Genomic DNA, 56,156 nt, shown 5'->3' on the forward strand with positions numbered 1-56,156 from the left:
CGACAGAGTTCCGGCAATCGGGGCGCGCGCGGCTGCCGGCAGCCATGCCGCCGCCCGCGGATGCGGCGGGGTGACCGGTCAGCCGGCCTGGTCCATCCCGGCGAACACCTCCTCGGCCAGATGAAAGGCCGAGTTCGCCGCCGGCACGCCGCAATAGATCGCGGTCTGCAGCAGCACCTCCTTGATCTCGTCGCGCGTCACGCCATTGTTGGCGGCGGCGCGCAGATGCAACCTGAGCTCCTCCGGGCGGTTCAGCGCCACCATCATGGCGATGGTCAGCAGGCTGCGCGTATGCCGCGGCAGGCCTTCGCGCGTCCAGATCTCGCCCCAGGCATAGCGCGTGATGAGGTTCTGGAATTCCTCGTTGAGCGGGGTCAGCCGTGCGAGCGAACGGTCCACGTGCGCGCTGCCCAGCACCTCGCGCCGCACGGCAAGGCCGGCGTCGTAGCGCGCATGATCATCGGTCACCGGCAGCCGGCCGCGCACGAAATCGAGCAGCGCTGCCGTGAAGCGGCCGGGCTGCTCGAAGCTGGAAATATGCGCGGCGGGCAGTTCGACAAAGCGGGCGCCGGGAATCGCATCAGCCAGCTCGCGGCCTTCCTGCGCAGGGGTCGACGGGTCCTGGCTGCCGGCGATGACCAGCACCGGCACTTGGATCGATGCGACCGACTCGCGGAAATCGGCGTCGCGCACGGCCGCGCAATTGGCCGCATAGCCGCGCGGATCGAGCCCGGCCAGCACATCGCGCAAGCCGTCCAGGGCGCGCTCCGCCGTGGCGGCAAACCCCGGCGTGAACCAGCGTTCGACCGAAGGCGCGACCATCACGGCCATGCCTTCGCGCAGCACGGTGTCGATGCGGGTATTCCAGCCGTCGGCATTGCCGATCTTCGCGGCGGTATTGGCCAGCACGATATGCGAGAACCGCTGCGGCGCATGGATGCCCAGCCACATCCCGGTGAGCCCGCCCATCGACAGGCCACAGAACACCGCCTGCCCGATCCCCAGCGCATCCAGGATGGCGATGACGTCCTGCCCGAGCTGCGCCACGGTAAAGGCATCGCCAGGCGCGGTCGAGCGGCCGTGGCCGCGGGTGTCGTAGCGCACCACGCGAAAGCGCCCGGCCAGCGTGGCAGCCTGCGGCTCCCACATGGTGTGGTCGGTGCCGAGCGAGTTCGAGAAGAGGATGGCCGGCGCGGAATCGGGGCCGTCAACGGTGTAGAAGAGCCGGGCGCCGGCGTGGTCGAGGTAGGGCAATACAGTCTCCTTGGGTGCGCGGCCGGCGGCGTGGCCGGCGCATCGCGGTAGTTCCGGGCTCAGGGCAGTCTCAGGACTGGCGCGCCGCCAGCGCGGATTGCCAGGCCTGCACGGCGGCGTCCGCAAAGGCAGCTGACTGGCCCGCGTAGTTGGCCGGGTCGGCAAGGCGGTCCAGCACGGCGTCATCGAGCAGGCCGGCATGCGCCGGGTCGGATTGCAGCGTGAGGGCAAGCGCGTCGCGCAGGCTGGTGCCGTCGGCCACCGCACGTTGCGAGGCACGCTCTACCAGATGGTGCGCTGGCAGCCGACCGATCCTGCTGCCAAGTTCAAGCATCGCCGCCTCGCCGAGGATCAGGCCATGGGTGAGGCCGAGGTTGGCACGCATGCGCGCCGTATCGACCTGCAGCCCCGCCACGACCTCGCCCATCTGGCGCAGCGCGCCGGCGGCCAGCGTCACGATCTGCGGCAGCGTGTCCCACTCTGCCTGCCAGCCGCCCAGGGCGCGTTCATGTTCCTGCACCATGCCCGCCAGCATCGTCGCCACCAGCGGGGGCACGCGCACCGCGGCCGTCAGCACTGCCGCGCAGCCGACCGGGTTGCGCTTGTGCGGCATGGTGCTGGAGCCGCCGCGGCCGGGGCCGGCTGGCTCGGCCACTTCCGCCACCTCGGTCTGCATCATCAGGGAGATATCGCGCGCCATCTTGCCGAGCGTGCCGATCAGCATGCCCAGCGTGGTGGCGATCTCGGCCATGCGGTCGCGATGTGCGTGCCACGGCAGCACAGGGGCGGCCAGGTCCAGTTCGCGGGCCAGCGCGGCGGTCACCGCGGGCGCGGCCTGGCCAAGGCTGGCGAGCGTGCCGGCGGCGCCGCCGAACTGCAGCACGCGGGTCTGGACACGGGTGGCATCGAGACGGCCGAGATCGCGGCGCAGCGCATCGAGCCAGCCCGCGGCCTTGAGGCCGAAGCTGGCTGGCAGGGCATGCTGGAGCCAGGTGCGCGCGACCATCGGCGTGGCCCGATGCGCCGAAGCCAGCGCGGCGCAGGCTTCGCCCAGGCGCACCAGGTCGGCATCCAGCGCGCGCAGCGCGTCGCCGGCCTGGAGCACCAGTGCGGTGTCGATGATGTCCTGGCTGGTGGCGCCCCAGTGGACAAAGCGCGCCGCCTCGGCATCGCGCGCGGCCACGGCGGCGGTCAGTTGCCTGACGAAGGGAATGGCGAGATTGCCGGCAGCGACAGCGGCTTGCGCAAGCGCGTCGCGGTCAATGATGCCGGGGTCGCGGCAGACGTCTGAAATCACGGCCGCGGCCGCGGCAGGGATCACGCCGCTGTCGGCTTCGGCGCGCGCGAGCGCGGCCTCCACGGCAAGCATACGCTGCACCGTGCCGGCGTCGGAGAAAATGTCCAGCACGGCCGGGCTGCCGGACATGGGATCGGTAAGACGCATAGCGGTTGGCATTGGGGGCGATGGGTAGCGTGAGTGGCCGTGACATCGACGGCCACCCGATTATGCGTCTGTTGCCGGCAGCGGGGCCTTCAGATATCGAAGAACACCGTCTCGCCCTGCCCCTGCAGCGCCACGTCCCAGCGCAGCGTGCCGTTGCCGGCATCGCTGGCAATCAGCGTGCCGCGGCGCTCGGCGGGGACCAGCGCCAGCACGGCATCGGCAGCATTGGCGGCCGCTTCGTCCGGGAAGTACATGCGCGTGGCGACATGCTTGACCAGCCCGCGCATGAACACCGACACCATGATATGCGGCGCCTGCGGCCGGCCGTCCGGACCGGGCACGGTGCCGGGCTTGACGGTGACAAAGCGGAACGAGCCGTCGGCCTCGGTCGGCACGCGGCCGAAGCCGGTAAAGCCAGGCACCAGCGGCAGCTCGCGCGCATCGTCGGGGTGGCGGTAGCGGCCGGCGGGGTTGGCCTGCCAGATCTCGACCATGCCGTCCGGCACGGGCTCGCCGTCGGCGTCGGTCACGCGGCCTTCGATCACGATGCGCTGGCCAGCCAGTTCCGGCGCGCTGGCGGTCAGGTCGGCGCAGTTCAGGCCGTTCAGGCCGATATGGAGATAAGGGCCGACGGTCTGGGATGCGGTGGCGTAAAGCATGGTCTTACTCCATCGGCGTGGCATCGCGGCCACGCAGCACGATATCGAAATGGTAGCCGAGCGCGTATTCGGGCTGGGTCGTCTCCCAGTCGAGGCTGGCCACAAGCCGGTCGCGCGCCTTTTCGTCCGGCACGCAGTTGAAGATCGGATCGAACGGCAACAGCGGATCGCCGGGGAAATACATCTGCGTCACCAGCCGCGTGGCGTAGGCGTTGCCGAACAGCGAGAAGTGGATATGCTGCGGCCGCCAGGCATTGTGGTGGTTGCGCCAGGGATAGGCGCCCGGCTTGATGGTCTTGAACTGGTAGCGCCCGCTGGCATCGGTGACGGTGCGGCCCTCGCCCGAGAAATGCGGGTCGAGCGGCGCATCATGCTGGTCGCGCTTGTGCACGTAGCGGCCGGCCGCATTGGCCTGCCAGACCTCGATCAGCGCGTTCGGCACCGGCCTGCCATTCTCGTCCAGCACGCGGCCGGTCACGAGGATGCGCTCGCCGATGGGCTCGCCGCCGTTGCCGACGGTGAGGTCGTTATCGCCTTCACGGACGAACTCGGCGCCAAAGGTGGGACCGGTCACTTCAGACAGCGACTGCGGCAGCGTAATCAGCGGCTGGCCCGGCGAGCGCTTCTGCGTCGAGGCATAGGGATCGAAGCGGTATTCGGGCTGGGTGTCCCAGTAGGGACGGCGGTACTGGGCAAGACGGGTCATCGCGCAGTCTCCTTGTCATTGGAATGGTTTGACTTTAAACAACACATAAAGTCATGTAAATTAAGAATTCGTCGAAATACGATAACTTTTTGACATGAAACTCCAAGGCCCACTCGCGCTCGAAATCTTCCGCAATCGCGTGCGGCTGCGGCACCTCTATTGTTTCGTGGCCGTGTCCCAGACCCAGCACCTGGGCCGCGCCGCCGAACGCCTGGGGCTGACGCAGCCGGCTGTCTCCAAGACACTGAGCGAGCTCGAGGAACTGGCCGGCACCCGCCTGCTGGTCCGGCAGCGGGCCGGCACTGAACTGACCACCGCCGGCACGCGCTTCCTGCGCCACGCCCTGCGCATCCTCGCGGATATCGATGCCGCGGCGGACAGCATGGCCGGCGCGGATGCGCTGCCGCAGGAGCGCATCCGGCTAGGTGCGCTGCCAAGCGTGGTGCCGGCGGTGTTGACTGATGCCCTGCTGCGTTTCCGCGCCGCGCATCCCGAGGTCGGTCTGGCCGTGCAGACCGGCATGAACCGCAACCTCATCGACCAGCTCAAGGCGGATGTGCTCGATCTGGTCATTGGCCGGATGGACGACCCGGTGGCCATGGAGAGCTTGTGGTTCGAGTCGCTGGGCCCGGACTCGCTGGCACTGGCGGTTCGTCCCGGGCATCCCCTCGCCGCCGTATCGCGGCCAACGCTGGTTGACGCACTGGCGTGGCCGCTGGTGATTCCGGCCGCAGGCTCGATTCCCCGCCACAACACCGAAAGCCTGCTCGCCCGGCACGGCCTGCCGCTGCCGGACGGCTGCGTGGAAACTTCGGACGCCTATCTCGGACGGCTGCTGGCCCGGCAGAGCGACAGCGTGTGGGCAGCGCCGCTCTCGGCCACCAGCCGTGCGGTATCCGAGGGGGATCTGGTACTCCTGCCAATCGATACGCAGGGCACCGAGGAACCGATCGGCCTGCTGCGGCACGGCGACCGCACGCTCACGCCGATGGCCGAGGCGCTGGCGAACTGCATTCGCGCCGCGGCGCAGCCTGCTCCCGCTCAGTGACTTGCCACGCTTGCGCCGCCATTGACCGAGTCGGCGGCAGCCACGGGGCGGCTGTTGAAATGCTTCACCAGCAGCGCTCCGGCGGCAAGGAATGCCGGCACGGTGAGCAGCGTAAAGATCGTGTCGAAGCCCAGGTGCAGGCGCAGCAGTTCGGCACCGAGCAGCGCACCGGTGATGCCGCCGAAACGGCCGATGCCAAGCATCCAGGCAACGCCAGTGGCGCGGCCCTGCGTCGGGTAAAAGGCCGCGGCCAGCGAAGGCATCGAAGACTGGGCGCCGTTCATGGCCGTACCGGCGAGGAAGATCAGCACGCCCAGCAGCACCTGGCTGCCGGTGCCGTGGCCCACGGCGTAGATCAGTACGCCGGTTGCAGCGTAGGTGATGGCGATGACCTTGTTCGGATTGAAGCGGTCCATGAACCAGCCGGCCGCGATGGTGCCGATGCCGCCGCCGAGCGGGAACAGCGCCGTCAGGAATGACGCGTGCTGGATCGAGAAACCGGCGTCCTTCATCAGCGTCGGCATCCAGCTCGTCAGCAGGTAGAAGATGACAAGGCCCATGAAGTAAGTGGTCCACAGCATCGCCGAGCCCAGGCGATAGCCGGGCGCCAGCACGGTGCCGATGGCGGATCGGGTCGCAGGGGCCTGCTCGCCGATGATGAAGTTGTTGGCCTCGGACAGGTCTGCGCCAGTCACGCGCCGCAGCACGTTGCGGATCTGGGTGGCAGGATAGTTGCGCAGGACCATGTAGCGCACGGACTCCGGCAGCAGCACCACCAGCAACAGCGCGAGCGCAAGCGGCACGATGCCGCCAAGCAGCAGCACGCTGTGCCAGCCGAAGTGCGGAATCATCGCGGCGGCGACAAAGCCGCCGGCCGCGGAACCAAGCGGAAAGCCGCAGAACATGGTGTTCACGAGCACGGCACGGCGGCGTTGCGGCGCAAACTCCGATGTCAGCGTCACGGCATTGGGCATGGCGGCACCCAGGCCCAGGCCGGTCAGGAAGCGCCAGACCGTGAGCCAGCCCAGCGTGGGCGCAAACGCGGTGGCGAGGCTGCAGGCGCCAAAGAAGAAGACGGACAGCACCAGCACCTTCTTGCGGCCGACACGGTCAGCCAGCGGACCGGCGAAGATCGCACCGAAAGCAAGACCGAACAGCGCCGCGCTCATGACGGGCCCGAGGGCGGCTTTCTCGATCCCCCATTCCTGCACCAGCGCCGGCGCGATATATCCGATTGCGGCGGTATCGAAACCGTCAATGGCAACGATCAGGAAGCACAGCACAAGAATGAGCCACTGGTAACCAGTGAATCGCTGTCCGTCGATCAGGGCCTGGACGTCCGTGACGCCGCCCTTCGTTTGGGTGGGATGTTGCACTGCTGTCTCCGTTTGCCTGGAAATCGCACGAGCCGTCCTGCGGGCCGGACATGCGATATTGTTCTAATTGCGAACTGCTGTTCTCCAATTGAACGGAATCTTAGGCAACGGGCGTTGGGACTCAGAATTAGCGTTAACCCGGCGGGAAATTGGCCATCCAGCGTGTGGATTTCGCCGGAAGGCGCCATTTTTGTGGAACCAGACTGAACATCTGGATCACGGAACAGTGCTTTCTATCAGAAAACCGGCTGATCGTGAAATTTACTATCAGACTAACCTTGCGGCATTCCGGCGGTATAACCAAATTTCATGCAAAGAGCGCCAACTCTCAATTTACATTCCGAAACCCGCGACCTATAGTCCCTGCCCCCGGTGCGCCGAGCCGATGCAATCCTGCGGCGAAGTGCCTGTCCAACGTCTCAGGACCCGGGGCGCCACAAGCCGCCGGCCCGAACAAATCCATCCGATCATGCAACGCCTGCTTCTCATCCTTGGCTGCCTGCTGATCGCAGCCGCCGCTGCCTGGCCCTGGCTGTCGAAGCTGCCGCTCGGGCGGCTGCCCGGCGATATCCATATCGTCCGGGACGGGTTCAGCTTCTACTTTCCGATCACGACCTGCATCCTGGTGTCGGTGCTGGTGTCGGTCGTGATCTGGGTCTTCCGGCGCTGAGCACTGCGAGGTGCACTAGGCATGCGCCTCGGTCCGGAACACCGCCACTGCCCGCTGCATATGCAGCGCCTGCTCCTGCAGTGACTGTGCCGCCGCGGCGGCCTCCTCCACCAGCGCCGCGTTCTGCTGCGTGACCTGATCCATCTGCGTCACCGCCTGGTTGACCTGGGCGATGCCGCTGCTCTGCTCGCGCGAGGCATGGCTGATCTCATCCATCATCGCCGTCACGCGGCCGATGGCGGCAACGGTGTTCTCCATGGTCGCGGCAACGTCCAGCGCCAGCGTGTTGCCCGACGCCACGCGCTGCGCCGATTGCGAGATCAGCGTGCGGATCTCCTTGGCCGAGCTGCCGGCGCGCTGCGCCAGCCCGCGCACTTCAGTCGCCACCACGGCAAAGCCGCGGCCTGCCTCGCCCGCGCGCGCGGCCTCCACCGCCGCGTTCAGCGCCAGGATATTGGTCTGGAAGGCAATGCCGTCGATCACCGCGATGATGTCGACGATGCGCCGCGAATCGGCCTCGATCTCCTGCATGGTCTGCTGCATGCGCCCGACCGCATCGCCGCCGGCGCGCGCCACGCCAGACGCCTCGCGCGCCAGCTCGCTGGCCTGGCCGGCATTGCTGGCGTTCTGCTGCACGGTTGCAGTCAGCTGCTCCATGCTGGCCGCGGTCTGCTCCAGCGACGAGGCCTGCTCCTCGGTGCGCTGCGACAGGTCGATATTGCCCTGCGCGATATCGCCCGCCGCCGCCAGCACGTTGTGCGCGCCGGCCTTGGTGTCGCCGATCAGCGCGCGCCAGCTGTCCACCAGCGACAGCAGGTGCCGCTTGATCTCGCTCAGTTCGTCGCGCCCGCGCACCGCGATGCGCAGGGTCAGGTCGCCCGCGTTGATGCGCTCGACCATCTCCGCCACCTGCCGCACGTCGCCGCGCATGCCGCGGCTGAAGCCGATGAACAGGTAGAACGCTGCGGCCACGGTCACCAGCGCAATGCCCGCCAGCAATACGAACTGCCCTTCCTGCGCCGCGACACGCTGTGCCAGCATGGTGTCCACGATCCCGGCAAACGCCTTGTTGGCGGCCGCCACGCCTTCGATGGCCGCGGTGGCCTCGTCGAAGTAGGTCTTGGCATCGATATCGATGCCGGTCGCGCCCAGCATCCGCACCTTGAGCGTGCGATGGAAGTTGTCCATCGCGGCGAGCCGCGCCAGAGCGGCATCGATGCGCGGCCGGTACGCGGGTGCCGCGTTCCCGACGCGCGCGATGTCGCGCCGCACCGTTTCCAGCCCCTCGTGGATCTGCTCGGCGAGCGCGCCCAGGCCCGCCTGCTGCGCGGCATCGGCATAGCCGCCCTGCGCGATGATGCCGGCCCCGCGGCCGCGCGCCAGCGCGCTCAGCTCAGCCAGGCGCGGCATCGGGCCCACCAACAGGTTGAGCAGGTAGTACGAGCCCGCTTCACTGTCCAGCGCCAGCTGCGAGCGCTCGGCCACGTCGCCGATAAACGCCTGCGTCTGCCGCACCAGCGCGCTGTGGCGCTCGAACAGCGGCCCCGCCGTGGTGTCCAGGCCAAGCCCGCGCAGATGCTGCCAGTCCTGCTCCAGCTTGCGCGCCCCGGCCGCCAGTTCAAAGGCAGGATTCTCCGCGATGCTGCGCATCAGCCCCGCCAGGCTGGCCGCGGCCTTGTTGTCGGCCGCGTCGAAGGTGGCGCGAAAGGCCGCATTGCCCGACAACACCGCATTGCCGGCGCCGCGCCGGACCTGGGTCTCGCGCATGAAGTCGAGCGCATGCCCGGCCACGGCAAGCCCCCGCACTTCATCGCCGGTGGTGCGGATCGATCGCGCCGCATCGCTCAGCACCACGTACATCGCGCCGCATAGCGGCACCAGGAACAGCACGGCGATCAGCGCGAGCTTGCGGTTGATACTCAGGCGCGCCATCAGGCGCTCGGCGGGAAGGAAAAAGGGATTCATGGCGGTCACAGAACCTGGCTTGGATTTCCTCCTATCGGCCTTGATTTGCAGGCCTGAAGCGCGGATTTCGAAGGCCTTGATAATGCGCAAATCCGGTGCAGAAAACGCGCTGAAGTGGGGCAAAAAGCACGGGTTGCGGGCAGCGTCGGCACCGCTGCCTGCCCACCTGCACCGAAGAGGTGTGGGGCATTGGGCAAAGGGTCACAGCGGCCTGTCCGGCCTTGTGCCCTTGACGGCGTCGTCTTCCGCGCCTCCCTTAGCGCGCTCATGCGCGACGGGTCCGCTCGCCGCGCTCGCGCCGCCGCGGGCCCGCGCTCCCGACCATACCCGGCGTGGGAATGGCTTGCCGCATGGCATCGACAAACGACCTGAGCTTCGCCGGATAGAAGCGCGCATAGGGGTAGACCAGGTAGATCGGCAAGGGATCGGCCTGCCACTGCGGCAGCAGGTGCAGCAGCCTGCCGCTGGCAATGTCGTCGGCAAAGATCCAGGCCGAGCCGACGGCAACACCCAGCCCCAGCCGGGTCGCCGAATGCAGCGCGTAGAGGCTGTCCGTGCTCATGCGCGGCTGGAATGCGATGCCTTGGCGCGCCTGCGTCTGCGTGTTCTGCAGCACGACCTCATTGCGATAGAAGGTGCGCAGCGCCAGCCATGGCAGGCCCTCCAGGTCTTCCGGCCGGCGTGGCAGCGGCTTACCCTCAAACAGCGACGGTGCGGCAATGACCGCGCGCGGCACGTCGGCGAGCCGCACCGCCACCACGCCGGGTTCATGCACCTCGCCTACATGGATCGCGCAATCGATGGCCTCGGCGATGAAATCCGGGGTACGGTCATGCAGCAGCCATTCCACCGAGACTTCGGGGTACTGCTGCAGGAAGCCGGCCAGCGGGCCGACCAGCAGCTCCTGCCCGAAAGCGTGCGGCACCACCACGCGCAACGTGCCTGCCGGCGCATGCCCGACCCCGCGCACGTCGGCCTCGAACATGGTCCAGTCGGCCACCAGCCCCTTGGCACGCTCATAGCAGCGTTCGCCGTCCTCGGTCAGCTTCATCGCATGCGTGGAGCGCTGCAGCAGGCGCACGCCGAGCAGCCGCTCCAGCGTCTGCAGGCGCCGGCTGACGGTGGGCTGGGTCGTCTGCAGCTGCGCTGCCGCCATCGACAGGCTGCCCGCCTCGACGATGCGCACAAAGGTCTGCATCAGCTCGATGCGGTCGGCACTGGTGGCGCCGCGGGCAGCTGCCCTGCCCTGCGTGGCGGGAGTTCGCGGCAATGCTGGCTGGCGTTTCATACGTATCTCGTATAACCATTGTTCATCCCGCACGTCTACCAGAATCCGCCCGCGTGGACAACACTTCGAGCCATCCAAACCCGCCTGCGGACCACGCAACCCCAACATGTCCTCTGCTCCCGCCACCCCATCCGCCGCCACCGTTGCCAGCCCGTCCTTGCCGGCACGCCTGGTGCTGCTGCTTGCCGTCGGCGCAGGCCTTTCAGTCGCCTCGCTGTACTACAGCCAGCCCATGCTCGGGGTGATGGCACCCGACCTGCGTGCTTCCGATTCAGCAACCGGCGCCATCCCGACCCTGACGCAGCTCGGCTATGCGCTGGGCATCCTGCTGCTGGCGCCGCTGGGCGACCGCTATGACCGCCGCCGCATCATCGTGGCCAAGGCGGTGGCGCTGGTCGGCGCCTTGCTGCTGGCGGGCCTGGCGCCCGGCATTGGCGCGTTGCTGGTATCCAGCCTGGTGGTGGGCCTGGCCGCCACCATGGCCCAGGACATCGTGCCCGCTGCAGCGGCGCTGGCGCCCGCGGCGCAGCGCGGCAAGGTGGTCGGGACGGTCATGACCGGACTGCTGCTGGGCATCCTGCTGTCGCGGGTGGTGAGCGGCTTCGTCGCCGCCCACTTCGGCTGGCGCGCCATGTTCATGATTGCGGCGGCCAGCATCGCGGCGGTCGCGCTGGTTGCCCGGCGCCAGTTGCCGCGCTTCACGCCCACCACGGTGCTGCCGTATCGTGCGCTGCTGGCCTCGCTGGCGGCCCTGTGGCGCGAGCATGGCGCCTTGCGCCGCGCTGCGCTGGCGCAGGGGCTGCTGTCGGTGGGCTTCAGCGCGTTCTGGTCGACGCTGGCGGTGATGCTGCATGGCGCACCGTTCCATCTTGGCAGTGAAGCCGCGGGCGCGTTCGGCCTGGCCGGCGCCGCCGGCGCGCTGGGCGCGCCGCTTGCCGGGCGCCTTGCCGACCGCAGCGGGCCGGAGCGGGTGACCCGGCTGGGCGCGGCACTGGCGGCGCTGTCGTTTGCCGGCATGCTGCTGACCCCGCTGGTATCGCCGCATGCGCAGCTGTGGCTGATCGGCGCCAGCGCCATCGGGTTCGACCTAGGTGTCCAGATCGCCCTGGTCGCGCACCAGACCATCGTCTATGGCATCGATCCGGGCGCGCGCAGCCGCCTGAATGCCGTGCTGTTCGTCTGCATGTTCACCGGCATGGCCATCGGCGCCGCGCTCGGCAGCCTGGCACTGGCGCGTTTCGGCTGGACCGGCGTGGCCGCGCTGGCGACCGCCGCCGCGCTGGCTGCGCTGGCCGTGCGGCTGGCGCCGCGGCGTGGCGCGCGCTGAGCGCCAGCCCCCGGCCTGGCATGCTGAGCCTTCGCGCCCAGCCCGCCCGGGCCTCTACGCGGCGGGCGCGATGCCCTCCCGGTCGGTGCCAGCCTCATCGCCGTCTCCCGGCGCCAGCGGCACCTCCACCGTCAGCGCCGTACTGCCCGGCGCCGACCGGATCTGCAACCGCCCGTCGATGGCCGCCGCGCGCACCTGCATATTGCGCAGCCCGCGCCCGCCGCGCGTGGCCTCGGTGTCGAAGCCGCGGCCGTTGTCGGCCAGCGTGATCCGGATCACCTGCGCGTCCATGTCCGCATGGGCGGTCACGGTAAGGGCGGTTGCCCGTGCGTGCTGCAGCACGTTGGTGATGCCTTCGAGCAGCAGGTATTGCAGCTCCTGCACCTTGCGCGCGGTGAAATGCGCCAGCGTGGGCAGGCGCTCGACCTCCCAGTGGATATCGAGGCCGCCATCGGCGATGCGCGGCCCCAGGCGGTAGCGCAGGTTGCCCAGCACCGCCGCCAGGTCGCCGCCGGTGTCCTGCATGGCGTCGATGGAAAGCTTCAGCGAATCCAGGGCGTGCCGGACCTGCACGGCGATTTCCGGCGAGCTGGCCTTGCCGGATTCCAGCATCGAGATCGTGGTGACAAGCTGGCTGCCCAGGCCATCGTGCATGTCGCGCAGGATGCGGCCACGCTCGCGCAGGGCGGTCTCCTCGGCAGCGATCTTCTGCGTGCGTGCGAAGGCCGCGCGCAGCTGCGCCTCGCGCTGCGCGACGCGCTCGGTCAGCACCTGGTTGGCGTCCTGCAGGCTCTGCACCGCGCTGGTGTAGCGCTCCACCAGCATCCACGCCATCACCACGCTGAACGGCACCGACACATAGCGGGTCATGGAATGGACCCAGTAGTAGTCGCCGGTCAGCCAGACCTTGATCCAGTCCGCCAGGAACAGCACCGCCGACACGCCCACGGTGGCGGCCAGCAGCGTTGCCTCGCGGCTGGGCCGGCGCAATGTGCCCCATACCATCGCGCCGGCCACGGTCAGGATGATGCCCACCTTGACCAGCCAGCTCAGCGGAAAGACCATCGGGTGGCTTGACACGGCGGCCAGCGGCGCGATCACCGGCAGCGCCAGCCACAGGTAGGCATTGAGCGTGCGATGCAGCCAGCGCCACGGCACGCGGATCACCAGCAGGCAGAACCGGGCGATGGCGCCCAGGAACACCTCGCGCGCGGCGGCGACGATATAGCTGCGCAGTTCCGCGGGAATCGCCAGGTCATCGACAAAGTAGTCGAGCAGCCGCACGCTCCACGCGACCTCGGCCAGCCCGTACAGGCCGAACAGCGGATCGCGCTGGCGCCACCAGATCAGCAGCGCGAGGCCGCCCAGCACGACGCTGAGCACCGCCGCGATTAACGGGCCGACCACGCGCAGGCGGAAGGCCTGCTCGAACTGCGCGCGCACTTCGGCGGCCGGGCCCACCGTCACCGGCAGCAGGCCCGAGCGCGCATAGGCGCGCGCCGCCACGGTGATGCGCAGCAGGTTGCCGTGCGTGCTTGCCAGCTCGGGCGGCATGGCCACGTAGTAGGGTCGCTTGGCCAGCGCCGACGAGGGTGCGTCCAGGCGCCCGCCGCCGGCAGCGATCAGCACGCCATTGAGCCGCACCTCGTAGCTGCCGCCGGCCCATGGTACGAACAGCCCCCCAGGGTCAGCCGCGGGCCAGTTGCGGTCAAAGCGCAGTTCGTAGACTAGCGTGCCGGACTTGCCCGGCATCTCCCGGTCCCAGTAATCAGGCAGCGTCAGCGGGAGCGCCGGCAGCACCGTGCCGTCGGTCAGCGTGGCCGAGCGCGTGGCCGCGGCCAGTTCCATCGTGCCCGCGGCTGCCGCCATGCCGGACAGCATCAGGCAGGCCCATGCCAGCAGCACGGCAAGCAAGGTCCGGAGGTGGCGCGGCCGATGCAGCATTAGGTGGGGTCACAAGGACTTGAGCAGGCCCAGCTTGGCCGCCTCGAACACGGCCTCGCCGCGCGAGCGTACTGCCAGCTTGCCGTAGATGTTCTTGATGTGCGATTGCACGGTATGCACGCTCAGCCCCAGGTAGCGGGCAGTCTCGGCATAGGTATAGCCGCGCGAGATCAGGTCCAGGATCTCGTTCTCGCGCACCGACAGCACCACGGCGCCGGTGGCCGCGGTATCGCGCGCAACCGCCTCGGCCGGCGCGCCGCGCAGCCGGTTCACCACCTGTCGCGCGATCAGCGGGCTCATCGGCGAGCCGCCCGCGCGCAGCTCGCCGATGGAGGCGGCGATGCGGTCCGTGGTTTCGTCCTTGAGCAGGTAGCCGATGGCGCCCGCCTCGATGCTGGCCAGCACGTGCTGGTCGTCGCCGAACACCGTGACCACCATGCAGTCGCAGGCGGGATAGCGCTCGCGCGCGTCGCGGATCACGTCGATGCCGCTGCCGTCCGGCAGGCCGAGATCGCACAGCAGCACGTCGGGCTGGTGCTGCGCCAGCCAGGCCAGGGCTTCCGCCGCACTGGCGGTACAGCCTGCCACCACGGTGGCCGGCGCATGCATCTCAACGGCCTGCACCAGCCGGCTCAGTGCCGCGGGATCGTCCTCGACGATCAGGACTCTTGTTGTGCTTGCCATGCCTGTGTTCCCGAGCCATGCCGTTGTGCTGCCCGTTGTCGGGCCAGTCTTGCTGCCCGTACTACTGCATGCTGTGCTCCGGGCACGACGGCGGATTCTGACATATCCGCCCGCGCATGGGACGGCCGGGCGGATCCCTTCAGGGTAAACGCCGCCGCGCTTACTCATCGCATAGCCGCGCGTCGTTGCCTATCCCATATTCTGGGGAGGCGTCGAACCGGCCGGCTCCTGAGCTTGCGCCGGGACAGCCCCATTCGGGGGATGCCACCCCATTTTTGCCGAAAATAGAGCGTTTTTGCCAGTTCTGTTGGATTTTGCAGGCTGTACGAATACAATGCCCCGGCGCTGGCCGAGGGTGCTGGCGGACCTGGAGAAAAAAAGAATGAAGACGGGAAAACTGGTGGTAGGGCTAGCGCTAGCCGGGTTGCTGGCGGGGTGTGAATCGATGGACGGCGCAATGTCCTCCATCAGCGGCGTGCTCGACGGCACCGGCGACGTGCTGAGCGGCGACTTCCGCATGCTGGCGGATCCGAAGCCCGCTTCGCTGGGCGATATCTGGTCGGACTGGAAGAAGAACGAAATCACCGCGAAGAAGAAGTGGGATTCGCAGGCGATCCTGGTAACGGGTACGGTCGCCCGCATCACCAAGGTGGATGGCCTGCGCAAGTCGGACGACACCATTGCCGTCTACTTCAAGGACTCGGTCAATCCGCAGTGCACCGGCAAGGCGCTAATGCGCGACGCGCTGATGGTCAACCAGAAGAAGATCAGCAACCTGCAGACCGGGGACAAGATCAACGTCACCGGCGTGCTGGCCACAAGCGATTCGGAAACGTACAACAACAGCAATACCGAATGCTATTTTGCGTTCGCCAAGTCGAAGATCGAACCGGCCCCGGCGACCACGGCCGCTGGCAGCGCAGCCGCCCCTGCGAAAGCCACGGCCACCAAGTCGACCAAATCGACAAAGTCGACCAAGACCAGCAGCACGAAGTAAACCGGCAAAAAGGTGGCGACGGGCGGCAGTACGGCCGCCCGGCACGCCCCGGTGCGCGTGGCGCCCTGCCTCGCGCCATGTGGATACTGCGGCACGCCCCGCCCATCCGGACCGGCATCCCTTACAAGCTCTGAAACCCTTGCATGGATGGCAATGCGCCAAAGTGCCGGCAAACCCCCGTCCGCGGGGCATCCCGCCGCACGGTACGAATCTTGCCCCTTCTTGATTACCCGCCAGCGGTTCGCGCACGGCGTGTGCGCCTGCGCCCGCACATGGCGCCACACGCACACTGTCAGGAAATCAGCATGGGCTACTACTACGATGAGCGCAATGCGCGCGCCGCGCGCCAACGCCGCCAGGCATGGGAAGACGATGACTGGCAACCTGAATCCGAACAGGAGCGCTGGCAAGCGCGGCATCGGCGCCAGCAAATGGCCCCGGGCCAGACCAGCTACGGCGGCTCCGCCCGCCCGGACCGGGATTTCAACGAAGCGTACGGCGCCCGCAGGTACCCGGAACACCCCTCCGGCGCACGCTCCGGCAGCAACCTGCGCTACGGCCTGAACGGCGGCTATGGCTGGGAACGCGCCAGCGAATGGCGCGATCCGCAGGCATGGCAACGCGACGACGAGTACGCCGAGCGCCAGTGGCGCCGCAGCGCCGAACGCGCACGGGATCCGCGTGAATCGCCTCACGCGCGCGGCCATGACACCTACTTCAGCGACTTGCGCAGCGACACCCGCTACTGGGTCGACCCGCACGAGGACTGGGAAGAAAAGCAGCGCTATGAGGCACGGCGTCACAGCCCGGGCTACCGGGAATATGCGCAGCGCCGCGGCTGGGAAACCGACGATCTCGATGACGAGCGCGAAGGCTCGCATGGCGTGCTCTACAACCTGGGCCGCCGCATCGGTGAAGCCGTGGGCGACTGGTTCGGCACCTCCGAACGCCACACTGGCCCGCGCGGCTACCAGCGCAGCGACGAACGCATCCGCGACCAGATCTGCGAGCAGCTGAGCTATGCGCGCGGCGTTGACGTCAGCGACGTCAGTGTGGACGTCAGCGAAGGCGTGGTGTCACTGACCGGCACCGTGCGCGACCGCGGCCAGAAGTTCTATATCGAAGACCTGGCCGACGGCACCTACGGCGTCAAGGAGGTCAACAACGACATCCGCGTGCGCCGCGAGCTCCCCGAAGCCCGCAGCACCGGCGATGTGACCGGCAGCACCTGGCGCGGATGACGCCAGCGATGGCGGGCGCCGCAGGCCAGCTTCGGCCTAGGCGCCCGCCACACCAACCTCCGCCGCCAGCCGTTCGCGGATAAACCCCAGGAACGCACGCACGCCCTCAGGCAGCGTGCGGCCGGCCAGCGTCTGCAGTTCGACCGCGCGGCTGCGCATGCCGCGCTCCCGGATCGAGGCGGCGCGCAGTTCGCCGCGGCGCAACCTGTCGCCCACGGTGACGGCGCCAGAGATCGACAGCCCGCCACCGTGCAGCACGAAGTTGGTCAGGGTCTCGAAGTGATTGGTCACCAGCACCGGTTCAAACACCATGCCGCGTTCGCCACAAGCGATGTCGAACAGCTGGCGCACGGTGTTGTCGCCCTCCGGCAGCGCCAGCGGGTAAGGCTGCATCTGCGCCAGCGTGACGCTGCGAAAGCGCGCCAGCGGATGGTCCGGACGCATGATGGCAATCACCGGCGCGGGCTGGCGGTGCTCCACCCGGATGCCCTGCTCCGCGGCGCGGCTATAGGTGATACCGATGTCCGCATCGCCATGCAGCACGATGCCGGTGACTTCGGCCGGCGGCGCCACGCGCACATGGAACTGCAGGCCCGGATAGCGCTGGCGGAACTCGGCAATGATGCGCGGCAGGAACTCGATCGCAAATCCCGCCGAACTGGCCAGCCGCACCCGGCCCCGGCGCAGGCCCTGCAGCGCGGCAATCTCTGACACCACCCGATCGGCTTCCAGCGCGCCGCGCAGGGCATAGGCCGCCAGCAACTCCCCGGCCGCGCTGGCCACCATGCCACGCGGCCGGCGGTCGAACAGCGGCACCCCGAGCAATGCCTCGAGCGCGCCGACCTGGCGGCTCACGGCCGACACGGTGACATTCAGCCGCTGCGCCGCCTCGGTCAGCGAGCCGCTGCGTATCACCTCCAGGAAATAGCGCAGCGAGGTTTCCTGCAGGCGATGCGACAGCATGGGCGGCTCCGGCGGCTGGTTTGCGTTTTACGCAAGGATATTTGAAAAAAACATCGATTGCGGGAAACCGTGCGCCGCCCGTATGCTTTTTCCCGACACCACAGGAGACACCCGAGCCATGGCGCCCACCCAGACCCCTGATCCCATCACCGAACTCGATGCCGTCGCCCTGTCGCGCGCCATCCATGGACGCGAGGTCTCGTGCGTGGAAGTGCTCGATGCCTTCCTTGGCCAGATCGACCGCCACAACCCGCGCGTCAATGCCATCGTGGCGCCGATGGAGCGCGACACCCTGCGCGCGCAGGCCGCCGGGCTCGACGCCGAACTGGCACGCGGCACCAGCCGCGGCCCGCTGCATGGCTTCCCGCAGGCGCCCAAGGACATCAGCCCGGCCGCGGGCATGGTCACCACCAAGGGCTCGCCGATCTTCGCCGGGCAGGTCAGCGAGGCCGACGCCGTGATCTTCGAGCGCATGCGCGCCGGCGGCGCGGTCTTTGTCGGGCGCACCAACTCGCCGGAGTTCGGCCTGGGCGGCCATACCTACAACCCGGTTTACGGCACCACTCGCAACGCCTTCGACCCGGCACGCTCCGCCGGCGGCAGCAGCGGCGGCGCCGCGGTGGCGGTGGCGCTGCACATGCTGCCGGTGGCGGATGGCTCGGACATGATGGGGTCGCTGCGCACGCCCGCGGCGTTCAACCACGTGTATGGCCTGCGTACCTCGGTCGGCTGCGTGCCGCACGGCCCGGGCGACGAGGTCTTCTTCCAGCAGTTCAGCGTGGCCGGCCCGATGGCGCGCAACGTGCCGGACCTGGCCCTGCTGCTGTCGGTGCAGGCCGGCTTCGACGCGCGCCTGCCGCTGACGCACCGCGCCGAAGCACCCGGCACCTTCAAGCTGCCGCCCGAACGCGACTGGGCCGGCGTGCGCATCGGCTGGCTGGGCAACCTGGGCGGCCACCTGCCGACCGAAGCCGGCGTGCTCGATACCTGCGAGCAGGCGCTCGCGCACCTGCGCACGCTCGGCTGCACCGTGGACGCCGCGCTGCCCGAATTCGACCTGGAGCGCCTGTGGCGCGCGTGGATCGACCTGCGCAGCTTCTCGGTGGCTGGCGCCAGCGCGGCGCTGTACCACGACCCGGCCAGGCGCGCGCTGCTCAAGCCCGAGGCCGCATGGGAGATCGAGCGAGGCCTGGCCCTGCCGGGCACGCGCGTGTACGAGGCCCTGTGCGAGCGCAGCGCGTGGTACCAGGCACTGCGCGCGCTGTTCGAGCGCTTCGACTACCTGGTGCTGCCGGCCGCGCAGGTGTTCCCGTTCAATGCCGACTGGGACTGGCCGCATGTCATCGACGGCCGCGACATGGACACCTACCACCGCTGGATGCAGGTGGTGGTGCCGGCCACCATGGCCGGACTGCCGGCCCTGGCCGCACCAGCCGGCTTCAGCCCCCGGGGCCTGCCGGCCGGCATCCAGATCATCGGCCCGGCGCAGGCCGACGCCGCCGTGCTGCAGCTCGGCCATGCCTATGACCAGGCCGGCGGCTTCTCGCGCGTGCGCAGCCCCTGGCTCGATTGAGCCTTCGGCTAGTCCTGGCCCCGCTTCGTATTGCTTCCGATTGCCTTCTATTCCTACAACTGCCGGCAGGAGTGCCAACGATGACCGCAATGCCCCCGAAGCTGTTTCTCGCCTGCGCCGCCGCCCTGACCGCGGTGCTGTCCACAACGCCCGCCGCCGCGCAGGCCCAATCCTGGCCGGACCGCCCGATCCGGCTGGTGGTGCCGTTCGCCGCGGGCGGCGCCACTGACGTGCTGGGCCGCCTGCTGGCGGTCGGCCTTGGCGAAAAACTCGGCCAGTCAGTGGTGGTCGAGAACAAGCCCGGCGCCAGCACCGTGATCGGCGCCACCCAGGTATCCAAGGCCGCGCCCGACGGCTACACGCTGCTGCTGGCGGCCAGCACCACGCTGACACTGAACCCGGCCATCCGCCAACACCTGGGCTACGACCCCATCAAGAGCTTCACCCCGCTGGGCCTGGTCGCCGACATGAGCCTGGTACTGGTGGCCAACCCGGACATGCAGATCACCTCGCTCAAGGATCTGGTGACGCAGGCCAAAGCCCACCCGGACAAGTTCTCCTATGGCTCGTTCGGCGCGGGGTCTTCGGTGCATTTCGGTGCGGAGATGCTCAAGTCCGCCACCGGCATCCGCATGGTCCACGTGCCCTTCAACGGCAGCGCCCCCAGCCTGACCGCGCTGGCCGGCGGCCAGGTGCCGGTCGCGGTCGATACCGTGGTGGCCACCCTGCCGCTGATCAAGGGCGGCAAGATCCGGCCGGTGGCGGTGTTGTCGCCGCAGCGACTGCCAGCGTTGCCGCAGGTGCCTACCGTCGCGGAGAGTGGCTACCCCGGCTTCCAGATGGGCACGTGGTTCGCGCTGCTGGCACCCGCGGGCCTGCCCGCGCCGGTGCAGCAGAAGCTGGAGAAGGCCCTGGCCGACGTCGCCAACGCGCCGGCTACCAAGGCGCGCATGGTCGAACTGGCGCTGACGCCGGCTTATGGCAATGGCGCAGCAGTGAAGGCGCGGGTGGAGAAGGAATTGCCGGAGATGCGGGCGGTGGCGGCGCGGGCGGATATTCGGGCGGACTAAGTCCACCGGGGCGGCCATCGGTTGCCGCCCTTACTCCACATGCGCCGCGAACCCCACCGTTCCCGGCGCCACCTCCTCGCGCAGCGTCAGCTGCGGAATCCGGTAGTCCCCCGCGTTCTGCCGCCGGAACGGGATCGGTGGGGTAGTCCTGAGGGTATCCAGCCGCTGGCCCAGTTCCTCGCGAATCTCCGCGAAGCGCGCCTCATCGACCTTGCTGGTCCGATAAACCAGATACGGCGGCAGCACGTCAAACCCGGGGTAGTACAGGATGCCGTGGTGGATCGGGAACAGGATGTCGTCGATCGGGCCATTGATGCCTCGCGCGCTGTAGTGGGATTCCCAGCCGCCGGTGGTGACGACCAGCATGGCACGCTTGCCAGCGAGACTGCCTTCGCCATAGCGGTCGCCCCAACGCTCGTCGGAGTGTTCACCTACGCCGTAGGCAAAACCATAGGCATAGACGCGCTCGACCCAGCCCTTCAGGATGGCCGGCATCGAGAACCACCACAGCGGGAACTGCAGGATGACCGTGTCGGCCCAGCGCAGCTTTTCCTGCTCATGCGCAATGTCATCGCTCTGCAGCCCGTTCTCGAAGGCATGTTTGGAATCCAGTGACGGGTGGAAGGGCGCATCGCCCGGCTGCGCCTTGGTGTCGGCGCCGTCGATCTGCGCCTTCCATTGCATCGCATACAAGTCCGAGACCTGGACCTGGTGCCCGGCATCGCGCAAGCGCTGCACGGCAAAGTCGCGGATCGCCCCGTTGAGCGACCTCGGTTCCGGATGGGCATAGACAAGCAATACGTTCATGACAGCGGCTTCCAATGATTGAGTGAAGCCAGCATAGGCCGTCGTCCGCTATATTAGAAATGAATATCCAATATCCCTGGTATTGTCATGACTAATCTCAGGCGGCTGGACCTGAACCTGCTGGTGACGCTGGATGTGCTGCTGTCCGAGCACAACGTGACCCGCGCGGCGCAGCGGCTGCACCTGTCACAGCCTTCGGTCAGCGTCCACCTGTCCAGGCTGCGTGATTACTTCGGCGACCCGTTGCTGTTGCCGGGCCCGCGCGGCATGCGCCCCACCGCCAAGGCCGAATCGCTGCGCGAACCGTTGCGTGAAGCGCTGGGCGCGCTGGAGCACGCGGTCTCGTCCGATAGTCCGTTCGATCCCGCTGCCTCGACCCACACCTGGCGCGTGGCCGCGACCGACTACGGCGAATCGACCATCGTGCTGCCGGCGCTGCAGGCGCTGCGCATGGCGGCTCCCGGCGCGCGCCTGGCCGTAGTGGAGATGGTGCCGCCGCGCATCGCCCGGCAGGCCGAGCGTGCCGAACTGGACCTGGCCCTCCACACCACCGATGGCTCGCCGCCGGGCCTGCACCGGCGCGCCCTGTTCACCGAGCGCTATGTGCTGGTGGGTCGCGCCGGTCATCCGCGGCTGAAGCGGCGGCCCACGCTGGCGCAGTTCTGCGCGCTCGACCACGTGATCGTGTCGCCGGACGGCGGCGGCTTTTACGGCGTCACCGACGAGGCGCTGGCGCTGGCCGGCATGCAGCGGCGTGTCGTGCTGTCCGTGCCCCACTTCCTGTTTGTCACGTCGGCCGTCGCCAGCACCGATCTGGTGGCGATGCTGCCCGAGCGGTTGGTGCGCGGCGTGCCGGCAGTAAAGGTGGTGGAACCGCCAGTCGAAGTGCCGGGCTATGAGATGTCGATGTTGTGGCCAGAGCGCGTGCATCGCGATCCGGCACACCGCTGGCTGCGTGAACTCATCGCCACATTGGTCTAGCCGACAGCGCCCCGTACTTTTGCATACAAACCTGGAATACAATCAACGCTTTCAACGCCGCGGCATGGGGTGGATAACCCGGTGCCGCCCCAGTTTTGGAGGAGACCATGACGTATTCAGAAACGGGCCTGACTTCCCGCCACGTGGCCGCGCTCGCGCCGATCGAGGACTACCTGCAGGGCCATATCACCGGCAAGGCCGAATTCATGTACAAGGCGTTTGCCGCCGACGCGCGCATCGTCTCGTTCCGTGACGGCAAGCTGCATTCGCTGACGGTTGAGGAGTTCACCTCGGCGCGCTGCCCCGGCCATCCCGCGGCGGACGAGGCGCAGCGCAAGCGCCTTATCACGCAGTTCGATGTGGTGGGCAATGCCGGCGTCGCCAAGGTGGTGCTGGAATACCCGGGCGTGACCTTCACCGACTATATGACGCTGCTGGAGATCGACGGCGTCTGGAAGATCGTCAACAAGACTTTCAGCGCCGCACCGCGCTGAAGATAGGACATCCGCTGCGGCAAAGCGCCGCAGCACAGGCCTACTTTGCGGCTGCAGGCAATCCTGCCTTTGACATCGGCCCGAAGAACATTGCCTTCATCCGCCCGCGCCCGACCACGCGCGCCACTTCGGCAATCACGCAGTCGTTGAGTTGCGTTCAGCCCGGCAGCACCGCCGTCGCTTCGATCTCGAACAGCATATTGTCCAGCGCCAGCCGCGGCACCGGAATCAGCGTGCAGGCCGGCGTTGGCTTGTCGCCCCACATCTCGCGCAGCGCCGCGCCGAAGGTGCGCAGGCGGTCGTGCGAGTGGTCGACCACCAGCACCGTGAGCTTAGCCACATCGCCCACGTCGGCACCTGCCGCTTGCAGCGCGATGCGCAGGTTCTGCATGGCGCGCGCCACCTGGCGCGGAAAATCGAGCGGCAGGCAACCGGCCGCGTCCTCACCGCCCTGCCCCGCGATATAGACGATGCGGGCCGGGCCTTCCACCATGGCCACATGCGAATAGCCGTTGGGCCGCGGGTCGTACAGCCCCTCGGGATTGATGAGGCTCAGCGAGGGATTGGGGCGGGCGACCGGCATGGTGGGCATGGAAGGCAGCGCGGGCATCGAGGGTGAACGCAAGGATGAGGGCGAGAAGCGGAACATGATCATCAGCTCTGTATTTGAGGCGTGGCGAACAGTGGAGTCGCAAGTATCAAACCTCAACTTAGCTTGAGGTCAAGCGCGGCCTTGGTGGTAGCATGGACATTCCTCCGTTCCACTGGTGTCTTCCACTGCCGATGGCCTCCGCGAACAAGCCCCCTTCACCGCGCCGGCGCCGTACCGCGCCCTCAGAAGAACTGCTCTCCGTCGGCGAAGTCGCCGCGCGCACGGGCATCGCCGTGTCCGCCCTGCATTTCTATGAATCGCGCGGCTTGATCGCCAGCACCCGCAGCGGGGGCAACCAGCGCCGCTATGCGCGCGCCGTGCTGCGGCGGCTGGCCGTGATCCGCGTGGCGCAGCGCATGGGGCTGCCGCTGGCGGTGATCGCCGATGCCATGCAGAAGCTGCCGGACGGGCGTGCGCCCACTGTGGCCGACTGGCGCCGGCTGTCGGCCAGCTGGCGCGATGACCTGGATGAACGCATTCGCACGCTCACGCAATTGCGTGACCAGCTAGATGGGTGTATCGGGTGTGGGTGTCTGTCGTTGAAGGCGTGTCCGTTGCGCAATCCGCATGACGCGCTGGCCGGGGAAGGGCCGGGGCCGCATTTCCCGCCTACTGGAATGTCTGCAGGTAAGCCAGCAGATCGCTGATCTGCTTGTCATCACTGAGACCCCAGAAGCGCATCTTCGTGCCAGGCACGACCTTGCCGGGCGAATGGATGAAGGCACGCAGCGTGTCATGCGACCACACCATCTTTGAAGCGCGCATTGCCTCCGAATACTGGAAATCACTGGTGCCGCCCGCGGCACGGCCGAAGATGCCGTTCAGCTGCGGGCCAAAGCCTGCGCGCGCGTTGCGGCCGACGTGGTGGCACGAGGCGCAGCGCGTGGTGAACAGCGCCTTGCCGGCCTGGATATCGGCGGCGGCAGTGGCTGCGGTGGGGATGGCGGTGAAGGCGGTCAGGGCCAGCAGGACAAGGGCGGTACGGGGCATGGAGCAGCTAAGGAAGGAAAGAGCTTCGGCAACGGGGTTGCATGATACAGGCGTAGCCAAGACGTCCCAGCCCTGCAGCAAGGTTACACCACGTCACACTTGCAACACTTCGCGCGCCCCATATTACAAGCCCGCCCCCTACAGTGAGCCCATGTCCAACGCCCCTTGGGAGGCAACCATGAAACGAATCATCGCAATGGCGGTAGCAGGTGGTGCAATGCTGGTGGCCAGCGCCGGGGCTCACGCCGGTGTGAATATCGATATCGGCATCGGCGTGCCGGGCGTGGTGGTGGCCCAGCCGGCGCCGGTCTATCGTCCGGCCCCGGTCTATGCTCCCGCGCCGGTATATGCGCCGGCTCCGGTTGCCTATGCGCCCAGCCCGGTAGTGGTGGCACCGCGCCCCGTCGTGGTGGCACCGGTGCCGGTACGCTATGACTATGACCGCGGCTATCGCAGGGACTACCACCGGGACTACTACCGGGAAGGCTATCGAGACAACCGCCGCGACTGGCGCGAGCGCGAATGGGCATATCGTCATGGCGACAATGACGGCCACGGCCACGGGCGCCGCTGGGACTGACGGGACTGATGGGACTGATGGGACTGATGGGACTGATGGGGCGGGCGCCCGGCCACGGCCGCGGCGCCCGCCTGCAAGGATTCGCCAGTCAGGCTACCCTGTCGGCAATTTCCAGATCCGGGCCGGGGCCACGCCCCTGCCCACGCCAGGAGTAGCCATGCCCCAACCCATCAAGATCGACTTCGTCTCCGACATTGCCTGCCCCTGGTGCGCCATCGGCCTGTCTTCACTGCAGTTGGCGCTGCAGCGCCTTGGCGATGCGGTGGATGCCGAAATCGTCGTGCATCCGTTTGAACTCAACCCGGGGATGCGCCCGGAGGGCGAGGCGATCGTCGATTATCTAGGCAGGAAGTACGGGCGCACCCCGGCGCAGATCGCAGAGACCCAGGCCATGATCCGCGAGCGCGGCGCCGGCGTGGGCTTTCCGTTTGGCGAGCGCACACATGTCTACAACACCTTCGATGCCCACCGGCTGCTGCACTGGGCAGGCCTGGAAGGCAAGCAGGTGCCGCTGAAGCTGGCGCTGCTGCGCGCTTACCATGCCGACGGCAAAGACCCGAGCAATCACGAGGTACTGGTCGAAGCCGCGCAGGGCGTTGGCCTGGATGCCGCGGCGGCGCGCAAGGTGCTGGACAGCGATGACTATGCCAATGCGGTGCGCGCGGAAATCCAGGAGTACCAGCGCATGGGAATCCAGTCAGTGCCGTCCATCATCTTCAACAACCGCTACCTGGTTACCGGCGGGCAGCCGGTGGAGGCTTTCGAACAGGCGATCCGGGAGATCGTGGCCGAGGCGCCGCAGCAGCCCGCGAACGGGTGAACCAGCCTCGATCGCAGGGCGACACCTCAGTCGCCCTGCCGACGTTCCTCCCGGGACTCAAGGCATGACCGGTGGATGGTAAGGCAGCGTCGTGGCGAACGCCCACAGCATCAGCAGCACCAGCGGCGTGTGCACCAGCAACTGCGTGAAGGTGAAGCCGACCACATCCTTGGCCCGGATCCCCAGCACGCCGAGCAGCGGCAGCATCCAGAAGGGATTGATCAGGTTCGGCAGCGCCTCGGCCGCGTTGTAGACCTGTACCGCCCATCCCAGGTGGACTTGCAGTTCATTGGCGGCCTGCATCACGTACGGAGCCTCGATGATCCACTTGCCGCCGCCCGACGGCACGAAGAACCCCAGCACGGCCGAATACACGCCCATGACCGCTGAGAACGATTCGGTGGTCGCCATCGTAACAAAGGCCGACGCGAGATGATGGGATAGCGTCGCACCGTCGACTCCGGTCGCCTTGGTGAGGATAAAGGCGATACCGCCATACAGCGGAAACTGGATCAGCACGCCTGAGGTCGACGGCACCGACCTGGCCACGGCGCGCAGGAAGCGCTTCGGGCGCCAGTTCAGCAACATGCCGAGAAGCAAGAACAGGAAGTTGTAGGTGTTCAGGTTGGAGATGGCGAGGATCGGGTCTTTTGCGGAAAACTCCTGGTAGAGCCAGCTTGCGCCCATCGCCACCAGCGCCAGCGTCAGTAGCGGGCTGTATTCCAGCCACTCGCCAGGGCGCGACGGCCACGCGACGCCGTCGTCGGCATCGTTCAGGTCTACACCCATATCGGCCGCGGTGCGGGCCCGCTCCCCGGTGGGCGCAGAAAAATATGCAATCAGCAGTGACGCGACAATCAGCACGACGGTCATCGCCATCGATTGCCACAGGAAGATCGTTTCAGCGAACGGGATCACCCCGGTGATATCCAGCAGCGACTTCGGCAGGCTGACAGGATTTGCCTGTAGCTGCGCGGCCGAGGAACTGAGCCCTAGCGCCCACGTTGCGCCCATCCCCAGATAGGCCGCCGCGCTCGCGGCCCGATAATCCACGCGCAAGCCCCCACGTCGGGCAATCGCGCGCACCAGCAAGCCGCTGAAGATCAGGCTGATGGCCCAGTTGAGCAGCGACGTCAGCAGGCTCACCAGCGCCACGAACGCGACTGCGCCGCGGGCCGTACGCGGCAGCGATGCCAGCCGCGCGATCAGCATCGACGCTGGCGGCGAGACCGCCACCACATAGCCGGCGATCGCCACCACCGCCATCTGCATCGTGAACGGGATCAGGCTCCAGAAGCCGTCACCGAATGCCTTCGCCACGGCCGGTGCCGACGCCCCGACCAGCATGGCGCCGAGCGCCACCACCACGACGGCGATCGCGGCAAAGATGTAGGAATCCGGAAACCAGCGCTCTGACCAGTTCGTCACCCGTACGGCCAGGCTCTCCAGGCCACCTTGCTGCGGCTTGCCGGCATCGGCAAATGCCATCCTCGTTGTCTCTTTCATGCTGAACTCCTTGGCAGTTTCCTTGATCGTTCTAGTTATTTGCCACGGCTTCGAAACACATCGCCGCGGCGGCAAGATCTTCCAGGGCGGTACCGACAGCCTTGAAGACCGTAATCTCATCGTCTGAAACTCTTCCTGCGTGCCGGGCCCGACAGAGACCGGCAAGGTCGCTACGGATATCTTCCCGGGCGATCACGCCGTTGCCGAGCGGGGACAGCAGGTCGCCGGCCTTGGTTGCCGCCTCGTCCGTATCGACAAATACAGAGGTGCCCGCAAAGCAAGCGTCATCGGTTTCACGCATCGCTGGCGTAAAGCCACCGATCAGGTCGACATGGGTGCCGGGACGAAGGTATTCGCGACGGATCAGCGGTTCGGTCGAAAGCGTCGCCGCGCTGATGACGTCCACGGCGCAGGTGTCCGTCTCGAGCCTGTCCACCACGTATGCGTCGAAGCCATCGCTGCAAAGCTGTTCGGCCAGCCGGCGGCCCTGAGCAGGGTTGATGTCCCACACCCCGACCCGCTCGATCTGCCGAACGCTGCGCCAGGCATACGGCACCAGGCTGGCCACCCGACCGGCGCCCAGCAAGAGCATGGATCTGGCGTCCTTGCGGCTCAGGAAGGATGCGCCGAGCGCCGACGCGGCCGCGGTGCGCCGGGACGTGATCTCGTTGCCGTCGATCAGCGCCAGTGGCTCGCCGGTCTCCACGCTGTAGAGGATGTAGGTCGAGAACAGTCCCGGCAGCGAGCGCGCGGAGTTGCCGGGATAGATCGAGACGGTCTTGACGCCAAGGTATCCCTGCGACGGGCTCCAGGCCGGCATCAGCAGCAGCGTCCCCTGCTGGCCCTGCGCGGTGGTGACGGTATGGTTATGCCGCAGCGGCACCTCGCAGCCAGAGGCAAACGCTTCCTTGAGTGCATCAACAAGCCGGTCAAAAGGGAGCGACGCGCGGGCGCTCTCTGCATCGATATTCAGCATGGCGTTATCGGGTCAGAAGTAGAAAGGGAGTCAGGCATCGATCACCAGGTCACTGGCCGGTACGGCCTGGCACGCGAGACAAATACCGGGGTCATCAGGTACCTCGCCTTGCAAGTGGTGCGCCGACCCGGAAACGATCCTGACGGCACAGCTTTCGCATTGCCCGACGCGGCATCCGCTGGGCAAGCGCACGCCACGCGCCTCGGCAAAGCCGAGCAGAGCGCCGTCCTCGGAACGCCATTGGTGGACGACCCCCGACTTGCGGAAATGCACCTGGAATGCCTGTCCGTGCTCGATCTTCGCGACAGCCGGAGAGCGAAAGATCTCCTTGTGGATATCGAAGTGCGGCACGCCTCTGGCGGCCATGCCCTCGGCGAAGGCAGTCATCATCGGGACCGGGCCGCACATGTAGATCAGCGGGCGCATGGCGAGCAGCGCTTGCGGGACCGCGTCGGCGGATACGCGCCCATGCACGTGGAAGTCGCGCCCCGCGATGTCCCCGTCAGCCGGCGCATCGTAGTAATTGATCACCGACAGCGTGGGAATCGCCGCTTCCAGTTCGCGAATCCTGCGCTTGAAGGCGTGCGTCGCACCGTTCTGGTTCGCATAGAGCAGCAGGATCCTGGGCGGCTCCGCCTGGCCGGCCAATGACTCCAGCAAGTTGATGAAAGGCGTGATGCCGATGCCGCCGGCAAGCAGCACAAGGGGCCGCGCGGTACGGGTCGGCATGACAAAGGTGCCGCCGGGCGCGCGCAGTTCGACAACGTCGCCGACTGCGAGCTGTTGGTTGATGAACGATGAGGCGCGGCCGGACACCAGTTCACCATTGGCGAGCCGCGCCACTGTCTGTCGCACCGAGATCGAATAGCACTGGCGGTCTGCCATGATCGCGGGTCCGGTCAGCGAGTAGGACCGGATCACCTCCTGCCCCCCGCCGCCGATGAACAACCGGATGGTCGCGTGCTGGCCCGGCAGAAAGTCGGGCAGGCGGCCGCCATCGGTGGGTGCCATGTACACCGATGTGACATCGGCGGCTTCCTTGCACAGCGCCACCACGCGGAACACGCGGAAGTCCTCCCACGGCCGGCGCCGGATATCGAAAGCGGTTTCGCGCTCGATGCTGCAGCGATAGGCGCGCAACGGCGACGAGCCGCTGACCGGATCCTGGCGCTGCGCGTCGATCAACCCGTTGAAGTTGACACTGTCCGCGCCACACACGGCGAGCGGTGCTTGCCCCATCGCGTCGCAGCGTTGCCACCAGCCGTACTCGCCCACCAGCACGGCGGGGTGCAGGCCCGGATCGATGCGTGCCGTGAACAATGCACTGCCGCCCGGCGTCGAGATGCGCACGGGGTCGCCGCTGCGGATGTCCCGTGCCGCGGCGGCTTCCCTGGAGATATCCAGCCGCGGCAGCATCGCCTTGCGCCGCAAAGACGCGACACCGCGCTGCTGGCTATGGCAGTAGTAGCCATTCTTCGCCGACGTCAACAAATAGGGGAACGCAGATCGCGCGGCATCTCCCTGTTCAATCGAAGGTTCCTGGTAGCCGGGCAAAGGCGAATAGCCATGCGCCAGCAGCCCTTCGGAGTACAGCTCGACCAGGCCTGTCGGCGTATTGAAAGGCCTGGCGGATTTGCCCATGCGGTATTTCATCTCGGTGTCCTCGACCGGGATGCGAACCCCTTCTGGCTTGGCGCGTAGCGCTGCCACGGTCAGCCCCATCGGCGCGAGCATGTAGTCCCAGCCGGCTTCCAGGCTTGCGCCGAAGAATGCTTCCTGCAGCCCGATGCGCGCCGCCAGCGCAAACACAATCTCGTTGTCCGAACGCGCCTCGCCGCGCGGCGGGACCATGCGCTGACGCAGCTGCACCAACTTCTCAGCCTCGGCAGAAACCTCGAAGCCGATGCGCAGCCCCTCGCGTTCCCATGGCGTGCTCACGGGCAGCAGGATGTCCGCATACTTCGCGCTCGGATTTTCAAAGAGATCGCAATGCACGTAGAACGGCAGCGCGCGCAGTGCCCGCTCCCCCATTGCCACATCCGGCTGCGAGAGCAGCGGATTCGTGCCGAACGCGATCAGCGTCGTCACCGCATAGGGCTTCTTGTCGGTAATGGCGCGATACAGGTCGCGCGCGGTGATCCAGCCCTGCGCGGGCGGCCCCAGCGGGCGTTCTGACAATCCCAGGGCCTTGCGCCCCTGCTCCGGACTCAGCAGGTCCAGGCGGCTCACCGCATTGAACGGCGGCTTCTGGTAAATGCGGTTGCCACCGCGCCGGTCGAAGCTGCCCGTCAGGGCGTAGAGGCAGGCAATCGCACGCTCGGTCTGCGTGGCGTTCTCATGCTGCCCGACGCCGGACCAGGCGTGATAGGCAACGCGCCGTGCCGTGCCGATCATGCTCGCGGCATGGCGGATATCGCCCTCCGGAATCCACGTCAGCCGGGCCGCGCGATCGGCGGGATAGCGCGCGCATTCCGCCGCATAGAGCTCGAACGCCGGCTGGCACATCAGCATGGACTGGTCATGGCGATCGCCAACGGTCACCTCAAAGGTTCCGCGCAGCGCGATGCGGCCGGGAACATGGCACTGGCCGCCCGCCGGCACGGCCATGCGCTGGTGGGCGTCCCAGACGACAAAGGCGTCTGTCTGCCCGATACCGATGTCGCGCCCGCGCAGGAAGGCGCCATTGTCCTTGCGTACCAGCAGCGGACCGTTGGTCCATTGCCGCACGAAATCGTTATCGAAGGCATTGGCCTCGATCAGCAGGTTGGCCAATGCCATGGCCAGCGCGGCATCGCTGCCAGGTTTCACACGCAGCCATTGATCGGCTTCTTCCGCCAGTCCGGTCTGCCGCGGGTCGACCACGATCAGCCTGGCGCCGGCGGCCCGTCCGGCGCCGATTGCCTCTGCCTGCGACAGCCACGTGTTGGCGGGATTGTGTCCCCACAGAAGAATCAGTTCGGCATTGCGGTAATCCGCCGTCGGCATCCCGCAGCCAAAGGTAAAGGCATGCGCGAAGTCCTTGTGCCAGTTGCAGATCTCGGTGGCGTAGCAGATGTTGGGGCTGCCGTAGAGGCGGACGAAACGCTCGATCCAGTCGATGCTGTCCGACAGCGCCGTGCCACTGGGTGTGGTCACGGCGAAGGCAACCGACTCCGCACCCAGCGTGGTGCGCGCCTCGATCAGGCGCGCCGCGATCTGATCGAGCGCCTCCTCCCATGAAATGCGCACCCACCCTGGATCCGCTGCGTCTTTTGGGTTCGTCCTGCGCATCGGATGCAACAGCCGCTCGGCGCTGTGCACGAGTTCGGGCGCTGCCTTTCCCTTGAGGCACATCGCCTTGCCCGTGGGGTGTTCGCCATCCGGGCGGACCGCAACGAGGGTGTCTCCGTTCACGACATTGATCGTTCCGCAGCGGGAACGACACAGCGTGCAAAACCCCTTCTTTTCGACTTCGCTCATCGCCACTTCCAGCAACTTGTATTTGTGCTGGATGCTAGCTAGCATGGGGCGATATAGCTAATTCATAGTTCTGACATTGCAATATCGGAAAAATCGATGCTCCCAACCTTGAAACAGATACAGCACTTTGTGGCGATTGCTGAGACGGGCCAGGTATCGAGAGCGGCGCAACGCTGCAATGTTTCGCAATCGTCCATGACCGCCTCACTCAAGGGATTGGAAGACGTCGTAGGCGCCCCGCTGTTCTCCCGGCACGCAGCCGGCGTAAAGCTGACCGCGGCCGGCATCCGCTTCCTGCGGCATGCCCAGCAGATCGAGGCTGCGGTACGGGATGCCGTCAGCGCTGCGGCGGTGACCCCCAGCACGGTGACAGGCGCCATCCGCCTCGGTGTCACCGAAACCATCACGGCGTACGTGCTGCCCAAGCTGCTGCCGGCGCTTGAACAAAAGTTTCCGCTACTCGAACTCGAAATCCTGGAAAGGCCTCGCGGCGATATCGAGGCCGATATCCAGGCCGGCAAGCTCGACCTGGCATTGCTGCTGGTTTCCAACCTGCCGGAGATGCATCACATCGGCTGCGAAACCCTGCTTCGATCGCCGCGGCAACTCTGGGGCCATCCTGACCATCCTCTGATGCAGCTCGAGCAGATTAGCCTGACGGACGTGGCGCGGCACGACTACATACTGCTCGACATGGACGAGCATATTGCCACCGTGATCAAGTACTGGAGGCAGTACGGGCTCACGCCGAGCGTCCGCCTGCAAAGCTGCTCGATCGAAGCCGTCCGCAGCCTGGTAGCGGCGGGACGCGGCGTCTCCATCCTGTCCGATCTGGTCTACCGGCTGTGGTCACTGGAGGGCCAGCGCATCCTGCGCCGCAGCCTTTCCGACCGGGTCCCATCCATGGACGTCGGCCTGATCTGGAGACTCGATCCAGGACCTGACGAGCACACGCATGCGCTGCGGGAGTTCCTGAGGATCGCGCTGCTGGAGACCATGCGTTAGACGTGTTGGCAAAAAAAGCAGCCCGCCGCGTACCCCCGGCGGGCCAAGCATTGCTTCTCGTTAAACCGGCCGTCAGCGCACCGCCGTCTTCATCCGCGCCGGCACCGCGTCCGCCGCCAGCGGCGTCCGATTCGCCAGCCCCAGCACCACCTGCCAGGCAAACGACACCGCGCCGACGATAAACACCACGTCGCCGAAGGTGCGCACCCAGCGCAGGGTCTGCAGGATGGGCTGCTGCATGAATTCCTCACTGCGCGCATACCAGGTGCCATGCTCCACGCTGGCCAGGAACTGGATGATGCCGATCGGCAGCAGGCTGGTGCCGATCATCAGCACCAGGCCGATGTTCAGCCCCCAGAAGGCGGTCTTCATCAGTGTTGGGCTGAGCCGGTAGGCCGGACGCACGTAGCGCAGCACCAGCAGCGTGAAGCCCAGCGCCAGGAACCCGTACACCCCGAACAGCGCGGCATGGGCGTGCACTGGCGTGGTGTTCTGCCCCTGGATGTAGTACAGCGCGATCGGCGGGTTGATCATGAAGCCGAACACCCCGGCGCCCAGCATGTTCCAGAACGCCACCGCGACAAAGCACATCAGCGGCCACTTCAGGTCTGCCATCCACGGCGCGCGCTGCTTCAGGCTCCAGTTCTCCCAGGCTTCATGGCCCAGCACGATCAGCGGCACCACTTCCAGCGCGCTGAATGCGGCGCCCACCGCCATCACTGGCGTCGTGGTGCCGGCAAAGTACAGGTGATGGAAGGTGCCGGGAATGCCTCCGAGCATGAACAGCGAGGCCGAGGCCAGGCTGGCGGCCGTTGCCATCGGGCGCGACACCAGGCCCAGCGTGGAGAAGATGAAGGCCAGCGCGGTGGTGGCAAAGACTTCGAAGAAGCCTTCCACCCACAGGTGCACCACCCACCAGCGCCAGTACTCCATCACCGTCAGGCTGGTACGTTCGCCGTAGGCCAGGCCCGCGCCGTAGAACAGGCCGATCGCCACCACCGACGAGGTCAGCAGCGCCAGCAGGTTGCGGTCGGTGCCGCGCGCGCGCAGCGCCGGCAGGATGCCGCGCATCATCAACACCAGCCAGATCAGGATGCCGGCGAACTTGCCGATCTGCCACAGCCGGCCCAGGTCGACATACTCATAGCCCTGGTGGCCCAGCCAGAAGTTCAGGTGGGCCGGCAGCTTCTGCGCGATCGCCAGGTAGTTGCCGGTGAACGATCCCACCACCACGACCACCAGTGCCCAGAACAGGATGTCCACGCCCAGGCGCTGGTACTTCGGGTCCTTACCGCCGTTGATCAGCGGCGCGAGGAACAGGCCCGCGGCCAGGAAGCCGGTGGCGATCCAGAACAGCGCGCTCTGGATATGCCAGGTTCGCACCAGTGCGTACGGGAACCACTGCGAGACGTCGATGCCGTAGAACTTCTGGCCCTCGACGGTGTAGTGCGCGGTAAAGCCGCCCAGCAACACCTGGAACACGAACAGCGCCACCACCAGGAACAGGTACTTGCCGAGCGCGCGCTGCGACGGCGTCAGCGCCACGGACAGCAGCGGATCGCGCGCCGGCGCCTGCGGCGGCGCATCTTCCTTGCCGCGCAGGAAGGCCCACGCCCATACCAGGAAGCCGACCCCGGCCAGCAGCACCACCACGCTGATCACCGACCACACCACGTTCTCGCTGGTGGGCTGGTTGCCGATCAGCGGTTCATGCGGCCAGTTGTTGGTGTAGGTGGCTTCGTGCCCCGGGCGCGCGGTCGATGCGGCCCACGCGGTCCAGAAGAAGAAGTGCGTGAGTTGTTCGCGACGCTCGGCGCTGGGCAGCGTGTTCTCCTTCATCGCGTAGTGCTCGCGCGTGGTGTGCAGCGCGGGCGCATCGGAGAAGAGCTTGTCGTAGTAGGCGGCTGTATTGGCAATGGCCTGCGCGCGGCGCTTCGACACAGTCAGTACCTTGGTGGCCGGATCGGCGGCATTGCCGCGGTACTCGGTGCGCAGCTGCTCGCGCAGCGCGGCCTGCGCCGGCGCGTCAAGTTGCGCATAGGGCCGGCCGTAGGCGTCCTGCGCGGCCAGCTCCAGCCACGCGGTCAGTTCGCGGTGCAGCCAGTCGGCGGTCCAGTCCGGCGCCTGGTAGGCGCCGTGGCCCCAGATGGAGCCAAGCTGCATGCCGCCCACGGACTGCCAGGCGGTCTGGCCGTCGAGGATCTCTTCACCGGTGAAGAGCGTGCGGCCCTCGGTCGTGACGACCTTGGCCGGCATTGGCGGGGCCTGCCGGTACACCTCGACGCCGTAGTAGCCGAGCAGGGAGAACGTGACCGCCAGCACGGCGATCAGCAGGAACCAGAGTCTGCGGTAGGAACCCATGATGCGAAGTCGTTGGTTATGGTGGCGGGAGGGCTCAGGCGTGCGTCGAGCAACCGCATCCGGTGGCTTGCGCGGCGGCGGGTGCCGTGGTGATCTCGAACAGCACGTTGTTTTCCAGGTGGATGTGTTCCATCAGGTCTTCGCGCAGCGTGCGCAGGCCCAGGTAGAGCGCGCGCCAGGTATTGCAGGCCGCGCGCGGCAGCGTGATGTCGTTGGTCAGCGCCGCCAGCCGCTGCAAGGCCACGCCGTGGTCGTCATGCTCGGCGCGCATCACCATGATCGGCCGGCCCGCGGCGGCATGCAGGCCGCGCGACAACATCGGGAACAGCACCTGCTCTTCCTTCTGCATATGCATTTCCAGCTCGCCCAGCATCTCGCTCAGGTGGTCGGCCAGGCCAAGCGGGCAATCGGGCCGGTCACCGTGCACCTGCTCTACGCGCCGCGCCAGGCGGATCAGCTCGGGCAACTGCTCGCGATGGCGCGCATGGAAGCGCGTGAGGATATGGTCGATCAGCTCGGCCGGCGCCGCCGTGTTCCAGTCCTGCGCCGACGGCCCGGTTTCGTCCTGCAGCGCACGCAGCCGGGCGTCGATGGTGCCGACGGCAGCCGCATCGAGACCCTTTTGCTGCGCGGCGTCGCGCAGGGTCTGCTTGCCCCCGCAGCAGAAGTCCAGCCCGTAGTCGTGGAAGATCCGGGTGGCACCGGGGATCAGACGGGCCAGTTGGCCAAGCGAGGTGGTCCTGCAAAGTCATGATGGTTGCTCCGTGTCGAAGTTATGCCTGCATGACTTAGCGAGGAGCGTGCCTGAAAAAAACCTATCCGGATCAATGACTTGAAACAGTGATGGTGATTAATACCTTATACTTCTCGTGGTACTAATTACCCTGACGGTGTTTTTCACCATGCTACCGAGCGCGATGTATCCCGAGTTGCTGGCCGACCTTGTCACCGACCTGCCGCATGCGGTGCGCCTGCAGCGGCTGGTCAGCATGCTGCGCACGCATTTCCGCTGTGGCGCGGTGGCGCTGCTGCGGCTGGAGGAAGACCACCTGCGCCCCGTCGCGGTCGATGGCCTGGTGCGCGATGCGCTGGGCCGGCGCTTTGCAGTCGGCCTGCACCCGCGCCTGGCCGCCATCCTGGCGCGGCGCGGCGTGACCTGCTTTCATCACGACAGCGTGCTGCCCGATCCGTACGACGGCCTGATCGACGAGCACGTCGGCGAGCCGCTGCCGGTGCATGACTGCATGGGCACCAGCCTGGCCGTGGACGGCCAACCCTGGGGCGCGCTCACGCTGGACGCGCTGGCGATCGGCACCTTCGATGCGGCGGCCCAGGCCGAGCTGCAGCGGCTGACGGTGATCGTCGAAGCGGCCATCCGCACCACCCGGCTGGAAGGCGAGATCCGCGCGCTGCAGCTGGCGCGCGGCACGCCCGATGCCGACGAAGGCACGGCCCAGCATGGCGACATCGGCGGCGAGATCATCGGTCAGAGCGAGGCCATCGCCAACCTGCTGCATGAGCTGGAAGTGGTGGCCGATACCGACCTGCCGGTGCTGCTGCTGGGCGAGACCGGCGTGGGCAAGGAGCTGTTCGCGCACCGCCTGCACCGCCAGTCGCGCCGGCGCGCGCAGCCGCTGGTGCATGTCAACTGCGCGGCGCTGCCGGAGTCGCTGGCTGAAAGCGAGCTGTTCGGCCACGCGCGCGGCGCCTTCTCCGGCGCGACCGGCGAGCGCCCGGGGCGCTTCGAGGCCGCCGACGGCGGCACCCTCTTCCTCGATGAAGTCGGCGAACTGCCGCTGGCGATCCAGGCCAAGCTGCTGCGCACGCTGCAGAACGGCGAGATCCAGCGGCTGGGCTCGGACCGCCCGCGCCGCGTCAACGTGCGCGTGATCGCCGCCACCAACCGCAACCTGCGCGAGCATGTGCGCGACGGCTCGTTCCGCGCCGACCTGTACCACCGCCTGTCGGTCTACCCGATCCCGATCCCGCCGCTGCGCGAGCGCGGCAACGACGTGCTGCTGCTGGCCGGGCGCTTCCTGGAGCTGAACCGCGCGCGCCTGGGGCTGCGCAGCCTGCGGCTGTCAGGTGGTGCGCAGGATGCGCTGCGCAGCTACCGCTGGCCCGGCAACGTGCGCGAGCTGGAACACGTGATCAGCCGCGCGGCGCTGCGTGCCGTCAGCCGCGGCGCGGGCCGCAACGACATCGTGACGCTGGAGCCTGAACTGCTCGATCTCTACGGACTGGATGTGCCCGCGGCACACCATGCCGGCGCCGGCATGGCCAGCGCGTTCGCCGCCCCGGCACTTGCCGCAGGCATCACCCTGCGCGACGCGGTGGAACAAACCCAGCGCGCCTGCATCGAACAGGCACTGACGGACCAGGGCGGCAATTGGGCGCAGGCAGCGCGCCAGCTGGGTATCGATGCCAGCAACCTGCACAAGCTGGCCAAGCGGCTGGGGTGCAAGTGATTAACACACTCGGGTGCCAGGATGCCGGCATGGCGATGCGCGCCGTTACCGCATAAGCTAGTCCGGGTGCAGCCCGCATCGCGGCATCGCCGTGTGCAGCAACTGCCGCCCCGCTGCGCGCACGCCCACCACCGGAGGTTCCCGTGATGATGACCGCAACGCAAGTCTTCTGGCCGCTCGGCTTCTGGCCGTTTCCCACCTTCTACTCCGGCGCGCACCAGTTTGAGGCCATGCAAGCCGACCTGTCGGACAACTGGCGCCGCATGGCCGAGCTCAACCTGGACTTCGCCCGCACCATGTATGAAGAACTCCAGTTCGATGCCATGGGCCCGATCCTCGCGCCGGAGCCAGAGGCCTTCTACGCGCGCGAGATTGCCTGCGAGCTGCCGCTGATCGGCGGCCCGCTGCACTATGCGTCGGCCATGCTGGAGCTGTGCGCTCGGGCCCAGCAGAAGTGGATCGATGGCTGGGGCCACCTGTTGACTCAGGGCCTGATGCCTGACTGGCAAGGCATGCAAAGGGACGTCACCGATATCCCGTTCTGGCTGGTCCGCGAAACCCCGCGGCCGGCATGACCCGGCCACCCCCGCCTTGCCCCGTCGCGGCGATCATCGCGATCGATTCGCTCGACGCCAGGTAGCGGGGCGCCCCGCGTCCCTTGCCTGCCAGCTGTTGCATCGGCGCACCCACAGCCAAGCCAGCCGCGCAGCCCGGTATCATGCTGGCTGACGAGATCGCGGATCGCCGGAACCAACGCCCGGGTCTCGGGACGCGCTCCGCCCTCAATGCCCTCATATTCCCTGGTTCTCCTGCTTACCGTCGCCGTGGTTGCCTGCATCGGCATGGCCATCGCCACCTGGCCGCGGCGCGACGATCCGACCGTCCAGGCGTTCCTGGTGCTGGCATTCGGCGCGGCGACCTGGAGCGGCGGCCGCCTGCTCGAGATCAGCGCCACCGACCTGGAGGGGCGCATCCTGTGGGCCAAGATCCAGTACCTCGGGATCGTCGCCGTGCCGATCGGCTGGCTGGTGGCGATGGTGCACCTGAGCCGCCCGCGCTATGTGGTGCCCTGGTCCAGGCTGTGGCTGCCCGTGCTGGTGGCCGTCGTCACCGTGGTGATGGTCTTCACCAACGAGCGCCACCGGCTGATCTGGCCGCGCATCACGCTGATGCCTCCCGGCGTATTGCCCGGCGCGGTGTTCGACCATGGCATCGGCTATGCCGCAGTGGCCGTCTGGTCATACCTGCTGCTGGGGGTGAGCCTGTATTTCCTGGTCACGGCCGAAGTGCCCAACGGGGCCTTGTCGCGCCGGGGCCGCGCCATCCTGGCGTCGGGCCTGGCCCTGCCCCTGGTTGCCAATGTCGCCTACCTCAACCGCTGGACCGGGCCGCTGGGCGGGGACCTGACGCCGGCGACGTTCTCGCTGATGGCGGCGCTGGTCTGGTTCTGCGCGCTGCGCACGCACCTTGACGATATCGGCCACTACGCCCGCCTGCGGGTGTTCGATGCCCTCAGCGAAGGCTGCGTGATCGTCGACAGCCATGGTGTCATCGTCGAATTCAATCCGGCCGCGGCGCAGCTCTGGCCGGCCCTGCGCCGCGGCGACCTCCTGCCCTCCGGCTGGGAAGCCGCGCTGCAGCACTCGCCTGCCGACACTGCCAGCCACGCGGCCACGCCTTTCGTGCCGCCGGGCGCGCCCTTCGAGCTTACCGTGGAAGGGGTTGCCCGACTGGACGGCAGGCAGATCGGCAGCCTGCTGTTCCTGCGCGACATCAGCCGCTTCCAGTCGCGTGAGCTGGCCCTGACCGCGCGGCTCGGCCAGACCGAAGAGCAGTTGTGGCAGGTGCAGGCCGACCTGGACATCGACGCCCTGACCGGCATCCGCAACCGGCGCTACTTCCAGCGCGAGTCGATCGCGGCCGTGACCCGGGCGTGCGAGCGCAACCAGGCGCTGGGCCTGCTGATCCTGGATGTGGACCAGTTCAAGCAATACAACGACCTGCATGGCCACGTGGCCGGCGACGACTGCCTGCGGCAGATTGCCGGCGCGCTGACCCGCACGCTGTCCGGCGAGCAGTTCTGCGCCCGGCTGGGCGGCGAGGAATTCGCGGCGGTGCTGCCCGGCGCCACGCGCGACGAGACCCGTGACGTGGCGCGCCGCATGGTGGCGGTTGTGCGCGATCTCCGCATCGCGCACAACGGCACGCCGGTGCAGCCGGTGGTCACCATCAGCGTGGGCGCGGTCTGCACCGTGCCGGAAGCGCCGCGGCTGGAGCCGCTGCTGCACCGCGCCGACAGCGCGATGTACCGGGCCAAGCGCGCGGGACGCAACCGCTTCATGCTGGACGGCGACGCCTGAGCGCCACGGCTACGACGCCGCACCGGCCCGCCCCACGGTGGCCCCGTGCAGGGCCACCAGCCGCGCCGCGGCCTGGCTGACCCATGCGGGCCGCGGCGCGGCATCGAGCCAGTATTTGACCTCCAGGCCCAGCGCGGTATCGCCGCTGATCACCAGCCGGCGCTGGAAGAACAGCGTGTCGGTATCGGCCTCGCCGCCCAGCAGGCGCAGGTAGTCGACCGCGCAGGCGCGCAGCGTCAGTTCAGGCTCGGCGTCCGCTGCAGCGGCGCGAAAGCACCCGCCTTCGCAGCGGAACGGCACGGCCAGCCCAAGGTCCTGCACCGTCAGCAGGAAGGCGTGCCCGTCCAGTGCGGCCGGCGGCTCCAGCCATCCCGCGCGGCGCGCCAGCTCCAGCGCCGCCACCAGCGGCAACGCCCGCGCACGGGCGGGCATGCGCCGGTGCACGCCCGCGATCAGCTTGTGCAGCGCGCTCATGCCCGGGCCTCCCAGGCGATGCCCGCGCTGCCGTGCCAGTAGCCGTTGCACGGCTGGGCGCCGGCCGGCGTGATGCCGCTGGCAGCGGGTGCCTGTTCACCTGCACGAATCGCCGCGAGCTGTTGCACCACCTGCAGCGTGCCGGATGAATGCGGGCTCACGCGCAGCATCCCCACCCCCATCCGCGCCATCGCCAGCGCCTCCGCGCACAGGTCCAGGCAGGTGGCGCTCTGCGTCTGCACGCCGTTGAGCGTGAAGAACGCCTGCCCTTCGCCGGTGGCGGCCACCAGGCCGTCGGGATAGTCCATGCAGCGGAACTCGCAACTGTCCTTGCGCAGCCGATGGTGGCGCGCGGTAAAGCAGCGCGCCGAGAATGCCAGCGGCAGGCGGCCCCAGACAAAGGCTTCCAAACGCATGCCAGTGGGGCGCGCGGCTGCCAGCGCGGCCAGCGTGCCGCCGTCCATCTCCACCGGCGCGACGCAGCCGGCCGCGCCCAGCCCGGCCAGCCACGCCAGCGTATCGGCGTGGTAGACATTGAGGTGGGGGCCGCCGACAAAGGGCCGCCCTGCCATGCAGCGCACCGCGCCAAGGTCGTTGGCCTCGACCAGGTAGTCGTCCTGCGCGCAGGCGCGGCGCATCCAGGCGATATCGGTGTCGGACTCCACCAGCACCGGCGTCGACAGCACCGCCTCCTTGCCGGCATCGCGCAGCATCTGCGCAATCTCCAGCCATTGCGCATGGCGGACTTCATGGCGGCGCGTGCAGACGGTCTCGCCGAGGTAGACGCGGTCGACCGGCGCATCGGCGACCGACGCATAGAACTGCATCACGGCCTCGCGCGGCCAGTAGTACAGCAGCGGGCCCAGGGCGATGCCGAAGTCTGGCATCGCTACGGCTTGCGGCATCGCGGCCGCGGCAATCTCTGGCATGGGAAGCTCCGTCATGGCCGGTTCAACGCAGATCGATGTCATGGGTGTCACCGCCATGGCCGGTCGTAGGCGCCTTGCGTGACCTGGTCGCCTTCGGCATGGCGCCCCAGCGTGCTCTGCCACTCTTGCCGCGGCACGAAGCGCGCCGGATCGGCGCAGGCGGCGTCGATGGCCGCGCGCAGCACGCCGACCACATCGCCCACATAGCGCGGGCTGCGCTGCCGGCCTTCGATCTTGATGGCGGCGATGCCCATGTCGATCAGCGCCGGCAGCAGCGACAGCGCATTGAGGCTGGTCGGCTCTTCCAGCACGTAGCCGCGCTCGCCCTCCACCTCGAAGCGGCCCTTGCACAGCGTGGGATAGCCGGCCGGCTCGCCCGGCGCATAGCTGTCGATCAGGATGCCCGACAGGCGAGCCTGCATGGTGCCGTCCTGCTCGGTCCAGCGCACCGCGTGCGCGGGCGAGCAGACGCCCTTGTTGTTGGGCGAGTCGCCGGTGGCGTAGGACGACAGCAGGCAGCGCCCCTCGGCCATCACGCACAGGCTGCCGAAGCCGAACACCTCCAGCTCCACGCTGGTCTGGCGCGCCAGCTTGCCGATCTGCGCCAGCGACAGCACGCGCGGCAGCACCACGCGGCGGATATGGAAGCGCTCGCGCATCAGCTCGATGGCGTCGGCATGCGTGGCCGAGCCCTGCACCGACAGGTGCAGCCGCAACTCAGGATGGCGCTCGCACGCATAGCCCATCAGGCCGGCATCAGCCATGATGACCGCGTCGGCGCCAAGGTCCGCCGCCGCATCGACCGCGCGCTGCCATTGCGCCACCGCGCCCATCTGGGCGAAGGTGTTGATGGCGAACAGCACCTCGGCGCCGCACGCGTGGGCTTCGGCCACGCCGGTGCGGATGTCGGCCTCGGTAAAGTTCAGGCCGCCGAAGTTGCGCGCGTTGGTGGCATCGCGCAGGCCCAGGTAGACCGCGTCGGCGCCGTGCTGCAGCGCCATGCGCAGGGCCGCCAGCGAACCGGCGGGCGCAACAAGCTGGGGCCGGCGCGGCAGGCTTGCCGCGGCGGATGGGGCTGGGGAGGCAGGGGTCATCGGTGATGGCGCCGGCGGCGGCGCGAAGATGAAGACAGCGGCCGATGCTAGCCAAGCGCTTGCAGCAGGGGCTTGACCGCGCGCAAACCCACGCCAACGGCACACCGCCCGCGTTGGCCTATGCCGGTTGGCGTAGGCCGATGGCAGGCCACCACCGCGCGCTTGACCTGCGGCAAACGCCGGCCCGTGCCGCTGTGCCACGCTTGCCCGGTCATCCCCGCGGCTGGCCGCACGCCGGCCCCGCGCCCATCCTCTCCCGGAGACGTATTTATGAATCAACCCTGGCTCAAGCTGGCCGGCCGCCGCCTGCTGCCCATCGTGCAGGGCGGCATGGGCATCGGCATTTCGGCCCACCGGCTGGCCGGCGCCGTCGCGCGCGAGAACGGCGTCGGCACCATCGCCAGCATCGACCTGCGCCACCACCACCCCGACCTGATGGAACGCACCCGCGGCAGCCGTGACAAGCCCGCCATCGAAGCCGTCAACCTCGAGGCGCTGGATCGCGAGATCCGTGCCGCGCGCACGGCGTCCGAAGGCCGCGGGCTGATCGCCGTCAACGTGATGAAGGCGGTGGGCTCGCACGCCGCGCTGGTGCGGCAATCCTGCGAAAGCGGCGCCGATGCCATCGTCATGGGCGCCGGCCTGCCGCTGGACCTGCCCGAGCTGACCGCCAGCCACCCCAGGGTGGCGCTGATCCCGATCCTGTCCGAGGCACGCGGCATCGGCCTGGTGCTGCGCCGCTGGATGAAGAAGGGCCGGCTGCCCGATGCCATCGTGGTCGAACACCCGGCGCATGCGGGCGGCCACCTGGGCGCGGCCACCATCCAGGACTTGTCGGAGCCGCGTTTCTCGTTTTCGCGCGTGCTGGCCGAATGCCGCGAGCTGTTTGCGCAGCTGGGACTGGCCTGGGACAGCATTCCGCTGATCCTGGCCGGCGGCATCGACAGCCATGCCAAGGTGCGCCACTGGCTGGGCGAGGGCGCCGCCGCGGTGCAGCTGGGCACGGCCTTCGCCGTGACCGAGGAATGCGATGCCCACCCGGCCTTCAAACAGGTGCTGGCAACGGCGCGGCCCGAGACCCTGCGCGAGTTCACCAGCGTAGCCGGGCTGCCCGCGCGCGCGGTGCTGACGCCGTGGCTGTCGCGCTACCTGTCGAGCGAGTCGCGGCTGCAGCGCCGCGCCAAGCCGCGTGAATGCCTGGAGGGCTTCGACTGCCTGCAGGCGTGCGGGCTGCGCGACGGCATTGCCCGCATCGGCCAGTTCTGCATCGACCTGAAGCTGGCGCAGGCCGTGCGCGGCGACGTGGAGCGCGGCCTGTTCTTCCGCGGCCGGGGTGCGCTGCCCTTCGGCGAGGCGATCCGGCCGGTGGCGGAGCTGATGCACTACCTGTTGACCGGGGAAAAGCCTGCGGGGCTGACTCAAACCCCGACACCAGCCTGACGCATGCCTGTTGTGCGTGCCGTGCCCAACGCCGCGCGAACAAGGCTCCCCTCGCCCGCTTGCGGGAGAGGGGTGGGGGAGAGGGCCGGAGTGTCTACGAAGTGAGGCGCGTCGGTGTGCCAGCGCCTGCCCTCTCCCCCGGCCCCTCTCCAGCAGGCGGGAGAGGGGAGCAAACCGGCAGCATGGGAACCTTGTCTGCAATGCGCGGCGGTAATCCGCCGCGCTTCTTCATCTCCCGCATGCACCGCAACGCTCCCAGCAGCTGCCACCCCAGCCACGCATTGGCGCCCGCCAGCAGCAGGCCGCCAGCGCGGGCCAGCGGCGCCGGCGCCAGCGGTACCGCCAGCAGCAGCACGTAGGCCGCCAGCAGCAGCCATGCCTGCCGCCGTTGCCGGCCCGGCACGATGATGGCCTGCATGGCCGGCACCCGCGCGCGCGGCGGCAGCAGCCGGCGCAGGTGCAGCCAGGCCAGGAACGGCACGATCTTGCCGAGCATGGCCGTGACCGGCAGCACGCCCACGCCGACCAGCGCCATGGTCCCGGCCCACCATGCCAGCGGCAGCCCGGCGGCGGGCAGCACGACTGCCGCCGCCCCCAGCAGCGCCGCACCCATCATGCTGGCGCATGCTACCGGCCAGAGCAGCCACAGTGGATCATGGCGCCGCCGCGCGCACAGGGTGCCGGCCAGCCCGCATGCTCCCACCACCGCCAAGAACGCCAGCCACGCGAGCAGCACGCCATGCGCCAGTGCCCGGTGATCCGGCCACAGCATTGCCGCGGCGCTGAACAGCGCCAGCGGCAACCAGTGCGCCATGGGCAGCCAGCGCCCGATCGCCGCCGGCAGGCGCGGCGCCTGCCAGAACATCGGCAGCACGGTGGTGGCCACGCCGGTCACAAGCGCGGCCAGCCAGCCGCCCAGCGCCCACGCCATATGCAGGCCAAGCCAGCGCGCCACCGGCACGTGCCACCAGCCGCCGAAGGCGCCGGCCAGCACCATGCCGCATAGCACCGCGACCATCAGCGGCGCGCCGATGCCGGCAAGGGTGCGCGTGGTGGCATCCACTGCGGCCACGCGCCGGCCAGCAGCCAGCAGAATGGCCCCGGCCAGCAACAGGATCACGGCCACGGCCACCGCCGCCTGCATCGCCACAGGTTCGCCGCCGAGCAGCCCAATGCCCAGGGCGGTGGCCACGCCCGCGCCTGCCGCGGCCATGCACGGCGCAAGCAGCCCCGCACCCGGCACGGCCACGCCGGCCACCACCGGCATCATCTGGAACAGCGCGCCCACCATGACCGGCAGCAGCATGCCCAGCGCCAGCACATGCACCGCCACCAGCGCCAGTGGCGCAAAGCGGTCCGGCAAGCCGTCGGGCGGACCGGCGGCAAGCAAGACGCCCGCCGCGGCGCCAAGCCACGGCGCCGGCATCAGGCAGCCGAACACCACGGCCAGGCGCGGGGCGCGTTCGTAGTCGAAACTGGCTGCCTTCAAGAGCTTCTCCCATCAATGTTGACCGGATGCTAGGCCAGGGCAGGTCGTGGGGATTTGACCGCAGCCAAGTTTGACGGCATATCCCCGCCCCATGCGGCGGATCGATATATCACGACGTGACAGGTCTGGTGGGATCCGCCGATGCGCCGCCGACCGCACATACACTGCACCAAAGCCGGACTTTCTTGATCTGGCGCAGGAAGCCCCGTCTGCTACGCAGGGAAAATGGCTTCCACTGCCAGCGCACAGTCATGCACGCGCCGGCCGCCGGGCCAACACCCGGCTTCCCCGACTGGTAGCCCCCGATACCGCCATGTTCCGAACCGATCCTCCAGCCGCCAGCGCCACGGCGGCCTCCGGCGCTGCCGGCCTGCCGGCGCTGCGCGACCGCCTCTCCACCCGCATCATCTCGCTCTCGCTGGCCGTGCTGCTGGTGGTGCTGGGCATGATTGCCGGCACGCTGTGGCTGTCATGGAAGCTGGAAGGCGCGGGTGCCGCCATCAATGACGCCGGCAGCCTGCGCATGCGCGCCAACCGCGTGGCGATCGAACTGACGCTGGCACAGGCGCGCCAGGACAATGCACTGGCCGAACAGGTGCAGGCGCTGGACGCCACGCTGGCCCTGCTCAGGAAAGGCGACGCAGCGCGCCCGCTGTTCCTGCCGGACGAACCCGCCATTCATGCGCAGATGGCCCGCGTCACGCAGGACTGGCAACAACGGCTGCGCCCGCTGGCAGTGGCCGGAGCGGGCAACGACGCTGCGCCGGCACGCTATATCGCCGCACTGCCCGGCTTCGTCGCGCAGGCCGATCGCCTGGTCGGCATGATCGAGCATGACAGCGCGCGCAAGACCGACTGGCTGCGCGTGTCGCAGATCGCGCTGGCGGCAATGGCGTGCGTGGGCACCGTGGCCGTGATCTACCTGCTCTACCTGTGGATCATCCTGCCGGTGCTGCGGCTGCAGGACGGCCTGCGGCGCATGGCGGCGCGCGAGTTCTCGCTGCGCCTGCCGGTGGAAAGCCGCGACGAGTTCGGCACCCTCAGCGAAGGCTTCAACCGCATGGCCGGCGAACTGCAGGGGCTGTACCACGACCTGGAGACGCGCGTGGCGCAGAAGACCGCCGAGCTGGAACGCCAGAACCGCGACCTCGAGACGCTCTACGACATGGCCGCCTTCCTGAACCAGGCCGCCGATGCCGAGGCCATGGCGCGCGGCTTCCTGGAGCGCGTGATGCGCCAGTTCGATGCCGATGGCGGCAGCGTGCGCGTGCTGGACAGCCGCCACGGCAGGATGCACCTGCTGGCAGCCGCAGGCCTGCCGGCCGCGCTGGCCGAATCCGAATCCTGCGCGGCGGCCAACGCCTGCCATTGTGGCGACGCCACGCGCGAGGCCGTGGTCGCCATCGTCGACCTGCGCGCGGCGCAGCGCCAGGGCGCCGCCGCGGATGCCACGCCCTGCAGCCGCAACGGCTTCCAGTCGCTGGCGGCCTTCCGCATCGAAAGCCAGCGCGGCGCCACCGGCGTGTTCGCGCTGCACTTCCGCACGCCGCGCGCGCTGCCCCCGTCAGACCGCCAGATGCTGGAAACACTGGGCCAGCACCTTGGCACCGCGCTGGAACACCTGCGCCTGTCCGCGACCGCGCGCCAGCTGGCGGTGGTGGAAGAGCGCAACCTGGTAGCGCAGGGCCTGCACGACAGCATTGCCCAGGGCCTGAACTACCTGAACCTGCAGGTGCAACTGCTGGACGCCGCGGTCGAGCGCGACGACCTGGCCGAGACCCGCGAGATCGTGCCGATGCTGCGCCACGGCGTGGAAGAGAGCTACCAGGACGTGCGCGAACTGCTGAACAACTTCCGCTCGCGGCTCGGCACCGGCGAGCTGCGCCCGGCGGTGGAAGAGACCGTAGGCCGCTTTCGCCGCCAATGCCGCACCGAGGCCACGCTCTCCATTGACGAGAGCGGCGGCGCCTGGCCGTTGGCGCCGGAGCAGCAGCTGCAGGTGCTGTTCATCCTGCAGGAGGCGCTCTCCAATGTGCGCAAGCACGCCATGGCGGCACACGTGGCGGTGGCGCTCAGCCACGGCCGCGATTTCCGCCTGGTGGTGCAGGACGACGGCGAGGGCTTCGATCCGGAGGAACTTGCCACGCGCGCCGAAGCGCATATCGGCCTGAACATCATGCGCGAGCGCGCGGCGCGGCTGGGGGCGCAGCTGCACGTGCAGGCCCGCCCCGGCCACGGCGTTCGCATCGAACTGGTGCTGCCCGCCGGCCGCGCTTCCGGCGCCCGCAAGCTCGCCGACACCCGCCCCGCCCCCACGACCACCGAGACCCAGCCATGACCATCCGCATCCTGCTGATCGACGACCACACCTTGTTCCGCTCCGGCATCCGCGCGCTGCTGCAGCGGCAGGCCGACTTCGAGATCGTCGACGAAGCCGCCGACGGCGTGGAAGGCATCAAGCGCGCCAAGCAGCACCGCCCCGACGTGATCCTGCTGGACCTGAACATGCCCGGCCTGTCCGGCCTGGAGGCCCTGCAGCTGCTGGTGGAGGACCTGCCGCAGACCGCCGTGATCGTGCTGACCGTGTCGGAAGAAGCCGAGGAACTGGCCACCGCGCTGCGCGGCGGTGCGCGCGGCTACCTGATCAAGAATATCGAGACCGAGGCGCTGATCGCCGGCATCCGCCGTGCCGCGGCCGGCGAGCCGGTCATCTCCGACAGCATGACCGCCAAGCTGGTGGCCCAGTTCCGCGCTCCCGCACCGGTGGCCGCGGCGCGCCAGGACGAAGCGCCACGGCTGACCGCGCGCGAGCGCGAGATCGTGCAGGGCCTGGCGCGCGGCGAAAGCAACAAGGAGATCGCGCGCGACCTGGGCGTGGCGGAAAGCACGGTGAAGATCCACGTGCAGAACATCCTCAAAAAGCTGAACCTGGCCAGCCGCGTGCAGGTGGCCGTCTATGCCGTCGAGCACGGGCTGAACGCAGCGTGCTGAACGCGGCGCGGCGTCCGCCACGACAGCCCTGCATGTGCCCCCCGCGCCCCAGCGTCGTCCGATTCCTACACCGATATCAGCCCTAGTCCGGGGGGATGCCGGCGCCCCCTGATCTAGGCTGAACAGTAAGCAGTTGGTTCTCCGAGGCCACCCGGTCCGGAAGCCCCCGGCTTGCCAGATCCACAAACAAGGAGCACGCCATGGGAATCGGCACCATCCTCCTGATCATTCTTGTCCTGCTGCTGCTCGGCGCGCTGCCGGCCTGGCCCTACAGCTCCGGCTGGGGCTACTGGCCTAGTGGCGGCCTGGGCCTGATCGTCCTGATCGTGGTGCTGCTCGTGGTGCTTGGCCGGATCTAGTGTTTCCCGGCCAGCCTGCGGGCGATGCACGCCGGCACGCGCACGCAGCGGCGCCGGCGCGGGGCGACCCTTGTCGCTGCCGCGCCGGCGCCCTATAACGAAGCGCGGGCGTGTGTCACCGCATCGCCCGGTTCCTTCCCCCCCTTTCGCAAGGAGACTCAGATGCCAGCAAAATCCAAGGCGCAACAACAGGCCGCGGGAGCGGCGCTCTCCGCAAAGCGCGGCGAAAAGAAGGCCGGATCGCTCAAGGGACCTTCCCGCTCAATGTATAAGTCGATGAGCGAGAAGGAACTCGACAAGATGGCTTCGACCAAGACCAAGGGCATGCCGAAGCACAAGTCAGACAGTTGATCTGGAACCAGCGTCAGCAATGCTGCCGGTTTGCTCCTCTCTCCTGCTTGCGGGAGAAGGGAGCACCCAAGCGGTTTGCCAGACTGGCTGATTATCCGGCACCGCCCTTCTTTCCCCCGACCCTCCCCCTCACCGGCCCGCCGCAATAGCCCGGCAGCCGTCTTGCGCGGGCGCTGCGCGCCAGCCGGATCGACTCCGTCAGCGCCAGCCCGAATCCCGCAACACTGCCCAGGTCCTCTTCCACCCGCTCGCGCAGGAAGCGGACCCAGGAGAAGTCGCCAGCCGCGCTGCCAGGCTTGCGGTAGGCCCCGGCCTCGCGCGCAAAGGCCGCCAGGCTGCGATAGGGATCGTCGCGCATGCCCCGCACAGTGGGCGGCAGTGCCTTCGGGCCCAGCAGCCTGCCGTGCTCGTCATAGGGATGGACATGGCCGAGACGGCGCATCCGTTTCCAGAACGCAGACGGGCTCAGGCGGCTGAAGTCATGCAGCACGCGCACGGGTGCCCGCTCGTAGCCGAGATCCAGCCATGCCCGCGCCCAGTGATGGTGATCGATGATATAGAGGCCGCCGCCCGGCCCGGCGACGGTCTTGATGCGATGGCGGCGCATGAAGCGCCGCAGCGCCGCGTGGTCGTCCGGGTCCGCGTGGCGCTGCGTGACGTCCATCTTGTAGCTGACGTGCGCATAGCCCAGCGTCAGCTGGGTCGGGCGCAGGCGAGCCAGTTCGGCAACGGCCTTGCTGCGCGGCGCGCGGTGTTCCGCGCTGTCGGCAGCGCGGCGCTCAGTCGTGCTCGGCACGCTTCTGGTCAACGAAGTGCTCAAGCTCGCTGCCCGGGTCTTCGTTGCCGGTGCTCTCTTCGGCAATCGCTTCGCGTGTGAGCGGGCGCGGCCAGTATTCGCCCTCACCGTCATGTACGGGCTCGCCGTGGCGGGCGGGATTGAAATCCGTCCACTGGCCGCATTCCCAGTTGCCTTGCGCACGTTCCAGTCCGCTCGCACCGGCCTCGCGCAGCACGTCCACGGCGACGGAACCGAGGCCGTTGTTGACGCACGCCGCCAGCATGACGCGGTCCGGCGCAGTGTCCGGCCCCACCGACATGATGGATACGTCCCACACAGAGAAGCCGCGCGAGAACAGGGTCCGTGCCACGTCTTCGGCGCTGGCAATCGAATCGAAACGTCCGGCTACGATCGCTGACATGATGACTGACTCCCATGAGATAGTGGCGATGGTCATGACTGCTGCCATCCACATTGCAAGAGCCACGCCCGCGCCCGCTGTGCGTCACGCCGCGCGCACGGCCTGCATGGCGCGCACGCCGGCGTGCAATATTTGCAAAGGCGGCCCCGGAACTACATGCCTTGCCCTGGCGCCTCAGCCGTTGACGACCTCGCCGCCGTTGATGTGCAGGATCTGCCCGGTGATGTAGCTGGCCGCGTCGGAGGCCAGGAACACAAAGCCCGCCGCCACCTCGAATGGTTGTCCCGGGCGGCCCATCGGCGTCTTCCTGCCAAACTCGGCCACTTCTTCCGCCGTGAAGGTCGACGGGATCAGCGGCGTCCAGATCGGGCCCGGTGCGACGCCGTTGACACGGATGCCGCGCTCGACCACCTGCAGCGCCAGGGAACGCGTGAACGACACGATCGCACCCTTGGTGGCGGAGTAATCCAGCAGGTGCTTGCTGCCGCGATACGCGGTCACCGAGGTTGTGTTCAGGATCGACGCGCCCGCCTTCAGGTGCGGCAGCACCGCGCGCGTCAGGTGGAACATCGCGAACACATTGGTGCGGAAGGTGGCCTCCACCTGGCTGGGGTCGACTTCTTCCAGCGAGGCCTTGGGGTGTTGCTCGGCGGCATTGTTGACCAGGATGTCGAGCTTGCCGTACTGCTGCAACGCCTGCCGCGCCACGGCCTCGGCATGCGCGTGGTCGGCGAGGTCTCCCGCGATTGCCAGGCATTTGCGGCCTGCCGCCTCGACCAGCTCGACGGTCTCTCGCGCATCGGCATGCTCATCGAGATAGGCGATGGCGACATCGGCGCCTTCACGCGCAAAGGCCACCGCAATGGCCCGCCCGATGCCGCTGTCGCCGCCGGTGATCAGCGCCACGCGCCCGCGCAGCCGGCCGCTGCCGACATAGTCCTCGGCACCACTGTCCGGCTGCGGCCGCATGGCGGCCTCCAGGCCCGGCTGGCGTGGCTGGTGCTGGGGCGGGATGCTGGTCGGTGTGGACATGGCTGGCTCCTGTCTGCGTGGCCGCATTACGGCCCTTGCAGGTGCCGCGCAAGTTCCATGCCGCAAGCGGCGAGCCCACGCCGCGCCGCAGTTCGCGCGTCGTGGCCACGGCCCGCCGCCATGGCCGGCACGCCGCCCGCAAACCTTACATCGCCCGGCAATCCTTACAGCGCGCCATGCGCGACAGCCAGCATGGCCTCGCCCGCGCACCGGGGCACGGATATTGCGGCCATTGCAGGCATGAACGTCACCGGCCCGGCGTGGCTGCGGCAGTTGCCGCACCGGCCTGCCGCACCAGGCAGTGCGGCGGAGGACGCCCGGGCCCCACAGCCAGGAGGCAACCATGTTCAACTTCCGTAACGAGCGCAGCCGCAGCGGCCCCCGCAGCGGCACCGAAACGCAGCGCCGCGAGCGCGGCCCGGCGCAACGGATGCGCGACCAGGACCAGGGCCGCGGCTCGGAGGACTGGGGACAGGAATGGGGTGAGGACTGGCGCGGCGACAGCAGCAGCCAATCCGCTCCGGCGGGCCGCGACAGCGAGTCCGCGCGCCATGGCGGGCCGTGGTACCAGCAGGACACGCCTGCCGGCCAGCGCCGCGGTAGTTGGGGCGAACAGGGCTATGGCGCGGCCGACACAGGCGGCACCGGCCATCCGTACAGCAGCGGCTACGGTGGCTACCGGCCGGCCCCGCAGGACAGCGGCTACCGCAGCGAAGAACGCGAATCGGGCTATGGCTACCGCGATGAAGACCGCTTCGGCCCGCGCGGACGCCGCAGCGAAGCGGACGACCCGCGCCGGCCTGGCCGTGCCTGGCACGGTGAAGAAGACTGGGGTGAACGCGGCGGCCGCGCCATGCACTGGCGCGAAGGCATGGAACGCGACCGCGCGCAGCGCGCCGGCCAGCCCAGCTATGGCGGCGGCTACTTTGGCGACGCCGGCAGCGGTGGCCAGTCGTACAGCGGCGGCCAGCGTGTGTACCCGGATGATCCGGGCTACCGGCGCTACGCGCCTTATGCAGCGCAAGCGGGAGCGCCAGGCGGCCAGCGCGGGCGCCGTCCGGTTGGCCCCAAGGGCTACCGCCGCACCGATGAGCGCGTACGCGAGGATGTGTGCGAACGCCTGGCGATGAACCCGTATGTCGATGTCGGCGACGTCAGCGTGGAAGTGGCCAACGGCGTGGTGACGCTGGACGGCACCGTGCGCGAGCGCCGCGAGAAATACGTGATCGAGGACATTGCCGATGCTGTGTTCGGCGTCACCGAGGTGGACAATCGCCTGCGCGTACAGCGCCAGCCAGGCGCCGCGTGGGCGGCCGGCTCAGAGGTCGGCGGCGACGATGCCGCCGGCACGGCGGCTCCGGGGACCTCGCCCGAGCGCACGCTGAACAAGAGCTGATGCGCCCATGCGTCGCCAGCCTCGCAAGCTGCGCCCCGGCAGCAAGCTGATGGTGCCGCTGGATGCCCTGCGTCCCACCCAAATCACGGTAGGCGGCTACCACGTCGCGCAGAAGGTCCATGTCACCCGGCGCGTGCCGCCGGAACGCCGCGCCGCGTTCCTGGACCGGCACCGCGTACACCTGGTGATCGGTCCGGAACAGGCCCTGTACGTGGTCGATCACCATCACTGGGTGCGCGCCTGGCACGATCTCGGGCTCACCCATGTGCCGGGCCTGGTGCGCGCCGACCTGAGCGACATGAACGTGCCGGCGTTCTGGCGCCACATGGTGGCCGAGCATATGGTCCACCCTTACGACGAGCACGGGCGCCGCCGTCCGCTGACGGAATTGCCCGGCGGCATCCACGACATGCGCGACGACCCGTATCGCAGCCTGGAGGCCTTCGTGCAGCTGGCCGGCGGCTATCGCAAGGTCAAGACCGCCTACATGGATTTTCGCTGGGCCGACTACTTCCGCCGCCACGTGGCGGGCCCGTTCGATACCACGCCTCACTTTGCCATCGCGCTGGCGCAGGCGTTCCGGCTGGCGCACGCAGCGGGCGCGCGCGGCCTACCGGGCTATATCGGCTCATTGGGGTGCTGAGCGGGTTCAGCCGTCTTTGCCTGCTGTCAGCGACACGCTATTGCGCGCCGGATGCCGTTGCCGGGGCGCTGGCGGACTCGGCGAGCGGCATGCCCGGTTCGTCGGCCGGCACCTGCGGCGCGGGCGGCTCCGCGCGTTCGGCGCTGACCGGGCCGGCGCGCGCGACGGTAATCATCTCGCGCAGCCAGTTGACCAGCAGGCTGCTGTAGGCGCGCTGGCTTTCCTCTTCCGTCAGGCCGTGGTCGGCCCCCTTGATCACGCGGTAGGTCATGGAGCTGGCGTGCACGCAGGCATCCACGTAGCTCATCACCGCGGCGTGCGGCACCACCTGGTCGTGCTCGGATTCAATCACCAGCACGTCGCCGGCAAATTCCGCGCAAGCGCGCAGGGCTCGGTTGCTCTCGGGCGGCACCACGCTGCGACGGTAGGCCACCAGGTCCTGTTCGCGATGCAGCTGGCGCTTGGGCAGTTCCCAGCCCGAGTCCATGTACAGCGCCGGCGCGCGGAACGCCATCCAGCGCACCTGGCGCAGCGTGCTCAGCAACGCAGCCAGGTAGCCGCCGTAGCTGCTGCCCACCACCGCGATGGCGTTGCGGTCCACTTCGGGCTGGCGCACCAGCACATCGTAGGCGGCCACCACGTCGGCCAGGTTGCGCATGCGGCTGACCGTCTCGTATTGCGCCTGGGTCCCGGCGTGCCCGGTCAGGTCGAAGGTCAGGCAGACACAGCCCAGCCCCGCCACCTTGCGCGCGCGGGCCAGGTACTGCTGCTGGCTGCCGCCCCAGCCATGGACGAACAGCACGCCCGGCAGCCTGGTCTGCGGGCTGATCAAGGTGCCGGCAATGGTGCCGCCTTCGCTTTGTATCTGCACTAGGTCTTCATGCGTTGCCATCGGATTCAGGCTCCAGTCGTGCGTATTTGGTCAACGGACCGGCGTGCCGGTCCTCTCCCTGGAAGTAGATCTCGGCGTCGTCCGGCACGCGCACGCCCTTGCCATAGACCTCGCGCGTGGCAGCCACCACGCGGGTGCGGCGCGGATCCTCGAGCAGCGCGGCCAGCGCCGCCAGCTCGGCGCCGGTCGCGCCGCCCACCCGCCAGGACTGTTCCAGCACGCCCCCAAGCACTTGCCCGTGGCCGGCGCTGCCCGCGGGCGGGCCGAAGGCGACGTCGTAGTTGCAGCGAGAAAGCACCATGCCCCCGGCATCGCCATAGCAGGCCAGCGCGGCTTCGTGGTACACCATCGCGGCCCGCACCGCGGCCAGCGTGCGGGCGTCGAACGGATGCTGCAGCAGCGCCTCGAGGCCGCCGCGCACCATCGTCAGCGTGGAGCCGCCATAGACCTTCTGCCCGTGGTTGTTGGCAGTGAGCCCTTGCGTGCCGCAATAGCTGGCCCGCAGGCCCGCCAGCTCCACCTGCCCCACGCTGTAGGTCTGCGGCGCGTCCAGGTCGCGCTCCGCCACCAGGCCATGGGCTTGCACCACATCGGGCGCCATCGCGGCGAGCGCCTCGTCCAGCGAGCGTTCGTCGTGGACCACGCGCTGGCCCAACCCGCCGATGCCGCACGGTTCCTTCAGCCGTACCGGCCCCAGCGCCAGCAGGCGCATTGCCGCAATCCGCGCATCGCTGAGCGTGAAGGCGGTAAAGCCCGGCAGCGTGGCGCCCACTACGCGCCGCACAAAGTCCTCGGACCAGCCCCGCGGCGCTGCGGCGCCGGGCGCCACCAGGCCGTGCGTGATCGCCTTGGTGGCCACGAAGGCGTAGGGCACCACCCCGCCAAACAGGTCGCCCGCGTCCCGCACGCCGAGGTCCTGCGCCAGCGTACGGCCTACCAGAGTCTGCGCGGGCACCAGGTATGGCGCAGGCAGCCCCGCATCCGGCGCGGAGTAGGGGCCTGCAAAGGAAAAGCCCGCGATGTCAGCGACCTTGCGGGCAATATTGGCAAGGGTCGTGCCGAGGTGGCTGTCGGCCTTGCCCAGGGACTCGCAACCGTAGACCATCACCGCGCGGCTGCGTGCCGGCGGGTTGCCCGGGGCAGCGCGTTTTCGATGCGTTGACTTGCTCGGTTCGGACACGGGCGGCTCCTTGCTGGTAGCTCTCGCTCGATGGCGTGGGAGGGGCCGCATGGGCTAAGAGCTGGGCGCCACGGTGGGTGAGCGGCTCCCGGCATCGCTGCCGGCCAGCCGGCGCCCGCGCGCTGCGCGCGCCTGCCGCTTGGCGGCGTGGTTCTCGCGCGCCTCGTCCAGCGAATGGCTCGACTTGATACCGTCTTCCTTGTCAGCCAACTCGGCCAGGTGGCGATAGAAGGTCACCAGCTGGCGCAGTTCTTCCTCATCCAGGTCCTCGATCGACACCAGCATATTGCTGGCTTCGCGGTGCGAGGCGAGAAGTTCATTGAGCTTCAGGTGGACCGCGACCGCGTCCTTGTTCTGGCTCTGCTGGATCAGGAACACCATCAGGAAGGTGACGATGGTGGTGCCGGTATTGATGACCAGTTGCCAGGTTTCGGAATAGGCAAACAGTGGGCCGGTGATGGCCCATGCGGCTATCACGGCGACGGCCAGCACGAATGCGACGGGCGATCCGGCCTGGCGTGTGGCGGCGCCGGCGAAGCGGTCAAAGGCATGCAGCACGCCATGCTTGCTGGACCCGGTGCGATGGCTAACGCCTGGCGGGATTGGGCTGGAATTGTTCATTGTTGCGCTCTCATGGAGTGTGGATGTTTGGAATGGCCTTCATGTGGTTGGTTTAGGGTGTTTGGCGGGCGTGGGTGGTTTTGGCTTTGCGCCATGCGGTCGCTAGGGGCCTGTCAGTTTTTTTGTGTGCAGGGCAGTTAAAGGCTCATCGTCATTTCGACCGGTGAGCCAGCATTATCTCAACGATGTGGATGGGTGAAGCGCTCCTCGTAGAGGATTGCAAACTGGTTCATGGCAGCCTTCCAGTCATGCGTTGAACTGCCCCACTTCCCGGTGATGTTGCGCAGGGCCAGCCACAGCAGCTTGGTCGCCGCTTCATCGCTGGGGAAGTGACCCCGCGTCTTGATGATCTTGCGCAGTTGGGCGTTGACGCTCTCGATCGCGTTGGTCGTGTAGAT

The 56,156-nt window shown here is 68.2% G+C and carries 52 protein-coding genes and 1 pseudogene (2 of these 53 cut by a window edge); 24 read left to right on the plus strand and 29 right to left on the minus strand.

The window, feature by feature from the left end:
- A protein-coding gene (locus KB879_RS16665) for a helix-turn-helix domain-containing protein (protein ID WP_211979441.1) crosses the window boundary here: on the plus strand, positions 1–74 show its final stretch. Its footprint begins 832 nt before the window's first position; the window shows 74 of its 906 coding nt (coding positions 833–906); its start codon lies beyond the left edge, outside the window; it ends in the stop codon at positions 72–74.
- Between the two features lie 4 nt (positions 75–78).
- On the opposite strand, the gene pcaD is transcribed toward KB879_RS16665, so the two are convergent.
- From pcaD to pcaH, 4 genes are all read right to left on the minus strand, one after another.
- Positions 79–1,254 (minus strand): 3-oxoadipate enol-lactonase, encoded by a 1,176-nt coding sequence (gene pcaD / locus KB879_RS16670; protein ID WP_153954135.1) that lies wholly within the window; start codon positions 1,252–1,254, stop codon positions 79–81.
- Between the two features lie 70 nt (positions 1,255–1,324).
- Entirely contained in the window at positions 1,325–2,710 is a 1,386-nt protein-coding gene (locus KB879_RS16675; RefSeq protein ID WP_153954134.1) for a 3-carboxy-cis,cis-muconate cycloisomerase, read from the minus strand.
- A gap of 77 nt (positions 2,711–2,787) precedes the next feature.
- Entirely contained in the window at positions 2,788–3,357 is a 570-nt protein-coding gene (pcaG, locus tag KB879_RS16680) for a protocatechuate 3,4-dioxygenase subunit alpha (RefSeq protein WP_013953881.1), read from the minus strand.
- 4 nt (positions 3,358–3,361) lie between these two features.
- Positions 3,362–4,063: a protocatechuate 3,4-dioxygenase subunit beta gene (gene pcaH / locus KB879_RS16685; RefSeq protein ID WP_211979442.1), complete on the minus strand. Its 702-nt coding sequence runs from the start codon at positions 4,061–4,063 to the stop codon at positions 3,362–3,364.
- Positions 4,064–4,157: 94 nt separating this feature from the next.
- Between pcaH and KB879_RS16690 the strand changes: the two genes are divergently transcribed.
- The gene (locus tag KB879_RS16690) at positions 4,158–5,111 is read left to right on the plus strand and encodes a LysR substrate-binding domain-containing protein (RefSeq protein WP_013953883.1); all 954 of its coding nucleotides are present in this window, start codon (positions 4,158–4,160) and stop codon (positions 5,109–5,111) included.
- Here the strand turns inward: KB879_RS16690 and KB879_RS16695 are convergent.
- The gene (locus KB879_RS16695; RefSeq protein WP_211979443.1) at positions 5,105–6,487 is read right to left on the minus strand and encodes an aromatic acid/H+ symport family MFS transporter; all 1,383 of its coding nucleotides are present in this window, start codon (positions 6,485–6,487) and stop codon (positions 5,105–5,107) included. The genes KB879_RS16690 and KB879_RS16695 overlap by 7 nt on opposite strands.
- A gap of 469 nt (positions 6,488–6,956) precedes the next feature.
- Between KB879_RS16695 and KB879_RS16700 the strand changes: the two genes are divergently transcribed.
- Positions 6,957–7,157, plus strand: a complete 201-nt coding sequence (locus tag KB879_RS16700) for a DUF2905 domain-containing protein (RefSeq protein ID WP_041228724.1) — start codon at positions 6,957–6,959, stop codon at positions 7,155–7,157.
- Positions 7,158–7,172: 15 nt separating this feature from the next.
- Here the strand turns inward: KB879_RS16700 and KB879_RS16705 are convergent, their stop codons facing one another.
- Both KB879_RS16705 and KB879_RS16710 read right to left on the minus strand, forming a co-directional pair.
- A complete protein-coding gene (locus KB879_RS16705; RefSeq protein ID WP_211979444.1) occupies positions 7,173–9,122 on the minus strand; it encodes a methyl-accepting chemotaxis protein in 1,950 nt (649 codons plus the stop codon).
- A gap of 265 nt (positions 9,123–9,387) precedes the next feature.
- Positions 9,388–10,410, minus strand: coding sequence for a LysR family transcriptional regulator (locus KB879_RS16710; protein WP_013953888.1), 1,023 nt, complete (start codon positions 10,408–10,410; stop codon positions 9,388–9,390).
- A 106-nt stretch (positions 10,411–10,516) separates the two neighbouring features.
- Here KB879_RS16710 and KB879_RS16715 point away from each other — a divergent pair, with 106 nt between their 5' ends.
- Positions 10,517–11,737, plus strand: a complete 1,221-nt coding sequence (locus KB879_RS16715; RefSeq protein ID WP_211979445.1) for an MFS transporter — start codon at positions 10,517–10,519, stop codon at positions 11,735–11,737.
- A gap of 54 nt (positions 11,738–11,791) precedes the next feature.
- Here the strand turns inward: KB879_RS16715 and KB879_RS16720 are convergent, their stop codons facing one another.
- Positions 11,792–13,642 carry an ATP-binding protein gene (locus tag KB879_RS16720; protein WP_249221140.1) on the minus strand — a complete coding sequence of 617 codons (1,851 nt, stop codon included), beginning with the start codon at positions 13,640–13,642 and terminating at the stop codon, positions 11,792–11,794.
- Positions 13,643–13,690: 48 nt separating this feature from the next.
- The gene (locus KB879_RS16725; protein ID WP_013953891.1) at positions 13,691–14,365 is read right to left on the minus strand and encodes a response regulator transcription factor; all 675 of its coding nucleotides are present in this window, start codon (positions 14,363–14,365) and stop codon (positions 13,691–13,693) included.
- 382 nt (positions 14,366–14,747) lie between these two features.
- Here KB879_RS16725 and KB879_RS16730 point away from each other — a divergent pair, with 382 nt between their 5' ends.
- Both KB879_RS16730 and KB879_RS16735 read left to right on the plus strand, forming a co-directional pair.
- On the plus strand, positions 14,748–15,362 hold the full coding sequence (locus KB879_RS16730) for a hypothetical protein (protein WP_013953892.1): 615 nt from the start codon (positions 14,748–14,750) through the stop codon (positions 15,360–15,362).
- Positions 15,363–15,667: 305 nt separating this feature from the next.
- A complete protein-coding gene (locus tag KB879_RS16735; RefSeq protein ID WP_211979447.1) occupies positions 15,668–16,603 on the plus strand; it encodes a BON domain-containing protein in 936 nt (311 codons plus the stop codon).
- Positions 16,604–16,639: 36 nt separating this feature from the next.
- Here the strand turns inward: KB879_RS16735 and KB879_RS16740 are convergent, their stop codons facing one another.
- Entirely contained in the window at positions 16,640–17,566 is a 927-nt protein-coding gene (locus KB879_RS16740) for a LysR substrate-binding domain-containing protein (protein ID WP_013953894.1), read from the minus strand.
- A gap of 118 nt (positions 17,567–17,684) precedes the next feature.
- Here KB879_RS16740 and KB879_RS16745 point away from each other — a divergent pair, with 118 nt between their 5' ends.
- Together KB879_RS16745 and KB879_RS16750 are read left to right on the plus strand one after the other, a co-directional pair.
- Positions 17,685–19,139: an amidase gene (locus KB879_RS16745; protein WP_153954126.1), complete on the plus strand. Its 1,455-nt coding sequence runs from the start codon at positions 17,685–17,687 to the stop codon at positions 19,137–19,139.
- An 80-nt stretch (positions 19,140–19,219) separates the two neighbouring features.
- Positions 19,220–20,209: a tripartite tricarboxylate transporter substrate binding protein gene (locus tag KB879_RS16750; protein ID WP_153954125.1), complete on the plus strand. Its 990-nt coding sequence runs from the start codon at positions 19,220–19,222 to the stop codon at positions 20,207–20,209.
- Between the two features lie 30 nt (positions 20,210–20,239).
- Here the strand turns inward: KB879_RS16750 and KB879_RS16755 are convergent, their stop codons facing one another.
- Complete coding sequence (locus KB879_RS16755; protein WP_013953897.1) at positions 20,240–21,016, minus strand: NAD(P)H-dependent oxidoreductase; 777 nt, start codon at positions 21,014–21,016, stop codon at positions 20,240–20,242.
- Positions 21,017–21,103: 87 nt separating this feature from the next.
- Between KB879_RS16755 and KB879_RS16760 the strand changes: the two genes are divergently transcribed.
- Positions 21,104–21,997, plus strand: a complete 894-nt coding sequence (locus tag KB879_RS16760) for a LysR family transcriptional regulator (RefSeq protein ID WP_013953898.1) — start codon at positions 21,104–21,106, stop codon at positions 21,995–21,997.
- A 107-nt stretch (positions 21,998–22,104) separates the two neighbouring features.
- Positions 22,105–22,491 (plus strand): nuclear transport factor 2 family protein, encoded by a 387-nt coding sequence (locus KB879_RS16765; protein ID WP_013953899.1) that lies wholly within the window; start codon positions 22,105–22,107, stop codon positions 22,489–22,491.
- 157 nt (positions 22,492–22,648) lie between these two features.
- On the opposite strand, the gene KB879_RS16770 is transcribed toward KB879_RS16765, so the two are convergent.
- Entirely contained in the window at positions 22,649–23,101 is a 453-nt protein-coding gene (locus KB879_RS16770) for a RidA family protein (protein WP_010810824.1), read from the minus strand.
- A gap of 173 nt (positions 23,102–23,274) precedes the next feature.
- Here KB879_RS16770 and soxR point away from each other — a divergent pair, with 173 nt between their 5' ends.
- Positions 23,275–23,790: a redox-sensitive transcriptional activator SoxR gene (soxR, locus tag KB879_RS16775; protein ID WP_049800654.1), complete on the plus strand. Its 516-nt coding sequence runs from the start codon at positions 23,275–23,277 to the stop codon at positions 23,788–23,790.
- On the opposite strand, the gene KB879_RS16780 is transcribed toward soxR, so the two are convergent.
- Entirely contained in the window at positions 23,753–24,133 is a 381-nt protein-coding gene (locus KB879_RS16780; RefSeq protein WP_153954123.1) for a cytochrome c family protein, read from the minus strand. The two genes, soxR and KB879_RS16780, sit on opposite strands and share 38 nt — an antisense overlap.
- A gap of 178 nt (positions 24,134–24,311) precedes the next feature.
- Here KB879_RS16780 and KB879_RS16785 point away from each other — a divergent pair, with 178 nt between their 5' ends.
- Both KB879_RS16785 and KB879_RS16790 read left to right on the plus strand, forming a co-directional pair.
- A complete protein-coding gene (locus KB879_RS16785) occupies positions 24,312–24,713 on the plus strand; it encodes a hypothetical protein (protein ID WP_041228726.1) in 402 nt (133 codons plus the stop codon).
- Positions 24,714–24,870: 157 nt separating this feature from the next.
- Positions 24,871–25,533: a DsbA family oxidoreductase gene (locus KB879_RS16790; RefSeq protein WP_211979448.1), complete on the plus strand. Its 663-nt coding sequence runs from the start codon at positions 24,871–24,873 to the stop codon at positions 25,531–25,533.
- Between the two features lie 57 nt (positions 25,534–25,590).
- Here the strand turns inward: KB879_RS16790 and KB879_RS16795 are convergent, their stop codons facing one another.
- The 3 genes from KB879_RS16795 to KB879_RS16805 are packed head-to-tail and all read right to left on the minus strand — an operon-like array spanning position 25,591 to position 31,519.
- The gene (locus KB879_RS16795; protein ID WP_013953906.1) at positions 25,591–27,039 is read right to left on the minus strand and encodes a short-chain fatty acid transporter; all 1,449 of its coding nucleotides are present in this window, start codon (positions 27,037–27,039) and stop codon (positions 25,591–25,593) included.
- A 31-nt stretch (positions 27,040–27,070) separates the two neighbouring features.
- Positions 27,071–28,015 (minus strand): ornithine cyclodeaminase family protein, encoded by a 945-nt coding sequence (locus KB879_RS16800; protein WP_013953907.1) that lies wholly within the window; start codon positions 28,013–28,015, stop codon positions 27,071–27,073.
- 30 nt (positions 28,016–28,045) lie between these two features.
- Positions 28,046–31,519 (minus strand): molybdopterin-dependent oxidoreductase, encoded by a 3,474-nt coding sequence (locus tag KB879_RS16805; protein ID WP_249221142.1) that lies wholly within the window; start codon positions 31,517–31,519, stop codon positions 28,046–28,048.
- Positions 31,520–31,570: 51 nt separating this feature from the next.
- Here KB879_RS16805 and KB879_RS16810 point away from each other — a divergent pair, with 51 nt between their 5' ends.
- Positions 31,571–32,479, plus strand: a complete 909-nt coding sequence (locus KB879_RS16810) for a LysR family transcriptional regulator (RefSeq protein WP_013953909.1) — start codon at positions 31,571–31,573, stop codon at positions 32,477–32,479.
- A gap of 72 nt (positions 32,480–32,551) precedes the next feature.
- Here the strand turns inward: KB879_RS16810 and KB879_RS16815 are convergent, their stop codons facing one another.
- Positions 32,552–34,840, minus strand: coding sequence for a nitric-oxide reductase large subunit (locus KB879_RS16815; protein ID WP_013953910.1), 2,289 nt, complete (start codon positions 34,838–34,840; stop codon positions 32,552–32,554).
- A gap of 34 nt (positions 34,841–34,874) precedes the next feature.
- Positions 34,875–35,592, minus strand: a pseudogene (gene ytfE / locus KB879_RS16820) (iron-sulfur cluster repair protein YtfE).
- 150 nt (positions 35,593–35,742) lie between these two features.
- Between ytfE and norR the strand changes: the two are divergent.
- The 3 genes from norR (at position 35,743) to KB879_RS16835 (ending at position 39,668) form a co-directional block, all read left to right on the plus strand.
- Positions 35,743–37,308, plus strand: coding sequence for a nitric oxide reductase transcriptional regulator NorR (norR, locus tag KB879_RS16825; protein ID WP_041228948.1), 1,566 nt, complete (start codon positions 35,743–35,745; stop codon positions 37,306–37,308).
- A gap of 146 nt (positions 37,309–37,454) precedes the next feature.
- The gene (locus tag KB879_RS16830; RefSeq protein WP_013953913.1) at positions 37,455–37,883 is read left to right on the plus strand and encodes a polyhydroxyalkanoate granule-associated phasin; all 429 of its coding nucleotides are present in this window, start codon (positions 37,455–37,457) and stop codon (positions 37,881–37,883) included.
- 210 nt (positions 37,884–38,093) lie between these two features.
- The gene (locus KB879_RS16835; RefSeq protein ID WP_013953914.1) at positions 38,094–39,668 is read left to right on the plus strand and encodes a histidine kinase N-terminal 7TM domain-containing protein; all 1,575 of its coding nucleotides are present in this window, start codon (positions 38,094–38,096) and stop codon (positions 39,666–39,668) included.
- A gap of 9 nt (positions 39,669–39,677) precedes the next feature.
- Here the strand turns inward: KB879_RS16835 and KB879_RS16840 are convergent, their stop codons facing one another.
- Genes KB879_RS16840 through KB879_RS16850 form a run of 3 tightly spaced genes read right to left on the minus strand, consistent with a single transcriptional unit; the run spans position 39,678 to position 42,165 of the window.
- Positions 39,678–40,142, minus strand: coding sequence for an SCP2 domain-containing protein (locus KB879_RS16840; RefSeq protein WP_013953915.1), 465 nt, complete (start codon positions 40,140–40,142; stop codon positions 39,678–39,680).
- The gene (locus KB879_RS16845; RefSeq protein ID WP_211979449.1) at positions 40,139–41,071 is read right to left on the minus strand and encodes a U32 family peptidase; all 933 of its coding nucleotides are present in this window, start codon (positions 41,069–41,071) and stop codon (positions 40,139–40,141) included. Before KB879_RS16845 ends, KB879_RS16840 begins: the two co-directional genes overlap by 4 nt.
- A 47-nt stretch (positions 41,072–41,118) precedes the next feature.
- The gene (locus KB879_RS16850) at positions 41,119–42,165 is read right to left on the minus strand and encodes a peptidase U32 family protein (protein WP_013953917.1); all 1,047 of its coding nucleotides are present in this window, start codon (positions 42,163–42,165) and stop codon (positions 41,119–41,121) included.
- A 270-nt stretch (positions 42,166–42,435) separates the two neighbouring features.
- On the opposite strand from KB879_RS16850, the gene KB879_RS16855 reads away from it, so the two are divergent.
- A complete protein-coding gene (locus KB879_RS16855; RefSeq protein ID WP_211979450.1) occupies positions 42,436–43,605 on the plus strand; it encodes a nitronate monooxygenase family protein in 1,170 nt (389 codons plus the stop codon).
- 94 nt (positions 43,606–43,699) lie between these two features.
- Here the strand turns inward: KB879_RS16855 and KB879_RS16860 are convergent, their stop codons facing one another.
- Entirely contained in the window at positions 43,700–45,094 is a 1,395-nt protein-coding gene (locus KB879_RS16860; protein ID WP_211979451.1) for a hypothetical protein, read from the minus strand.
- A 313-nt stretch (positions 45,095–45,407) separates the two neighbouring features.
- On the opposite strand from KB879_RS16860, the gene KB879_RS16865 reads away from it, so the two are divergent.
- From KB879_RS16865 to KB879_RS16880, 4 genes are all read left to right on the plus strand, one after another.
- Positions 45,408–47,432 carry a type IV pili methyl-accepting chemotaxis transducer N-terminal domain-containing protein gene (locus KB879_RS16865; RefSeq protein ID WP_153954120.1) on the plus strand — a complete coding sequence of 675 codons (2,025 nt, stop codon included), beginning with the start codon at positions 45,408–45,410 and terminating at the stop codon, positions 47,430–47,432.
- Positions 47,429–48,085 carry a response regulator transcription factor gene (locus tag KB879_RS16870; RefSeq protein WP_013953921.1) on the plus strand — a complete coding sequence of 219 codons (657 nt, stop codon included), beginning with the start codon at positions 47,429–47,431 and terminating at the stop codon, positions 48,083–48,085. The genes KB879_RS16865 and KB879_RS16870 overlap by 4 nt, the downstream gene beginning before the upstream one ends.
- Before the next feature lie 200 nt (positions 48,086–48,285).
- Positions 48,286–48,444, plus strand: coding sequence for a DUF3309 family protein (locus KB879_RS16875; protein WP_013953922.1), 159 nt, complete (start codon positions 48,286–48,288; stop codon positions 48,442–48,444).
- Between the two features lie 162 nt (positions 48,445–48,606).
- Positions 48,607–48,795, plus strand: a complete 189-nt coding sequence (locus KB879_RS16880; RefSeq protein WP_010810654.1) for a DUF3008 family protein — start codon at positions 48,607–48,609, stop codon at positions 48,793–48,795.
- A gap of 91 nt (positions 48,796–48,886) precedes the next feature.
- Here the strand turns inward: KB879_RS16880 and KB879_RS16885 are convergent, their stop codons facing one another.
- From KB879_RS16885 to KB879_RS16895, 3 genes are all read right to left on the minus strand, one after another.
- Complete coding sequence (locus tag KB879_RS16885; RefSeq protein ID WP_041228731.1) at positions 48,887–49,591, minus strand: ParB-like protein; 705 nt, start codon at positions 49,589–49,591, stop codon at positions 48,887–48,889.
- Positions 49,575–49,994, minus strand: a complete 420-nt coding sequence (locus tag KB879_RS16890; RefSeq protein WP_041228949.1) for a hypothetical protein — start codon at positions 49,992–49,994, stop codon at positions 49,575–49,577. Before KB879_RS16890 ends, KB879_RS16885 begins: the two co-directional genes overlap by 17 nt.
- A 174-nt stretch (positions 49,995–50,168) precedes the next feature.
- Complete coding sequence (locus tag KB879_RS16895) at positions 50,169–51,026, minus strand: SDR family oxidoreductase (RefSeq protein ID WP_013953926.1); 858 nt, start codon at positions 51,024–51,026, stop codon at positions 50,169–50,171.
- A gap of 343 nt (positions 51,027–51,369) precedes the next feature.
- Here KB879_RS16895 and KB879_RS16900 point away from each other — a divergent pair, with 343 nt between their 5' ends.
- On the plus strand, positions 51,370–52,422 hold the full coding sequence (locus tag KB879_RS16900) for a BON domain-containing protein (protein ID WP_013953927.1): 1,053 nt from the start codon (positions 51,370–51,372) through the stop codon (positions 52,420–52,422).
- A gap of 7 nt (positions 52,423–52,429) precedes the next feature.
- Positions 52,430–53,065, plus strand: coding sequence for a ParB-like protein (locus KB879_RS16905; RefSeq protein WP_211979452.1), 636 nt, complete (start codon positions 52,430–52,432; stop codon positions 53,063–53,065).
- A 37-nt stretch (positions 53,066–53,102) separates the two neighbouring features.
- On the opposite strand, the gene KB879_RS16910 is transcribed toward KB879_RS16905, so the two are convergent.
- From KB879_RS16910 to KB879_RS16925, 4 genes are all read right to left on the minus strand, one after another.
- Complete coding sequence (locus KB879_RS16910) at positions 53,103–53,957, minus strand: S9 family peptidase (protein ID WP_013953929.1); 855 nt, start codon at positions 53,955–53,957, stop codon at positions 53,103–53,105.
- A complete protein-coding gene (locus tag KB879_RS16915; protein ID WP_013953930.1) occupies positions 53,944–55,137 on the minus strand; it encodes a DUF3182 family protein in 1,194 nt (397 codons plus the stop codon). Before KB879_RS16915 ends, KB879_RS16910 begins: the two co-directional genes overlap by 14 nt.
- Positions 55,138–55,191: 54 nt before the next feature.
- Entirely contained in the window at positions 55,192–55,758 is a 567-nt protein-coding gene (locus tag KB879_RS16920; protein WP_013953931.1) for a low affinity iron permease family protein, read from the minus strand.
- A gap of 179 nt (positions 55,759–55,937) precedes the next feature.
- Positions 55,938–56,156, minus strand: partial view of an IS256 family transposase gene (locus KB879_RS16925; protein WP_211979453.1) — the 3' end only. The gene runs 1,041 nt beyond the window's last position; 219 of the gene's 1,260 nt are visible here — the last part of the coding sequence; its start codon lies beyond the right edge, outside the window; it ends in the stop codon at positions 55,938–55,940.

Origin of the sequence: Cupriavidus sp. KK10 (assembly GCF_018223725.1) — a bacterium.
Classification (GTDB): Bacteria; Pseudomonadota; Gammaproteobacteria; order Burkholderiales; family Burkholderiaceae; genus Cupriavidus; species Cupriavidus necator.

Coding starts and splice junctions, on each gene's coding strand:
- KB879_RS16805 (WP_249221142.1), bottom strand. CDS start 31,519: ATGCTAGCTAGCATCCAGCACAAATACAAGTTGCTGGAAGTGGCGATG.
- KB879_RS16910 (WP_013953929.1), bottom strand. CDS start 53,957: ATGGCAACGCATGAAGACCTAGTGCAGATACAAAGCGAAGGCGGCACC.
- KB879_RS16725 (WP_013953891.1), bottom strand. CDS start 14,365: ATGGCAAGCACAACAAGAGTCCTGATCGTCGAGGACGATCCCGCGGCA.
- KB879_RS16875 (WP_013953922.1), top strand. CDS start 48,286: ATGGGAATCGGCACCATCCTCCTGATCATTCTTGTCCTGCTGCTGCTC.
- KB879_RS16705 (WP_211979444.1), bottom strand. CDS start 9,122: ATGAATCCCTTTTTCCTTCCCGCCGAGCGCCTGATGGCGCGCCTGAGT.
- norR (WP_041228948.1), top strand. CDS start 35,743: ATGCTACCGAGCGCGATGTATCCCGAGTTGCTGGCCGACCTTGTCACC.
- KB879_RS16730 (WP_013953892.1), top strand. CDS start 14,748: ATGAAGACGGGAAAACTGGTGGTAGGGCTAGCGCTAGCCGGGTTGCTG.
- KB879_RS16770 (WP_010810824.1), bottom strand. CDS start 23,101: ATGCCCGCGCTGCCTTCCATGCCCACCATGCCGGTCGCCCGCCCCAAT.
- KB879_RS16815 (WP_013953910.1), bottom strand. CDS start 34,840: ATGGGTTCCTACCGCAGACTCTGGTTCCTGCTGATCGCCGTGCTGGCG.
- pcaG (WP_013953881.1), bottom strand. CDS start 3,357: ATGCTTTACGCCACCGCATCCCAGACCGTCGGCCCTTATCTCCATATC.
- KB879_RS16745 (WP_153954126.1), top strand. CDS start 17,685: ATGGCGCCCACCCAGACCCCTGATCCCATCACCGAACTCGATGCCGTC.
- KB879_RS16790 (WP_211979448.1), top strand. CDS start 24,871: ATGCCCCAACCCATCAAGATCGACTTCGTCTCCGACATTGCCTGCCCC.
- KB879_RS16890 (WP_041228949.1), bottom strand. CDS start 49,994: ATGTCAGCGATCGTAGCCGGACGTTTCGATTCGATTGCCAGCGCCGAA.
- KB879_RS16780 (WP_153954123.1), bottom strand. CDS start 24,133: ATGCCCCGTACCGCCCTTGTCCTGCTGGCCCTGACCGCCTTCACCGCC.
- KB879_RS16895 (WP_013953926.1), bottom strand. CDS start 51,026: ATGTCCACACCGACCAGCATCCCGCCCCAGCACCAGCCACGCCAGCCG.
- KB879_RS16735 (WP_211979447.1), top strand. CDS start 15,668: ATGGGCTACTACTACGATGAGCGCAATGCGCGCGCCGCGCGCCAACGC.
- KB879_RS16830 (WP_013953913.1), top strand. CDS start 37,455: ATGATGACCGCAACGCAAGTCTTCTGGCCGCTCGGCTTCTGGCCGTTT.
- KB879_RS16760 (WP_013953898.1), top strand. CDS start 21,104: ATGACTAATCTCAGGCGGCTGGACCTGAACCTGCTGGTGACGCTGGAT.
- KB879_RS16850 (WP_013953917.1), bottom strand. CDS start 42,165: ATGACCCCTGCCTCCCCAGCCCCATCCGCCGCGGCAAGCCTGCCGCGC.
- KB879_RS16755 (WP_013953897.1), bottom strand. CDS start 21,016: ATGAACGTATTGCTTGTCTATGCCCATCCGGAACCGAGGTCGCTCAAC.
- KB879_RS16785 (WP_041228726.1), top strand. CDS start 24,312: ATGAAACGAATCATCGCAATGGCGGTAGCAGGTGGTGCAATGCTGGTG.
- KB879_RS16765 (WP_013953899.1), top strand. CDS start 22,105: ATGACGTATTCAGAAACGGGCCTGACTTCCCGCCACGTGGCCGCGCTC.
- KB879_RS16795 (WP_013953906.1), bottom strand. CDS start 27,039: ATGAAAGAGACAACGAGGATGGCATTTGCCGATGCCGGCAAGCCGCAG.
- KB879_RS16810 (WP_013953909.1), top strand. CDS start 31,571: ATGCTCCCAACCTTGAAACAGATACAGCACTTTGTGGCGATTGCTGAG.
- KB879_RS16800 (WP_013953907.1), bottom strand. CDS start 28,015: ATGCTGAATATCGATGCAGAGAGCGCCCGCGCGTCGCTCCCTTTTGAC.
- KB879_RS16740 (WP_013953894.1), bottom strand. CDS start 17,566: ATGCTGTCGCATCGCCTGCAGGAAACCTCGCTGCGCTATTTCCTGGAG.
- KB879_RS16750 (WP_153954125.1), top strand. CDS start 19,220: ATGACCGCAATGCCCCCGAAGCTGTTTCTCGCCTGCGCCGCCGCCCTG.
- KB879_RS16905 (WP_211979452.1), top strand. CDS start 52,430: ATGCGTCGCCAGCCTCGCAAGCTGCGCCCCGGCAGCAAGCTGATGGTG.
- KB879_RS16715 (WP_211979445.1), top strand. CDS start 10,517: ATGTCCTCTGCTCCCGCCACCCCATCCGCCGCCACCGTTGCCAGCCCG.
- KB879_RS16840 (WP_013953915.1), bottom strand. CDS start 40,142: ATGAGCGCGCTGCACAAGCTGATCGCGGGCGTGCACCGGCGCATGCCC.
- soxR (WP_049800654.1), top strand. CDS start 23,275: ATGGCCTCCGCGAACAAGCCCCCTTCACCGCGCCGGCGCCGTACCGCG.
- KB879_RS16870 (WP_013953921.1), top strand. CDS start 47,429: ATGACCATCCGCATCCTGCTGATCGACGACCACACCTTGTTCCGCTCC.
- KB879_RS16920 (WP_013953931.1), bottom strand. CDS start 55,758: ATGAACAATTCCAGCCCAATCCCGCCAGGCGTTAGCCATCGCACCGGG.
- KB879_RS16855 (WP_211979450.1), top strand. CDS start 42,436: ATGAATCAACCCTGGCTCAAGCTGGCCGGCCGCCGCCTGCTGCCCATC.
- KB879_RS16700 (WP_041228724.1), top strand. CDS start 6,957: ATGCAACGCCTGCTTCTCATCCTTGGCTGCCTGCTGATCGCAGCCGCC.
- KB879_RS16835 (WP_013953914.1), top strand. CDS start 38,094: ATGCCCTCATATTCCCTGGTTCTCCTGCTTACCGTCGCCGTGGTTGCC.
- KB879_RS16675 (WP_153954134.1), bottom strand. CDS start 2,710: ATGCCAACCGCTATGCGTCTTACCGATCCCATGTCCGGCAGCCCGGCC.
- KB879_RS16845 (WP_211979449.1), bottom strand. CDS start 41,071: ATGCCAGAGATTGCCGCGGCCGCGATGCCGCAAGCCGTAGCGATGCCA.
- pcaH (WP_211979442.1), bottom strand. CDS start 4,063: ATGACCCGTCTTGCCCAGTACCGCCGTCCCTACTGGGACACCCAGCCC.
- KB879_RS16900 (WP_013953927.1), top strand. CDS start 51,370: ATGTTCAACTTCCGTAACGAGCGCAGCCGCAGCGGCCCCCGCAGCGGC.
- KB879_RS16710 (WP_013953888.1), bottom strand. CDS start 10,410: ATGAAACGCCAGCCAGCATTGCCGCGAACTCCCGCCACGCAGGGCAGG.
- KB879_RS16865 (WP_153954120.1), top strand. CDS start 45,408: ATGTTCCGAACCGATCCTCCAGCCGCCAGCGCCACGGCGGCCTCCGGC.
- KB879_RS16880 (WP_010810654.1), top strand. CDS start 48,607: ATGCCAGCAAAATCCAAGGCGCAACAACAGGCCGCGGGAGCGGCGCTC.
- KB879_RS16690 (WP_013953883.1), top strand. CDS start 4,158: ATGAAACTCCAAGGCCCACTCGCGCTCGAAATCTTCCGCAATCGCGTG.